General features: G+C 61.7%; 61 protein-coding genes and 2 tRNA genes. 25 read left to right on the top strand and 38 right to left on the bottom strand.

From position 1 onward, the window contains the following. The 3 genes from EAV90_RS32025 to EAV90_RS32010 all read left to right on the top strand — a co-directional run. Window positions 1-1,304: GAF domain-containing protein (locus EAV90_RS32025; protein WP_129145711.1), on the top strand; the 1,304-nt coding region annotated here is incomplete at its 5' end. 230 nt (window positions 1,305-1,534) lie between these two features. Continuing rightward, the gene (locus EAV90_RS32015; RefSeq protein WP_129145710.1) at window positions 1,535-1,819 is read left to right on the top strand and encodes a hypothetical protein; all 285 of its coding nucleotides are present in this window, start codon (window positions 1,535-1,537) and stop codon (window positions 1,817-1,819) included. Between the two features lie 1,242 nt (window positions 1,820-3,061). Then, on the top strand, window positions 3,062-3,478 hold the full coding sequence (locus tag EAV90_RS32010; protein ID WP_347338826.1) for an ATP-dependent DNA ligase: 417 nt from the start codon (window positions 3,062-3,064) through the stop codon (window positions 3,476-3,478). 152 nt (window positions 3,479-3,630) lie between these two features. On the opposite strand, the gene EAV90_RS32005 is transcribed toward EAV90_RS32010, so the two are convergent. Genes EAV90_RS32005 through EAV90_RS31995 form a run of 3 tightly spaced genes read right to left on the bottom strand, consistent with a single transcriptional unit; the run spans window position 3,631 to window position 8,912 of the window. Continuing rightward, on the bottom strand, window positions 3,631-3,900 hold the full coding sequence (locus EAV90_RS32005) for a hypothetical protein (protein WP_129145709.1): 270 nt from the start codon (window positions 3,898-3,900) through the stop codon (window positions 3,631-3,633). Window positions 3,901-3,958: 58 nt separating this feature from the next. Then, window positions 3,959-4,420, bottom strand: coding sequence for a DUF1192 family protein (locus tag EAV90_RS32000; protein WP_129145708.1), 462 nt, complete (start codon window positions 4,418-4,420; stop codon window positions 3,959-3,961). 10 nt (window positions 4,421-4,430) lie between these two features. Further along, entirely contained in the window at window positions 4,431-8,912 is a 4,482-nt protein-coding gene (locus tag EAV90_RS31995) for a tail fiber protein (RefSeq protein ID WP_129145707.1), read from the bottom strand. Between the two features lie 189 nt (window positions 8,913-9,101). Between EAV90_RS31995 and EAV90_RS31990 the strand changes: the two genes are divergently transcribed. Both EAV90_RS31990 and EAV90_RS31985 read left to right on the top strand, forming a co-directional pair. Continuing rightward, on the top strand, window positions 9,102-10,397 hold the full coding sequence (locus EAV90_RS31990; RefSeq protein WP_129145706.1) for an AlbA family DNA-binding domain-containing protein: 1,296 nt from the start codon (window positions 9,102-9,104) through the stop codon (window positions 10,395-10,397). A gap of 845 nt (window positions 10,398-11,242) precedes the next feature. Then, window positions 11,243-11,533 (top strand): hypothetical protein, encoded by a 291-nt coding sequence (locus EAV90_RS31985; protein WP_129145705.1) that lies wholly within the window; start codon window positions 11,243-11,245, stop codon window positions 11,531-11,533. A 143-nt stretch (window positions 11,534-11,676) separates the two neighbouring features. Here the strand turns inward: EAV90_RS31985 and EAV90_RS31980 are convergent. The 4 genes from EAV90_RS31980 to EAV90_RS31965 form a co-directional block, all read right to left on the bottom strand. Continuing rightward, window positions 11,677-11,753, bottom strand: a tRNA-Pro gene (locus tag EAV90_RS31980). Between the two features lie 136 nt (window positions 11,754-11,889). Continuing rightward, complete coding sequence (locus EAV90_RS31975; RefSeq protein WP_129145704.1) at window positions 11,890-12,375, bottom strand: DUF192 domain-containing protein; 486 nt, start codon at window positions 12,373-12,375, stop codon at window positions 11,890-11,892. A 114-nt stretch (window positions 12,376-12,489) separates the two neighbouring features. Further along, on the bottom strand, window positions 12,490-13,083 hold the full coding sequence (locus EAV90_RS31970) for a cold-shock protein (protein WP_376707259.1): 594 nt from the start codon (window positions 13,081-13,083) through the stop codon (window positions 12,490-12,492). 266 nt (window positions 13,084-13,349) lie between these two features. Next, window positions 13,350-14,111, bottom strand: coding sequence for an SIR2 family NAD-dependent protein deacylase (locus tag EAV90_RS31965; RefSeq protein WP_164937197.1), 762 nt, complete (start codon window positions 14,109-14,111; stop codon window positions 13,350-13,352). A 252-nt stretch (window positions 14,112-14,363) separates the two neighbouring features. Here EAV90_RS31965 and EAV90_RS39820 point away from each other — a divergent pair, with 252 nt between their 5' ends. After that, on the top strand, window positions 14,364-14,528 hold the full coding sequence (locus tag EAV90_RS39820) for a hypothetical protein (RefSeq protein ID WP_164937196.1): 165 nt from the start codon (window positions 14,364-14,366) through the stop codon (window positions 14,526-14,528). Between the two features lie 79 nt (window positions 14,529-14,607). Here EAV90_RS39820 and EAV90_RS31960 read toward each other — a convergent pair whose 3' ends face one another. After that, entirely contained in the window at window positions 14,608-14,892 is a 285-nt protein-coding gene (locus tag EAV90_RS31960) for a hypothetical protein (protein ID WP_122406684.1), read from the bottom strand. Window positions 14,893-15,167: 275 nt separating this feature from the next. Here EAV90_RS31960 and EAV90_RS31955 point away from each other — a divergent pair, with 275 nt between their 5' ends. After that, the gene (locus EAV90_RS31955) at window positions 15,168-15,398 is read left to right on the top strand and encodes a hypothetical protein (RefSeq protein WP_122406685.1); all 231 of its coding nucleotides are present in this window, start codon (window positions 15,168-15,170) and stop codon (window positions 15,396-15,398) included. An 85-nt stretch (window positions 15,399-15,483) separates the two neighbouring features. Then, entirely contained in the window at window positions 15,484-15,609 is a 126-nt protein-coding gene (locus EAV90_RS41330; RefSeq protein WP_283809886.1) for a hypothetical protein, read from the top strand. On the opposite strand, the gene EAV90_RS31950 is transcribed toward EAV90_RS41330, so the two are convergent. From EAV90_RS31950 to EAV90_RS31940, 4 genes are all read right to left on the bottom strand, one after another. Next, complete coding sequence (locus tag EAV90_RS31950; protein ID WP_129145712.1) at window positions 15,606-15,803, bottom strand: hypothetical protein; 198 nt, start codon at window positions 15,801-15,803, stop codon at window positions 15,606-15,608. The genes EAV90_RS41330 and EAV90_RS31950 overlap by 4 nt on opposite strands. A 637-nt stretch (window positions 15,804-16,440) precedes the next feature. Then, entirely contained in the window at window positions 16,441-16,575 is a 135-nt protein-coding gene (locus EAV90_RS41325) for a hypothetical protein (RefSeq protein ID WP_283810521.1), read from the bottom strand. Window positions 16,576-16,704: 129 nt separating this feature from the next. Beyond that, complete coding sequence (locus EAV90_RS31945; RefSeq protein ID WP_129145702.1) at window positions 16,705-17,199, bottom strand: hypothetical protein; 495 nt, start codon at window positions 17,197-17,199, stop codon at window positions 16,705-16,707. 65 nt (window positions 17,200-17,264) lie between these two features. Continuing rightward, complete coding sequence (locus EAV90_RS31940; protein ID WP_008558895.1) at window positions 17,265-17,561, bottom strand: HU family DNA-binding protein; 297 nt, start codon at window positions 17,559-17,561, stop codon at window positions 17,265-17,267. Window positions 17,562-17,983: 422 nt separating this feature from the next. Between EAV90_RS31940 and EAV90_RS31935 the strand changes: the two genes are divergently transcribed. Further along, the gene (locus tag EAV90_RS31935) at window positions 17,984-18,286 is read left to right on the top strand and encodes a hypothetical protein (protein WP_122403337.1); all 303 of its coding nucleotides are present in this window, start codon (window positions 17,984-17,986) and stop codon (window positions 18,284-18,286) included. 675 nt (window positions 18,287-18,961) lie between these two features. Here EAV90_RS31935 and EAV90_RS31930 read toward each other — a convergent pair. Next, window positions 18,962-19,189 (bottom strand): hypothetical protein, encoded by a 228-nt coding sequence (locus EAV90_RS31930; RefSeq protein WP_122403338.1) that lies wholly within the window; start codon window positions 19,187-19,189, stop codon window positions 18,962-18,964. Beyond that, a complete protein-coding gene (locus tag EAV90_RS31925; RefSeq protein ID WP_122403339.1) occupies window positions 19,183-19,416 on the bottom strand; it encodes a hypothetical protein in 234 nt (77 codons plus the stop codon). The genes EAV90_RS31930 and EAV90_RS31925 overlap by 7 nt, the downstream gene beginning before the upstream one ends. Before the next feature lie 91 nt (window positions 19,417-19,507). On the opposite strand from EAV90_RS31925, the gene EAV90_RS31920 reads away from it, so the two are divergent. Together EAV90_RS31920 and EAV90_RS39815 are read left to right on the top strand one after the other, a co-directional pair. Next, window positions 19,508-19,699, top strand: a complete 192-nt coding sequence (locus EAV90_RS31920; RefSeq protein ID WP_122403340.1) for a DUF3072 domain-containing protein — start codon at window positions 19,508-19,510, stop codon at window positions 19,697-19,699. 58 nt (window positions 19,700-19,757) lie between these two features. After that, complete coding sequence (locus EAV90_RS39815) at window positions 19,758-19,910, top strand: hypothetical protein (protein WP_160118828.1); 153 nt, start codon at window positions 19,758-19,760, stop codon at window positions 19,908-19,910. Between the two features lie 399 nt (window positions 19,911-20,309). Here the strand turns inward: EAV90_RS39815 and EAV90_RS31910 are convergent, their stop codons facing one another. From EAV90_RS31910 to EAV90_RS31895, 4 genes are all read right to left on the bottom strand, one after another. Continuing rightward, the gene (locus tag EAV90_RS31910; protein ID WP_122403342.1) at window positions 20,310-20,573 is read right to left on the bottom strand and encodes a hypothetical protein; all 264 of its coding nucleotides are present in this window, start codon (window positions 20,571-20,573) and stop codon (window positions 20,310-20,312) included. Next, complete coding sequence (locus EAV90_RS31905; RefSeq protein WP_122403343.1) at window positions 20,573-20,773, bottom strand: hypothetical protein; 201 nt, start codon at window positions 20,771-20,773, stop codon at window positions 20,573-20,575. Before EAV90_RS31905 ends, EAV90_RS31910 begins: the two co-directional genes overlap by 1 nt. A gap of 298 nt (window positions 20,774-21,071) precedes the next feature. Then, window positions 21,072-21,335 carry a hypothetical protein gene (locus EAV90_RS39810; RefSeq protein WP_162500288.1) on the bottom strand — a complete coding sequence of 88 codons (264 nt, stop codon included), beginning with the start codon at window positions 21,333-21,335 and terminating at the stop codon, window positions 21,072-21,074. Window positions 21,336-21,614: 279 nt separating this feature from the next. Beyond that, on the bottom strand, window positions 21,615-21,806 hold the full coding sequence (locus tag EAV90_RS31895; protein WP_122403344.1) for a CsbD family protein: 192 nt from the start codon (window positions 21,804-21,806) through the stop codon (window positions 21,615-21,617). 324 nt (window positions 21,807-22,130) lie between these two features. On the opposite strand from EAV90_RS31895, the gene EAV90_RS40945 reads away from it, so the two are divergent. After that, on the top strand, window positions 22,131-22,331 hold the full coding sequence (locus tag EAV90_RS40945) for a hypothetical protein (protein ID WP_122403345.1): 201 nt from the start codon (window positions 22,131-22,133) through the stop codon (window positions 22,329-22,331). A 222-nt stretch (window positions 22,332-22,553) separates the two neighbouring features. Here the strand turns inward: EAV90_RS40945 and EAV90_RS31885 are convergent, their stop codons facing one another. Continuing rightward, window positions 22,554-22,934 (bottom strand): hypothetical protein, encoded by a 381-nt coding sequence (locus EAV90_RS31885; protein WP_129145701.1) that lies wholly within the window; start codon window positions 22,932-22,934, stop codon window positions 22,554-22,556. A 304-nt stretch (window positions 22,935-23,238) separates the two neighbouring features. Here EAV90_RS31885 and EAV90_RS41320 point away from each other — a divergent pair, with 304 nt between their 5' ends. Further along, window positions 23,239-23,361, top strand: a complete 123-nt coding sequence (locus EAV90_RS41320) for a hypothetical protein (protein ID WP_283809888.1) — start codon at window positions 23,239-23,241, stop codon at window positions 23,359-23,361. Window positions 23,362-23,427: 66 nt separating this feature from the next. On the opposite strand, the gene EAV90_RS31880 is transcribed toward EAV90_RS41320, so the two are convergent. Next, window positions 23,428-23,835, bottom strand: coding sequence for a hypothetical protein (locus EAV90_RS31880; protein WP_122403347.1), 408 nt, complete (start codon window positions 23,833-23,835; stop codon window positions 23,428-23,430). Between the two features lie 470 nt (window positions 23,836-24,305). Here EAV90_RS31880 and EAV90_RS31875 point away from each other — a divergent pair, with 470 nt between their 5' ends. Then, window positions 24,306-24,758 carry a VOC family protein gene (locus tag EAV90_RS31875; RefSeq protein ID WP_129145700.1) on the top strand — a complete coding sequence of 151 codons (453 nt, stop codon included), beginning with the start codon at window positions 24,306-24,308 and terminating at the stop codon, window positions 24,756-24,758. A 305-nt stretch (window positions 24,759-25,063) separates the two neighbouring features. Then, a complete protein-coding gene (locus tag EAV90_RS31870) occupies window positions 25,064-25,702 on the top strand; it encodes a glutathione S-transferase family protein (protein ID WP_129145699.1) in 639 nt (212 codons plus the stop codon). Between the two features lie 220 nt (window positions 25,703-25,922). Here the strand turns inward: EAV90_RS31870 and EAV90_RS31865 are convergent, their stop codons facing one another. The 3 genes from EAV90_RS31865 to EAV90_RS31855 are packed head-to-tail and all read right to left on the bottom strand — an operon-like array spanning window position 25,923 to window position 26,663. Further along, window positions 25,923-26,090 carry a hypothetical protein gene (locus EAV90_RS31865; protein WP_122403350.1) on the bottom strand — a complete coding sequence of 56 codons (168 nt, stop codon included), beginning with the start codon at window positions 26,088-26,090 and terminating at the stop codon, window positions 25,923-25,925. 6 nt (window positions 26,091-26,096) lie between these two features. Further along, window positions 26,097-26,354, bottom strand: a complete 258-nt coding sequence (locus EAV90_RS31860; protein ID WP_122406686.1) for a hypothetical protein — start codon at window positions 26,352-26,354, stop codon at window positions 26,097-26,099. A gap of 54 nt (window positions 26,355-26,408) precedes the next feature. After that, on the bottom strand, window positions 26,409-26,663 hold the full coding sequence (locus EAV90_RS31855) for a PilZ domain-containing protein (RefSeq protein ID WP_122403351.1): 255 nt from the start codon (window positions 26,661-26,663) through the stop codon (window positions 26,409-26,411). A gap of 227 nt (window positions 26,664-26,890) precedes the next feature. On the opposite strand from EAV90_RS31855, the gene EAV90_RS31850 reads away from it, so the two are divergent. Further along, window positions 26,891-26,965, top strand: a tRNA-Glu gene (locus EAV90_RS31850). A gap of 111 nt (window positions 26,966-27,076) precedes the next feature. Here the strand turns inward: EAV90_RS31850 and EAV90_RS31845 are convergent. The 10 genes from EAV90_RS31845 to EAV90_RS31800 all read right to left on the bottom strand — a co-directional run bounded on the left by EAV90_RS31845 (window position 27,077) and on the right by EAV90_RS31800 (window position 38,338). Next, window positions 27,077-28,111 (bottom strand): tyrosine-type recombinase/integrase, encoded by a 1,035-nt coding sequence (locus EAV90_RS31845; RefSeq protein ID WP_129145698.1) that lies wholly within the window; start codon window positions 28,109-28,111, stop codon window positions 27,077-27,079. A 14-nt stretch (window positions 28,112-28,125) separates the two neighbouring features. Further along, entirely contained in the window at window positions 28,126-28,371 is a 246-nt protein-coding gene (locus EAV90_RS31840; protein WP_129145697.1) for a helix-turn-helix transcriptional regulator, read from the bottom strand. 177 nt (window positions 28,372-28,548) lie between these two features. Further along, window positions 28,549-30,519, bottom strand: a complete 1,971-nt coding sequence (locus EAV90_RS31835; RefSeq protein WP_129145696.1) for a prohead protease/major capsid protein fusion protein — start codon at window positions 30,517-30,519, stop codon at window positions 28,549-28,551. Window positions 30,520-30,531: 12 nt separating this feature from the next. Beyond that, window positions 30,532-30,753, bottom strand: a complete 222-nt coding sequence (locus EAV90_RS31830; protein ID WP_129145695.1) for a hypothetical protein — start codon at window positions 30,751-30,753, stop codon at window positions 30,532-30,534. Next, a complete protein-coding gene (locus EAV90_RS31825) occupies window positions 30,750-31,310 on the bottom strand; it encodes a hypothetical protein (RefSeq protein WP_129145694.1) in 561 nt (186 codons plus the stop codon). The genes EAV90_RS31830 and EAV90_RS31825 overlap by 4 nt, the downstream gene beginning before the upstream one ends. Window positions 31,311-31,377: 67 nt before the next feature. After that, on the bottom strand, window positions 31,378-32,022 hold the full coding sequence (locus tag EAV90_RS31820) for a hypothetical protein (RefSeq protein WP_164937195.1): 645 nt from the start codon (window positions 32,020-32,022) through the stop codon (window positions 31,378-31,380). Between the two features lie 821 nt (window positions 32,023-32,843). Then, entirely contained in the window at window positions 32,844-33,944 is a 1,101-nt protein-coding gene (locus EAV90_RS31815) for a hypothetical protein (protein WP_129145692.1), read from the bottom strand. A gap of 80 nt (window positions 33,945-34,024) precedes the next feature. Continuing rightward, window positions 34,025-36,034, bottom strand: a complete 2,010-nt coding sequence (locus tag EAV90_RS31810; protein ID WP_129145691.1) for a hypothetical protein — start codon at window positions 36,032-36,034, stop codon at window positions 34,025-34,027. A 146-nt stretch (window positions 36,035-36,180) separates the two neighbouring features. After that, complete coding sequence (locus EAV90_RS31805) at window positions 36,181-36,441, bottom strand: hypothetical protein (RefSeq protein WP_129145690.1); 261 nt, start codon at window positions 36,439-36,441, stop codon at window positions 36,181-36,183. A gap of 271 nt (window positions 36,442-36,712) precedes the next feature. Beyond that, on the bottom strand, window positions 36,713-38,338 hold the full coding sequence (locus EAV90_RS31800; protein ID WP_129145689.1) for a DUF5906 domain-containing protein: 1,626 nt from the start codon (window positions 38,336-38,338) through the stop codon (window positions 36,713-36,715). A gap of 379 nt (window positions 38,339-38,717) precedes the next feature. Between EAV90_RS31800 and EAV90_RS31795 the strand changes: the two genes are divergently transcribed. From EAV90_RS31795 to EAV90_RS31775, 5 genes are all read left to right on the top strand, one after another. Continuing rightward, complete coding sequence (locus tag EAV90_RS31795; RefSeq protein WP_122403352.1) at window positions 38,718-39,344, top strand: PilZ domain-containing protein; 627 nt, start codon at window positions 38,718-38,720, stop codon at window positions 39,342-39,344. 97 nt (window positions 39,345-39,441) lie between these two features. Next, window positions 39,442-39,711, top strand: a complete 270-nt coding sequence (locus EAV90_RS39805; RefSeq protein ID WP_162500289.1) for a hypothetical protein — start codon at window positions 39,442-39,444, stop codon at window positions 39,709-39,711. 327 nt (window positions 39,712-40,038) lie between these two features. Further along, entirely contained in the window at window positions 40,039-41,079 is a 1,041-nt protein-coding gene (locus EAV90_RS31785) for a PrsW family glutamic-type intramembrane protease (protein ID WP_122403353.1), read from the top strand. 74 nt (window positions 41,080-41,153) lie between these two features. Then, window positions 41,154-41,732, top strand: coding sequence for an HdeD family acid-resistance protein (locus tag EAV90_RS31780; RefSeq protein WP_122403354.1), 579 nt, complete (start codon window positions 41,154-41,156; stop codon window positions 41,730-41,732). 238 nt (window positions 41,733-41,970) lie between these two features. Then, the gene (locus tag EAV90_RS31775) at window positions 41,971-43,056 is read left to right on the top strand and encodes a 3-deoxy-7-phosphoheptulonate synthase (RefSeq protein ID WP_122403355.1); all 1,086 of its coding nucleotides are present in this window, start codon (window positions 41,971-41,973) and stop codon (window positions 43,054-43,056) included. Window positions 43,057-43,126: 70 nt separating this feature from the next. Here EAV90_RS31775 and EAV90_RS31770 read toward each other — a convergent pair whose 3' ends face one another. Genes EAV90_RS31770 through epmA form a run of 3 tightly spaced genes read right to left on the bottom strand, consistent with a single transcriptional unit; the run spans window position 43,127 to window position 45,565 of the window. Next, a complete protein-coding gene (locus tag EAV90_RS31770; RefSeq protein ID WP_122403356.1) occupies window positions 43,127-43,378 on the bottom strand; it encodes a hypothetical protein in 252 nt (83 codons plus the stop codon). Between the two features lie 43 nt (window positions 43,379-43,421). Then, the gene (locus EAV90_RS31765; protein WP_122403357.1) at window positions 43,422-44,516 is read right to left on the bottom strand and encodes a lysine-2,3-aminomutase-like protein; all 1,095 of its coding nucleotides are present in this window, start codon (window positions 44,514-44,516) and stop codon (window positions 43,422-43,424) included. After that, window positions 44,513-45,565 carry an EF-P lysine aminoacylase EpmA gene (gene epmA / locus EAV90_RS31760; RefSeq protein ID WP_122403358.1) on the bottom strand — a complete coding sequence of 351 codons (1,053 nt, stop codon included), beginning with the start codon at window positions 45,563-45,565 and terminating at the stop codon, window positions 44,513-44,515. The genes EAV90_RS31765 and epmA overlap by 4 nt, the downstream gene beginning before the upstream one ends. Window positions 45,566-45,727: 162 nt before the next feature. Here epmA and efp point away from each other — a divergent pair, with 162 nt between their 5' ends. The 3 genes from efp to EAV90_RS31745 all read left to right on the top strand — a co-directional run bounded on the left by efp (window position 45,728) and on the right by EAV90_RS31745 (window position 48,991). Beyond that, entirely contained in the window at window positions 45,728-46,294 is a 567-nt protein-coding gene (gene efp / locus EAV90_RS31755) for an elongation factor P (RefSeq protein WP_024337831.1), read from the top strand. A gap of 45 nt (window positions 46,295-46,339) precedes the next feature. Next, entirely contained in the window at window positions 46,340-47,941 is a 1,602-nt protein-coding gene (locus tag EAV90_RS31750; protein ID WP_129145688.1) for a peptidoglycan DD-metalloendopeptidase family protein, read from the top strand. Window positions 47,942-48,088: 147 nt separating this feature from the next. Continuing rightward, the gene (locus EAV90_RS31745) at window positions 48,089-48,991 is read left to right on the top strand and encodes an amino acid ABC transporter substrate-binding protein (protein WP_129145687.1); all 903 of its coding nucleotides are present in this window, start codon (window positions 48,089-48,091) and stop codon (window positions 48,989-48,991) included. Window positions 48,992-49,088: 97 nt separating this feature from the next. On the opposite strand, the gene EAV90_RS31740 is transcribed toward EAV90_RS31745, so the two are convergent. Next, a complete protein-coding gene (locus tag EAV90_RS31740; protein WP_122406687.1) occupies window positions 49,089-49,592 on the bottom strand; it encodes a cupin domain-containing protein in 504 nt (167 codons plus the stop codon). 20 nt (window positions 49,593-49,612) lie between these two features. Then, window positions 49,613-50,092, bottom strand: a complete 480-nt coding sequence (locus tag EAV90_RS31735) for a carboxymuconolactone decarboxylase family protein (RefSeq protein ID WP_129145686.1) — start codon at window positions 50,090-50,092, stop codon at window positions 49,613-49,615. A 54-nt stretch (window positions 50,093-50,146) separates the two neighbouring features. Here EAV90_RS31735 and EAV90_RS31730 point away from each other — a divergent pair, with 54 nt between their 5' ends. After that, window positions 50,147-50,677 (top strand): MarR family winged helix-turn-helix transcriptional regulator, encoded by a 531-nt coding sequence (locus EAV90_RS31730; protein WP_122403362.1) that lies wholly within the window; start codon window positions 50,147-50,149, stop codon window positions 50,675-50,677. Window positions 50,678-50,956 lie beyond the last annotated feature (279 nt).

Here is a 50,956-nt window from a genome sequence, read left to right as displayed (position 1 = left end):
GGACGATGCTGTGGGGACCCGTTGGGCTATTCCTGGCGACACCTTTGACCGTCTGCCTGGTCGTCATCGGGCGCTACGTCCCGCAGTTGGAATTCTTGGGCGTTCTGCTTGGCAGCGATCCTGTGCTTGCGCCTGAAGAGCAGCTCTACCAGCGTTTATTGGCTGGCAACCTTGAGGAGGCGGTCGAGTTCGCCGAAAACTATGTCGACGAGTGTTCCTCGCGCGAGCTGTACGACAACGTAGGCATTCCGGCTCTGCGCTTGGCGGAAAATGATCGCCAGCGCAGCAGTATCGACACCAACTACCGGCGCCTCGTCGCGGATACGGCTATCTCGATTGTGCGGGAGGTCGACGACCATGTCCGCGAGAAAGCGTCTGTGGAAGAGGGAAATCATCTGACGCAACAATCATGCGTCCTTTGTCTCGCCGGACGTACGGAGCTTGACCATGCAGCGTCGGAGATGCTCGCCCAGGTGCTTCAGGAGCGCAATATCGGCGCCAAAGTCCTGCCGCCGATCGTGGTCAGCCGGGGAGCATTGGAGCAGCTTGATCTCCAGGGGGTGGACGTGGTGTGCCTGTCCTATTTTCACCCGCAGCCCCAGGTTTATGCGCGCTATGTCTTTCGTCGCCTACGTCGCCGGGCTCCCCAAGTGAAGTTTGTCGTCTGCTGCTGGAATTTGATTGCCGGAATGGAACAGGCGGAAGAGCTCAAGAGGCAGATGGCGGCCGACGCAGCATTCGCATCTCTGCAAGCCTGCACCGAGCAGGTGGAGGCATGGATCGGTCGGGCGGCAGCTCGCGGCGATGCGCCCCAGGTTACGGCTGAGGTCGAGCGGGCGCAGCACACCGCGCTACGCAGCCTTGGCTTGGATGCCTCGAAACGTCAGGCCTTGGATGAGGCGTCCAGAAAGGTCGCGCAAGCCTTCAACGTTCCGATCGCGCTGGTGTCCTTGGTCGATGATACTCATCCAACTGCCCCGGACAGGCTCCCCCAGGAAGTTCAAGCAGGTCTGCAGGGCAACCATGAGGGCTCCCTCGACGCGCATGTGATCGCTGCAGACGATATGCTGGTGTCCGAGGATGTCACCGAGGATCCGCGCTTCGCCGATGATCCGCGTGTGCTGGAGAGAGGCATTCGCTTCTACGCAGGAGTGCCGCTGAGAACTTCATCCGGTCATGTCGTGGGCTGCCTTTGTGTAATCGATACTCAACCGCGAGAGTTCGCCAATCGAGATCGTCACCGCTTACAGGAAATGGCGAACCAATTGATGGTAGACATCCAGAGTCACCAAAGCGACGACTGACGTCGGTTCCGGGCGATGGGCCTGAGCGGCATCTTGGTCTATTGCCACTGCGGCAACCATGTCGCCTTGGACGACGGCGCCCCGTGGCCGGACGAGGTGCGGCTGTCGGACATTGAGCCCCAGTTCGTATGTCAGGGCTGTGGCGCCCGCGGCGCCGACGTCCGGCCCGACTTTGAGCGAGGTAATCCGAAGATGGCCATCACGGGCCACCGACCCGAGAGCGATGAAAGATGACGAAGTTCGCTGTCCCACGTGCCTATGCAGATCCTGAAGCCGCGGCGCGCCAGCTGGTCCAGCTCACCGCCAGCATCGAGCCTGTCCAAGACGGCCGCATTCATATCGAGAAGATCAACGCGCCGTTCCTCTACACCCTGCAGGGCAGCGGATCTGAGTTCGGCGCTGGCATGAAGTATGCTGTCCAGCAAGGCTGGCTCGAGCTCCACGAGAGCGGGACATATGTACGGCTGAAGACCGACGGACCAAGCCTCAATGTCCCGAAAGAGGCCGCCAGCTGAGGCGGACTTACTCCTTCCGGCGCTGCTCTATTAATTCAAGGATCTTTCCCGAGCGATCCAGAACGGCAGTGCTCTTAGCGAGAACCGAATAGCTCTTTGCCAAGGCTTCGAGTTGGGACCGGGCGTTTGGGTCCAAAGCCTGTTCCGCAGCTCTGGCGAAGCGTTCGGCCCGTTCTAAGTATTCCGCTGGTGTCATCATGCGCGTCAATCGATCGGGCGGGCATCGCCTGCTAAGGCGTCATTACTCGTCCCAAACCAGTTCCCCGCATTGGCATTCGTAGATGCGCACGTGCCGCCTCCTCTTGGAATCCCACACCTTCTCCACAACTCGGAGGCACGAGCTGCACTTGGGGCAGCGGAGCAAAGCTTTTGATGGCTCGCCTTGCAGCATGGGCGCTTCTCTTTGTTCAGAGACGCACGAACTCCTGCTGCCGTTCCAGAAGAACCGCGAAATACAGGGGCCGCCAGCGTGACCTACACACCTCTAGTGGATCAATTGAGTCCGGACCCTAGTGTTTCACTTATAAATACACGCTCACAGAACAAAGGCGGACTGATTATCACCACAAGCTGTTCTCGCCCGGAGAACTACGGGGCCCGGCGGGTGTGAACCGACAGGCCTCTGCTCGAGCCACTTAATGTACAGTCAGTCCACGTATTCCTTGCGAATCCGGCCACGATCAGAAAGGATATGCAACGCGCGCCTATTTTCAGGGCTGCGCCGAACGGCCTCAGCATCCGAGCCAGCCCCGGAGCTGCTTGAGGCCGTTTGCCGTCATAACTTATGGCATGATCATTGCTAAGGTAAGCTAACTGGGATTTCAGCGCTCAGTTCGAGAATAAAACGCTGCCGGGACACGAATTTCGAGCCCGGCGGCGTTCTACTTCGAGACGGACGGGACACAGTTGCCAGCGTAAACTAAATGAACGGCCTCAGCTGGGCGGCTGAGGCCGTTGGGGGCCGCTCCGGCATCGGGGGGTACGTGGATAGGCCGGAGCAAAGAAGCAATTCGCCACACTGCCGCTTGTTCCTACTCGTAAACGCCGCGGGAAATCTTATCTTCAGCTCATGCGTATGGCGTACGAGCTCTGCCTGGCCACTGCCGCCAAGCAGGTGCCCTCAGGGCCAGACTGGATTCATGAAGTGAAGCATGACGGCTACCGGATGCTAGTCATTCGGGAGAACGAACGCGTGCGCCTCCTCTCGCGCAACGGCACGACTGGACGAAGCGCTACCCCTGGATTGCTGAGGCGGCGCTGAAGAACCGGCAGAAGCGCTTTGTGATCGATGGCGAGGCCGTGATCCTCGGAGTAGATGGCATCTCCGACTTCAACGCGCTGCACTCCCGCAAGCATGATCACGAAGTCCAGCTTTACGCCTTCGACATTCTTGCGATGGGCGAAGACGACTTGCGCGGCCTGCCTCTGCACCTCCGTAAGACAAATCTAGAGAGGCTATTAGCTCGCCGCCCGGACGGGATTACGGTGGCGCCGTTTGAGCGTGGCGAGATCGGGCCTGACCTATTCCGCGCCGCATGCCGCATGGGTCTCGAAGGGCTCGTGTCCAAACATCGCGATCGGCCTTACCGCGGCGGCCGGCAAAAATTCTGGATCAAGGTCAAGAACCGCAGTCATCCAGCGATCGGAAGGGAGTTATGAACTCCGTCTGACTGGCATCAGAGAGAACTCGGGCGCTGCGCGAGTGGTGCGTTGGCGGCCTCTGTGCGTCGGCAAGCCAGCCCTGGGAAGTGCGGTCATGTGGCTTTGAGAACGAGCAATATGAAGAAGCTACGAACTGAGGCGGCTTTAGTTCACTTGGGACGGAGCTTCTTGGCAAGTGCCCGCAGGTCGGCGGCGGCCCCTTTGGCGACCTGCCGAGCTTCCTTGGTACGATCTAGCAAAATGTCTCGAGGCGGCATTTTTGCTATCGCCTCTTCCAGCTCGACCGCGATAGCTCTGTAGCGGGCAAGCAGCCTCGCGAGCGCATTGCGCTTGAGTTCACTCGTTGCGGCCTGCTGCATGCGCTCGCATTCTGCAATTTGCGCGCGAAGTAGCTCTAGGTGCGCTTGCATGTCCTTCATGGTCGTTCCTCTCCGGGAATGTACCACTTTTTACCGAAAGAGAATCATCTCGGAGCGCCTAGCCTAGATACGACACGTCCTTCGCACGCGACGCAAGCTCAGCCTCAATCTTGTCAATCTCGGCTTGGTTACTCGCGATGAAAGCAGCCAGTTCGTCGCGAGACATTTCGGAGAGTGACTTTTGCTGAGAGGCCGTCTCCTTGCGAGTTGGCGCAATGTGCCCTGCCCGATCCAAGACCTTGATAGAAAGGTCCGCTCGGACGCGAGCGCTGACGCTTGCATCTTGGAGCAGCGACTTCGCCACCCGATAAGCCAACGGCGCCCCAACAACTGCCAGGTCCAGCTGGATGGACTCCGAAATCGCAGCAGCGACTGCCGGCAGCCGCATGGTCTTATAGACCGATTTTGGGTGGTAGCCAGCGAGCTCCGCAGCCTCCTCGGGCCGCCTGCCCTCGCTGACAATAAGGCGCACCAATGCTCGCTGTTGTTCAGTGAGATCGTAGGCCGCGATAGAAGGCATTCAGGTCTCCCTAATCTTCGCGCGATGCGTTGGCGGCCGCGATCAGACGACGCAAGTCAATATTGTACTGCGGCACATTCGGGTTCTTTATTGGGCGCTCCAGGAGGTACGCCGCCACGTTCGGATCGAACCATGCCATGTGGATAATCTCGTCCGCATTCTGCTTGTTCGAAGGCAGCATCTCAAGGAGGAGCTTGAATCGCTTGATCAAGCCGCCCCCGGCGAGATCACCCTTGAAGTGTCGAACGGCCAGCTGCGCCCAACCAGGAATGTTGATTTTCTCAGCTGTGTCGCTGCCCACAGTCGCTCGCTTTTCTGCTTCCTTGAAATAGGACAAAATCTTGTGTGCCTGGCGGAGATTGTTCATCTCCTCCGGCGAGAAAGTCTTCGCGAGCAGCGTCTCGTTGTCTCTGAACTCCTTGGCCAGCCGCGCGAACTGGACCTCGAGCGTTTCACCGACCTGCCGCGTTCCCTGCACCTTATCCGCCAGAACTTCCGACATCGCTGCCTTCCAGCCGCGCTGGGCTTGCGCGTCGTTGCGGACCAGTGTGCTGATTTCGTCGAGCTTCTTCGGTCCACCGTACTTGTCGCTAAGGATACTTAGAGCTGCATCCCGCGGATCTTCCCGGATCAAAGTGCCCACGACGGACCGGTCGACTTCGGCCTCGGTGGCTTTCCGTGCCGTCCGAGCTGCCTCCAGATCAGCGCGCGCCTGCATAGACAGCTGCTCGCCGCGGCGCGCCTGAGCGATGATATCATCGAACTCCCGCCGGATGGCCGGGAACTGCGCCAGGATCTCAGCGTGGTTATTTGCCCATGCCGACGCGCGGATCGGATTAATCGTGCCATCCGGGTTTAGCGCGGACATCGCCAAGCTCGATCGGTAATGATCGCGCAGGGCTGTTTCGGCCGCCGTGATCGCGGGCGAGCCCTGCAGTGCGCGCGGCAAAGTCGCAGCACTCTCGGCGCTATTCAGAAAGCGTCCGGCTGTCTCGCTTGGCGGTGTTGCACCGCGATTGAGCTCACCGTGGATATTCTGGCCTCCGCGATCGATCGCACGCGTGAACTTTGCCATTGCGTCATTCGGCTCGGGGCGGAAGCGCTCGGCGAATTGCTGGTAATTGGCGTTCGCTTCGGCGTAGCCCGGAGCCTCCTCGATCGTGCGGTTGATGGCTGCACGAAGTCGACCGAGGTTGTCGGCCAGGTCGAAGTTGCCACGGGCTTGCGCCTGCTGCTGCGCCGGCCCGATGAACTTTCGAAGGTCGGCCAAATCGGCCCCTGATGCCGTCCCGGGGCCGCCCACATTCACCATTTGGCCGCTTTCCGGGGGGTGTTCAATCATCTGCGGCCGCAGAGCGTTCAGCCGGCGCATGAAGTCTTCGGGCAGAGTTCCTGGGGCCAGGTTATTCGCGCCGGCGCGGATACGATCGATCGCTCCGAATACATCGTGTGCTGGGAGCTCCTGATTGCGGCCCGGGGCGGTGTCGAAGAGGCGGTTCTTCTCAGCGCGGGCCGGGAGATAGGTCTCCTCGACCAATGCCCGATCGAGACGGTGGGAGGCATTGGCTTTGGCTTCGCTATTGGCAATAACGCTGAGAGGTTGCCCCTGGTCGCGCCGGATCAGATCGAGCGAGTTGACCGCGTCTTGGCGTTGCAGGACGTCTCCTTCCGCGGCGCTGATGCGCTCGGCGCGCGCTTCGGCCGCGCGGCGCATGACCGCGCCCAGGTCCGCTCCCGGATCGCGCATGGCGTCCACGCGCTCGGCCGTGGCCGCCTTGACGTTCTGGTCTCGCTTGACGAACTCAGGCGATGACTTAAGGCGTGCGGCTTGCTCGGCTGCGATGAGGCCGGGATCTTTTGAAAGCAGCCCCGATGTAGGTATAGCAGAGGCCTGGACCGCCGTGCCGCCCTCTTCCGGCTTCGCCAGCGCGGCCGCGTTTTCTCGAATGTCTTGCGCCAGGGCTCGCGGGGAGCCGGTAGCCGCCGACTGGATCTTTGCCGCGGCACGGTCGACATCGGCAGCACTATACGGGGCCTTTGTATTCGGGTTGAGCGGGATCGGCGCCGGCGCGGACGAGAAGGTCTTCGAAGCCAGATTTCGGATCAAGCCACCAAGACCCTCGGCGCCGGCCTGCAACGTGTTGGCGCCAGAAGCGCCGGCCAGTGGGGCCAATGCATTTGTTACGTCCTTCAACCCATGCCCGACATAGTGGCCAAAGACGCTTGCATCATCGGGAACGTAGTTGTCGGCAGCGTTGACCGCGATGCCAGCGCCCACACCGCCGATTGTATCGCCCACTAACGTCCGCGCCGGCGCTTCCGCATAGGGGCGCGCCATGTGATCCAGCACCCGCTCAGGAACGGTCTCGGATCGCGTAGCTGCGGCCGCCACCTGCGGGGCGCGCTGCGCCAACATGGCGCCGGTGCCGATGGCTTGGGTGCCGAACTGGCTGGCGTCATAGGCGAGCTCCTCGCTCCGCGACATCGTGGCCGGGTCGATGACCGGGATGCCGGTGGCGTCGACGGCCTTCTCGACCAGCTTGGACGCTGGCGTGGCCATCGGGATGTTCGTTCCGGCCAGCTTGTTGATGCCGGACACGAGCGCGTTCTGCGCGCCCGCCACGAGATCGAACGGACCGGTGACGATGTCGGTAAGCCCCTTGCCGACGCCTTGGGCGCCGACCTGGAAGTCGCGCACCGCGCCGCCCACGCTACTTGGCAGGATCGACGCGGGGCGCTCGATGGGCTTGGGCTGTTGCGGCACATCGGCCGGCGTGACGTAGATGCGACCCGACGGCGTCATTGGCACGGCAGGCGCCGAACCCTCGAGCTGCGCCAGCAACGCAGGGTCTGTAACCGGTCGCGGGGTAGGCGTCGGCAGGCCATCGAACCGGTCGAAGGGATTTGGTCGGGCAGCCGGCGGCGCGGGATTTGAAGTGGCTTGGAACGGCTTCGTGGGATCGAAAGGCGGCTTGTCGACGACTTGATAGGGCTTCGAAGGATCAAACGGCGGCTTCGCGTCGGGAAAAGCCGCCCACGGATCATGATCGACAGGCACTAGCGTCGGATGCCGGTTGGGCGGATCGAGTTTGTAGCCAGGCGGAAGCGAAGGCAGTGGCGGCCGTACTGGCGAGCCGTAATGCTTTCGAAAAGCCGTTGTCATCTCCTCGTTTGACGTGCCGGGCGGAAATTCGACCACCGTGCCGTCCGGCCCTTGCACCTGAATTGGTCGGTCCCCGCCTGATACGCCAGGCATTGACCTCAACGCGCGCTGTATGTCCGCTTGCGTGAAGTCGTCAGGAAATTCGTGGCGTTGGCCTTCGAATTCGATCGACTGCGGCATCGTCAGTGAGCCTTGATGATATAGTTGAGCACGATCGTCGGCTGAACGTTGTTGTGCGCGCCGCCGCCTCCGGTCGACTGGATCGAAATGCCCGTGACGTTCGCCACGATGGTCGACGTCTGAGGGCTTCCTGGCACGATGTAGGTATTGCCGCTCGTCGTCTGGATACTGTTTGTACCCGTCACGACCGGGTTGTTGTTGAAGCTGTGCGTGTGGCCCGGATCCGTGACGCTGTGGGTGTGTGACGGCATCTGCGCCGACGTCAGGATCACCGACTGAGCGCCACCGGTCCCCCCTAATGCATCGCCGAAGCCCGAGACAGCAGCGGTGAGCCGTCCCGCAGCAGAACCGTTCATAACGTCCACGCCGGCGGGAACGCGCCCGCATATCGGGCTTCTTCGGGTTGCCGGAGCCGTCTTGACCGAAGGGAAAGCCGTCAGTGACGTATCGGGCACGAAGTGCAGGATACGGCGTATCCGAAAGGAGCACGCCACCGTCGGCCCAATCCCATCCCGCCGGGAGCGTTGCGCCCGACCACGGCAGCGGGCCGAGGCCTGCGGGCATGGCGATGCTCGGCTCCAGCTTCGACAACGTAATCGCGGCGTCAGCCACTTTCGCCGTCGTGACGTTCAGATCGGCCAGTTTAGTCGTCGTGACGGCGCCGGTCGCAAGCTTCGAGTTCGAAACGACGCCGTCGGCCAGCTTGTTCGCGGCGACCGCGCCGTCGGCCAGCTTGGCAGACGTGATCGAGCCGTCGGTGATCGCCACCGCGGCCGTGAAATCGGCGATCTCGTCCCACTTGCTTGCGTCGAAACTGACGCCGGATGTGTGGGTCGTGTTCGCGATGTAGAAGATCGAATTGTGGAATACGGTGTTGACTTCGGCGGTGTAGAGAACACCGGTCGCCCACTGCGACGGAGCTGCAAAACCGAGAGTAACACTGCTGTCGAACTGCGCTCGACCGACGGAGCCTCGCTTCAGGACACCGTCGTCGTCCTGGATCTTGGCCAGGTTCTGCTGGGTGTCGTCCATCGCCAGCTTGACGGCGTTGAACTCCGCGTCGACAAGATCTCCCGGGATTTGAGCTCTTGGATTCTCTGCACTGAACAGCGCAAAGGACGTCTGACGGTCGTAAGGGGTGGATGACATTGTTCGCTGACGGGGCGAGAGGAAATGCGCGGGATTGCGCGGTGGGTGCCGTCGGCGAAGCGGCGTAGACGTCCGTGTATTGAAGTGTAACTCAGACGCGGTTATTGGAAAGTGAATAGTTGGCGTTGCTAAAGCATGCCTGGCGACGCGCGAAGAGATGAAGCGTCCCGGACAACCTTGGAATGAGCCATGTTTCCCACCCGCTTGTCGGAAGTCACTGACTCTGAAGTTCAAGCAGCAATCGACAATGAGGCCGCCGAAACTATAGATTTTGAACTCAAGCGCGCCTTGCCTGCGAAGAAGGGCGGTGACGATCCCTGGATGGTTGGCGGTAAGCTCGGTGACGAGGCAAAGGATGAACTGGCCGCTGAGATCATTGCCTTTGCGAACACTGTAGGCGGCACGCTCGTTGTCGGTATCGATGAAGATACCGCGACCAAGCGCGCGAAGGCCCCGATACTGCCGATACCGCGCTGCAAGGAGGCCGCGGCCCGGCTACATCAAGCGATAAGTGACCGCGTAGAGCCGAAGCTTCCAGTATTTGAGTGCGAAGGCGTCGTGACCGAGGGCGACGGCGCCAGCGGTGTGATCATTTTGCGAACGCTTGAATCCTATCTCGCGCCCCATCGGCACACGCAGAACAACCATTGCTATGTTCGCCGGAACGACCGTGCCGAACCGATGAGCATGCTTGAGATTCAGGAGATGACGCGGCAGAAGGCGCGCTCCGCCGCAGATGCTGGCCAAGCCTTTAAAGACAGCGCTGAGCGCTTCTTCTCGTGGCTACCCCACGAGCATCAACGTATTCATCCCTACAATGGATTGCAGGGAATCTATCAGCCGGACGGGGACGGCCGCGTTTGGGTTAGCATCTGGGCCTTACGTGTCACCGCTCGCCCGCTCGCACCGTTCTTGCTCGCGGACATCATGAAACAACCGTGGTTGAGGCAGATAGCTGCACGTACGTTCGGCGGCGCCGGTCAGATCAGGCACCTCATGTGGCGCGATCTCCGCACAACCCGCGCATGGACGCCTCGGCTTAGGGCTGTTGAACGTGAATTGGAGGGCGCCAGCTGTCTGGGAAGAGACCGCGTGACGAGCGAAGGGCTTATTGAACGCTTTATCTGGCAAAAAAGGGTCGAGAGCCCGAAGCCGCGCGTAGACTTCCTAGACATCACAGAGCTGCTCTGGAACGTCGCGTGTGTTGTCCAAGCCGCTCAGATTATCCGTTCAGCAAATGCTCGCCCAACGCAGCCATTTGCTCTCGAGATTGAGCTGATGAACTCAGACCCCCTTTATGTTCACGGGTATACAAACGCTCCGAGCGCTACAGTCCCTGTGGGTAGCGTGACGTTCCCGAAGTATGAAGTTGGAGAACCGCAGAGCTTTGACGAACTGATGATGACGATCGACAAAGACGTTTGGAATTTGGGCGGATACCATCCGTCATGGGAGTTCAGCGTATCTTGGCCCTCAGTAAGCTAGCCTCTACCGGCACGGATGACCTTCGACTTCCCGAGAATCCGAAAATTAGCCGATCGGCTTTGCGGCCTTTGGACTGCGAGCCGCGCCTCCCCCCTAGGGGTAGGGAGCGGGCCCGTGGTCGGTGCCGGCCGAGGCCGAGGCGTCCTCAAGCCGGCTCGTGTAAGCAGTGCCAGTCCTTCGTCGATTGTGTCGGCCAATCGCCCCATCATGATGCGGCCCTCCGGTGTCAAGCGATCGCCTTGCTCAAGCGCTGCCTGGCGCGACCGCTCCAAATTACGCTTTGCGCGCACGCCTTGGGCTGTGAGCGCCGGGCACGTCTCGAGGTCTGCTATTGCGGCGTCATACTGCGCATCGGTGCGCGAGGTCATAACGCGATGGAGCGCGATCACTGCGGGATCCTTCGACGGCGTAACTCGCTTTTTCCTCATGTGCGCTCCTATTCGGCGCACTGAGTCTAGCTAAGTCGCTGACGCCACTCAAATGTTCGAGTCACAAAAGTATCTGCGGCACAGTCATTTCCTGTATTGTTTTGCGCGGTTTGAAAACCCGACAAAAGCGCGCAAATCGACAAAATGAACAGAACATCAAAGTCCAAGGTGTCGGGCTTTGCGTATTAGACTTTTATCGACAAAATATTCATTGCTGATTTTTCGGCGGGCCTCATCCTGATCCCGGGTCGAAAGCCCGAACGTTAGCCGAATGCCATTTCCGGTTAGTCGGCATCATCAGATTGTCCAGGGGCCGCGCGCGAATGTCCAAGGCGCAAGCCCAAAGACGTGCGGGGCCGCTCTAACGTCGGTCATTTCGCCCCTGGACTCTAACTCTTGCTCGAAAGGCAAAACGTTATGCGCACCCAAGTCGCCCTCCGTACCTCTTCCCATTCGACTGATCTTGGCGCCCTGCTCGCCCGCCGCGGTACCGACCTAATCCTGGCCATTGAAGACAATAACGGCCTTGTCCGGTGTCAGGTCAGCTCGGCAATTGCCGCCGCAATGCTGGCGCCTCTCAAAGGCAAGGCCGCCGGTCAATTCCGTGCCCTGCCGGGCAACCTGGTTGAGATCGATGCCGCGGTAACCTTGCCGATGGCGCTACGAATGATGGAAGCGAAGGCAGCAATGGAGAACACGCTGCATTGAGATCGATGGCGGCGGACTACACAAAACCCGCTCGACTGACCTAAAATCCGCGCTCGTGCTTCCCCGGTGCTTCCCCGTGGTAAGCGCGAGCGCAATCAGCATGGAAAGGAGAACAAATGTCGCCGCAGTTTCAGCGGGTTAGTTGGTCGGGGCAGCTGGATTCGAACCAACGACCTGCAGTACCCAAAACTGCCGCGCTACCAGGCTGCGCTATACCCCGAATGTCCGGCAAGCCCTGTCGATACACGCTTCCCAAGGCGCCAGCAAGCTTCCAAAGGCGCCAGCAAGCTTCCAAAGACGCCAGCAAGCTTCCAAAGCCGCCCGCAAGGCCGGCAAGCGCCCGGGGCCTGCCCGCCTTATTTGCTGCCGAACAGAGGGTGGCCGACGCGATCACCAGGGCGGATGCCGTACTTTTGCGCCGTTCCCGCCACCACCTCCAGCACTGCCCGGGCAGGCCCCCGGGACGAGATGATCTTCGTCGACAACGGCTCGGTGTTCTCGGCGATGCGCAGGATGCGGCCGTCGGCGCGGATGAAGATCATGTCGAGCGAGACGTAGGTGTTCTTCATCCACATCGACACTTCCTGCTCGGGATTGAAGTCGAACAGCATGCCTTTGCCGTCGGCCAATTCCTTGCGATACATCAGGCCGGTCTGCTTCTCCTCCTCGGTCGTTGCCATTTCCACCGAGAACACCTGCACGCCGTTCTTGGTGACGATCTCGAGCGGCTGGAAGCTGGCGGCGCCGACAGGTGCGCTCGCGACGGCCAAGCCGGCGACGACGAGGATGGCGCCAAGCCAGCCCTTCGCAACGGACCAGACGGCCTTTCGATCAAAGTTCATGGGAGCTCTCAAGGCGTGGGACTTGGCCAGTCCTTACGCGGCGACCGCCGGAAAGGAAAGAGGCGCGCCGGCCAGCCGGCACGCCTCTGCTCACGATTGCGGGAACTGGAGCCTTTAGTGCGACTGCAATCCCGGCGATCCGGTTTCCGGATGGATCTCGGCCGCCATCATGCCCTTGGAGCCGGGCCCGAAGCGCACCAGGACATACTGGCCTGGCCTGAGCTCGGTCATGCCGAAGCGGCGCAGCGTCTCCATGTGCACGAAGATGTCGGGCGTGCCCTCGCCGCAGGTCAGGAAGCCGAAGCCGCGCAGCCGGTTGAACCATTTGACCTGGGCCCGTTCCAGCCCGCTGGTCGGGGTCACCGTGACATGGGTGCGCGGCGGCAGCATTTGCGCCGGATGGATCGCGGTCGACTCGTCCATCGAGACGACGCGGAAGGCTTGGTAACCCTTGGCGCGCTGGATGCATTCGACGACGACGCGGGCGCCTTCATAAGCCGTCTGGAAGCCGTCGCGCCTAAGCACGGTGACGTGCAGGAGGACGTCCGGCCAGCCGTTGTCGGGAACGATGAAGCCATAGCCCTTGGAGGCGTCGAACCATTTGATGACGCCACGGACCTCGACGAGGTTGGCGCCGGTCTCACCAAGCCCGCTGAATGGACTGAGCGCGCCCTCGCGGCCGGCACCGCCGTGTTCGCCCGGCGTCATTCGCCCGGGCGAAGTGCCCTGTCCGGGAACTCCAAGCTTCTTGGACTCAAATCCGTCCGACGACCCCATAACCCCGGACCCCACACTGCCATGCTACCCGCCACATTGGCGGCGCTCGAATCACGCGTCTTAAGAGATTGTTCTCGGTTCGACGCGACGCGAATCTTCGACTCAAAAGATAACACTCCCGGTTGCGGCGCATAGACAAAAAAGAGATTCGCCGGAACCTATGAACAGCTTGCACAGCCGCGAATCAAACTGATGCCTCAATTGCCGACAAAGGGCCCGAGAGTCTCGCCGATGTCGTGGTGGATGACGAGATCGGCGATGTCATCCTGATCCGTCGGCTCGCGATTGATGATCACGAGACGTGCACCTGCGCGCCTGGCCATCATCGGAAAGCCCGCGGCCGGCCAGACCACGAGCGAGGAACCGATCGCGATGAAGAGATCGCAGGCTTGCGACAGCGCGGTTGCTCGCTGCATCTCGTCATCCGGCATCATCTGGCCGAAGGAGATCGTGGCGGTCTTCACCGGCTCGTCGCACGTGGTGCAGTTGGGCGCCGCGCCATCGTCGTCGAAACGGCGCTTCACCCAATCGAGCTGATAGGCCTGCCCGCATCCGATGCAGCGCGCATAAGTGGTATTTCCGTGAAGTTCAATCACGTGTTCGGGCGCAAAGCCCGAGGCCTGGTGCAGATTGTCGATGTTCTGGGTGATGACGGCAGGAATCTTGCCGGCGCGGTAGAGCGAGGCCAGCGCGCGATGGCCGCGGCCGGGCTTCGCCGCCGCGAAGACCTCCTCCATCGCGAAGCGCCGGCGCCAGGATTCGTCCCGCGCCTCTTGGCTCGCAACGAACTCGTCGAATGGGATCGGACGGTTACGCGTCCAAATTCCACCCGGCGAACGGAAGTCGGGAATGCCGCACTCGGTCGAGATGCCGGCGCCGGTGAACGGCACGATGGTTCTGGCCTCGGCGATCATGCCACCGAGGCGCTCGATGCCGCTCTGAAGATCCGATGCGATCAATCGCGCCTCCCGACTCGTTTTGCCTGACAGCAACATGCGCAAGCGGCAAGATCGTTGACTCTCTTATCAAGCGCGAACGCAATGCGCTCCGCAATTTTTCCCGGCCTACGCTTATCACAATCCTGCAATGCCTCCTCCCCATTGACGCCCCATTCAGGAGCGCCAATGGATGTGTTGACGCGACTCAACGTGATTGCGGCGGCAGCGCTTGAGTTCGGATGTGCACATACTCGGGTGTAGAGGGGATTTGACATGACCGAAGACGAAGAACGCAAGGTTCGTGAGCGCGACGAGATCGCCGCCCGTGTCGCCGCCTTCCGTGCCACGCAGGAAAAGTTCAAGCGCGAGCGCGAAGAATATTTCGTGTCGACACTGGAGAACGCCCGCAAGGTCGAGCGGCCATCGCTCTGGCCCTAGCATCATCGCGCAAGCAGGCGCGAAGGCGTACGAATGAAAAAAGCCCGGAGCATCGCTCCGGGCTTTTCGCTATTGGGGACTACCAATGCCGCCAGTGGTGGTGGCGGTAGTACGGTCCGCCATAATAGGCGTAGGGGCCAGGTCCGTAGTAATAGCTCGGGCCGTCATAGTAGGCGTAGCCGGGACCGTAATAGCCATAAGGGTGGGAGGCGGCGATCGCGCCCGCGGTGATCGCGCCGGCGGCAAGGCCGAACGCGAGGCCCGGGCCGATGCCGCGGCCACGCGCCTCAGCCGGTGCAGGCGCCGCGACGGCGGTCACGCCGACGGCCGCGATGGTGGCCAGAACTGCCAGTGTTTTCTTCATGATGTCCTCCTTCGCGTCTCGCGGGATAACCCCGGGCACCTGCCATGGTTGCGCGACCGGAGAAACGACACGGTGGAAAAATCTCGATGCACCGGGAACGAAATCGCCGAATGCAGATTGATCCGTCAGGTGTGAGCCTTGGCCATCCGGGTAGAGGCATCAGCACGTAACCCCGTCAGCATCTCCGCGATGCTGGCGGGGTTTTCAGTCTCACGGGAGCAAATGGCAGCAGACCACCATTGCTGCCAGCGGGGTGGACGATCGAGGAGGAAGGTTTGCCCTTATCCGCTTTGCTGGCCCGTATTCGCAAATTGGTTCCCAGATCCGACGATGAGCATTACGACGAGATCGTCCGCAGCTTCGGTGTCGGCACGCTGCGCCCGCCGCCGACGCCGATGAGCGACCGCGAGCTGGCGCAGGCCATCGCCGAGTTCCTGAAGCAGCAGCCCTCGAGCGAATCCGTCGCGACCCTCGGCCGCCGGCTCGATCCCTCCTCTCCCGTCTGAGTTTCTTTGCGAGAGCAAGGAACCAGGATTGCGCGCAGACGTTGAGTTCCCTTACGCTGAGCGGAAAGTGGAAAGAGACCCCGAGATGCCCGCGTGGCTTGAGGTTTTGCTCAATCTGGTCGGCTATGCCGGCTTCGTGGCGCTCGCCTCGCGCGGCGCCGCCAGCCCGCAAGCGCCGGCCGACGATCGCAGCTACGGCGATGATGGCTAATTAGCGCGCGCCGTCTGGCCTGCCGTGCGCACCAGCTGGTCGGCCTTGATCGCAACGCGCGTGTCCTCCGCCTGCGGCCGCAGCGAGAAGCTGATCACCACGAAGGTAAGACAGAACAGCGTGCCGACGACGGCGACGCGCCGGTAGGTGTGCCGGTCGCCTTGAAAAAAGGACGGCTCCGAAAAAGGAATCATGGCAAAATTGCTTCTTGGCAAAGTCGTTTCTTGCTTGTCTTTGCCCGACACCTACCCCAACCCGCGCCAAGCGCAACGCGATTGGGCTTTTAACCTAACCGAATAGGGTTATCGGCATCGGTGCAAGTTATCGTTAGGCAGACCAGAGGCGCACCTCTGCCGCAAGGAGCGGTGAACGACCGGCCAGCTTTGTTCCAGCTTCGACTCCATTTCGTTCCCGAAGAACGAATCGGAATCACAGAAAACGGCGCGGAGCAGTTCTTAACGAATCCTCTTGCGACCTCGATCAGGCCGGCACACTTCCATGCGGCTCCTCCTTCACCACATTGCTTGCGGACAAGACAGCGGCGGGGACTGCGCCAGCATCACGCCATCTCGTTCCAATACGCGCGGTCGCATCGCCGCGGCCTGGCGCGACCTGTTCTGCATCCGACTCCATTTCGTTCTCGAAGAACGAATCGGAGTCGCAAAAATCAGCGTGGAGCAGTTCCTAATGATTGATGAAAGGGATGATTGATGAAAGCGCGCGCTGTCTCGGACGGCAGGACCCGTCGCAGGCAAACGCTGCGGCGACAAGCAAGCGCGCCCCTCAGAACGAGCCCGCGCCTGCGCATTGCCGCGTGTCGTTGCCGATGGATCAAGCCGCCCGCTTCGACTTGTCTTTCGAGAAGCATTCGAGGATCTGGATGCGGAGCTCTTCTGCGGCGGGCCCCTCGAGCTTCCTGAGCTCGTTCCACAGCCTGATCACTTCGCGCTGCTTTTCGACGGTCATGAGCACCCTCCCAATGGTCCACCAAGGCTGCCCACATTAGAACAAATAGAGAACAAAAAGTCCAGCCCTCGGGAGAGTTTTCGTGCTGAACCTTTTCGGCGCGGCAGGGACCTATGGAAGCTGGGGATTTCAGCGCCCAGTCACGCGGCAGCGCCGCCAGACGAACATACTCCGTCGTTGCGGCGCCGTTGCTTTTTGGCATTTCAACTTTAAGTTACGCCCATGTTGACGGCCAGGCTGAAATCCCAACGCCGTCGGTGAGAAGAGCCTCGCGCGAAAGCGCGGGGTTTTTTCTTGCGATGATTTGGTAAGGGCGGATTGCGGCGACCGGAACGAGGTCTCGCCTTCTGCATTGACGGTCCGAAATTCAGCGGGCCGGCAACCGCGCGACGCAGCCGTTCGGCGCGATTGAAGCTCGTTCGGCGCGACTGAAGCTTGCGCCGCGGAATACGCATCGAGCCGCTGATGATCTGCGAGTTCTGCGAGAACGAAATCCCAGTCGGTCTTTCGCTCTGCCCGGCTTGCGGAAAGCCGCAGGGCGCGCCCGGACGGAGCGAGCGGCGCGCGCCGTGACTTGTCCTGATCGTCGTGGCGGTGTTCGGCATCGCCATCGCCGAGCACCACCTCTTCTTCAGCCCTTGATCATTGCGCCGTCGCAAGAAGTCCGGCGCGATGACATCGTCGGCGGCTCAGACCGCGTCCTTCGCCACCTTCAAGGGCGAGGCCTTGACCGATTTGCTCGCGGGCTTCGCCGCAAACTGCATCGGCTCCTTGGTGAAGGGATTGATGCCCATGCGGGCTTCGGTCGCCGGCTTGTTCACCACCGACATCTTCACGAAGCCGGGAATGACGAACTCGCCGGACTCGTTGAGCTCCTTGTAGCCGACGGTCGCCATGTACTCGATCACCGACTTCACGTCGTTCTTCGAAAGCTGCGTGCCCTCGGCAATTGCATCGATCAATTGGGTCTTCGTCATCTTCGCCATGTCTGAATTCCTCTGAATGGGGGCGCGCGCAATTCCTGCTGGGGACGCGGCCGAACCGCGGGGGCACGCTGCTGATTCATGCCAGAAGTCATGAAGTGATCGGGCTTAGAACCCATCGAGGCCGAAAACGCAAGCACGGTTCTCGGGGACGCCCGGCCCTGTGAATGATGCCGCCGGACACGCCCACCTTCTTTTTGAACCATTCAGCGGTTGACGCGTCTTATGTTTGAAGTCGCTGAACTTCACCCCACCAGAGAGCCCCGCTGTCCCCAGGCGGGGCTTTCGCTGTTCGAGAGTCCAGTTGATCCCACCCGCCGTGTCACCTCCGCGTGAAACCTGTGGCTCCGCAGGCATTGTTGACGCTTCAGTAACCTAACGCGGCCAAGCTCCCATCATGTTCGTTGCGTTGGAGTATCCCCACAGTGCTGGATTTTGACGAGCTGCGTGAACTCGCAGCTGATGTTCGTATTTTCGTCGACGTCGCCGAAGACAAGGCCGAAGCGCTCAGAGCCGTCATCGCGGCTTACGATGTCGTGCTGGCGATCTTCCCCACCGAGGAGGGCATGGGCCTCCACGTCATCAAGGGCAGCGAGATCCTGGACAGGATCGCGAAATCGCGGACGCATGCGATGTACAGCCACACGGCGATCGCGGTTCCCGATCTTGCACATGCAAGAGCGCTCAAGTTCCTGACGGCCCCTGTCGATCAGCGGATTGCGGCCTAAAGCATGATCCGGAAAAGTGCGAAGCGGTTTTCCGGAAAGATCATGCGTAAACAACAAGCTATAAAGCGCGATGACGATTCATCCAAATCTCATCGCGCTTTAGTCTTCTGCAGCGCTTGCTTGTCGGCCACGCCGCTCCGCAGCAAAGCGGCGCGTGGTTCATTTCGCCCGAGGGCAGAGGTGAACCGCGCATCTGCCGTCAGCGAAGCAGCGCGGGTAGTTCACCCCGATAGAGAACCCCGCCTCCTCAAGGGCGGGGTTTTCGCTTTTGCGCGCTGCATCAGTTCGCCCGGAATTTCAAGCCTCTCTTTGCCGTTGACCCGGTTCCCCTGCCGACGCACCCTCTCGAGGGGGCGGGGTTTGAGGAGGCATTATGCCGAAAACCCTTGTGGAATTCAGAGCGAAGAACCTTCGTTTACTTGAACAGCTTTGTCCCGACGACCCGCGATACATCCAAGCCTGGTTGAAGCAATTCGATGAGCAGAACGGGATCGCGCCCGAAGCTCGTCCGAAGTCCGGCAAAGCCCGACGGGCAGCTTCGCCGAAGAAGGCCGCTTCGCCCGGTCGGGCGAGGTCGGCGCCCTCCTCCTCGGCCTCGGCCCGCTGATCGGCGCAGCGACGTACGCGCCTCGGGCTTCGATCCGATGCACGAGCAACGATACGAGGGCATGGCCCTCACGGAATGTCCGCGGCCTTCCGCCTGTCGCCGATCGAAACCGGCTTGTTCAGGAAATATTCGCGGTTGCCCGTCGCGGCTTCGGCATACTGGTCGATGGCCACGATGATGGCCTGGACGTGGGCATAGCACCACCCTTCCCGCGTCGCCCGTCGGCGAACGTCTTCGAGCGCGGTCAGGAAGGGCGACAGGTCTCTCTCGTCGTCGAACCATCGCCTGCTCACCATGTCCTCCCGCCGAGCACCCTGCCCTTGTTGTGATGCGGTTCCGCATCCTTCAGCGCGTCCCGCTGGCCGCAGAGACTTTCGACCTTCGCCTCCATCCGCGACAGCAGCGCTTCGGCCGAAGCCGTCCCGATGCCCGCCCGCTGCAGCTGGAGGATCTCCTTCCTCTGCCTGCCGATTTGGATGCGCATCCGTTCGATCTCCCGCCTGACAAAATCCAGGTCCGGCATGTTCAGCCTCACGATTTGAATATGGCCCAATGAGAACAAAAACGGAACGACAAGTCCAGTCCGACGTTCTACGGAAAAGCGGAGATTTGCGATGGCGGACAACACCCGGAAGGAACCGAAGGACTGGGTTTCCGGAGGCGACCCGATGACGGGAGCCCAGGAATCCTATCTCAAGACCCTCGCCGAGCAGGCGCACGTAAAGCCGCCCGAGCGCGAGCTGACCAAGGCCAAGGCCTCGGAGCTGATCGACAAGATGCGGCAAGAGGCCGGGCTGGACGAGTGACCCGCATGATTGCAGGGACCCGAGTCCGTGTGTATGCAAACGAAATTGGGAATCGAAAATGCCTTATTTCGTTTGCGCCCGCGACGGTGCCGGGCAGATTATTTTGAAACGGGATACCAGGGAAGCGGCCGAGAAGAAGGCCGCCGAGCTGCGCGACATGGGCTATTTCGAGGTCGAGATCGTCGCGAAGGGTGGCGAGAAGACGGCGTGAGGGACTGGACACGGTCAACAGGCGCTGACGCCGATCAGTCTCATCCTGACATCCCGATATTCGCGGTCTGGCGTGGTTCGCGCCGGGCTGAATTGCAACAACGAAGCAGCTTAGTCCTCTTCGGCGACACGCCTGCCTAGCTAGCGTCGTCTTGCATGTCCCTGGTCGCGAAGTGGCATCCAAACGCCAGCATGGCCAGGGTGAAGGACGAGCCGAGCAGAATTCGGAGAGTCAATTCCATCCCCTCGCTCACATACCTGACCTCGTGCCGGTGCGCGTAACGCTCGGGATGCGCTGCATCGGGCGCTTGAGGAGAGCTCGTCAAAGGCACAAGCCAGGCGACGGTGCCGCCAATCGCTGCAACCCTCGCAACCTTGCCTAACCTTTGAAGCCACCGCTTCATGCTTCCCTCAGCACCTTAATAACGTTGAGAATGACGAAAGCACCCAGACCGTAGATGAGCGCATTCACGAGCCACGACATGGCAATGCCGAGGAAGGTGGGTCCGCCGATCGCTCCCCAGAAGAAATATGCGGCGGTGATGCCAGGCCACTCCAGCGAAAGATAAGCGAAGTCGGTCAGCGGCTCGATGGCGAGGAGCAGCGCCGAAATGAGCGCCCCGACGGCCAGTGCGATGACGAGGTTCGTCTTCATGGAGGGCATCAGAGACCCAACAGCCCGGCGACAACAGGGATGAAGAAATAGGCGGCGATCCCGAGCAGGACGCCCACGACAAAGCGTGCAGCGCGGCCGTGAATCTTCGTATCGAGCCAGGCGCAAACGGCGACCGCAGCCTGCCTCAGCCAGCTACCGACGAGGCATCTGACGAGATCGAACAGGAGATCTGCGAAGAATGCGGCCATGGCGTTTAGTCGACCCCATCGCTGGCGGGGTTCAACTGCCGGCCGTTTGACCATGTCGGCCGGCAAACTTCGGGATGCGGCGTAAAGCGGGAATTGGGCGAGCCGGCAGTCGGATGGCGTCCGAAGGCGTGGCGACTGTCGGATACGGCGACACAGCCCCGAAATCGATAACCGCGAAGATCACCGCGGTCCTCGAGATCTGGGGTCAGTTGGTGGTCTGGAAAACATAAAAAGTCGCGCCGACAGCAAATGGGCGCGACTTTTTCGACGCCAGACTCGATCGGGAACGAGCTGTCGATTACTTCTCTTTGATGACGGTCGTGCCGCTGCTACTACCGACTGTCCCTTCCTCGCAGACTTTGGTCTGCTTGATGCGATCTTCGGCTTCCACGCGGCTCTTGAAAGCCATCGGACCGATCTGTGTTACGACCTCCTTGTCCGCCGGGCGTGTGGTGGTAACCGTGCATTGGCGGCTCGGACCTTGCACGACATAGTACTCATCGGCCAGTGCTGGGGCGGTGCATCCGATGATTAATGCGCCAGCAAGAAGTGGTGCCTTCATTGTCGCCTCTCTCTGTTCAAATGCTGCCGACCGACGCGATCAAGAGAGCTCCATCCTGTCGGCGGCTCTGTAACTCGTGCGGACTGCAAGAGTTCCGAAAGCCCCCTCCAGAGAACAAAGCCTGGAATGAGGCGAAGGTGCCGCAACGGCCAGTTGGTGGATGATGTGCTCAGGTTCTCATGGCCGCTGCATGGCCCGCGGGCTTTCCTTCCGGAAGCACAAACAAAAACGCCGCCCGGAAGGAGCGGCGAGTGCTAAAACCTAGATAGTGAGCGGAACTCACTTCTTCATGGCGTCCGCTGCGTCTCTCGCCGCATCCTTAACGTCACCTGCGGCCTTGTGCACAGCGCCTTTCGCCTTGTCCGCCTTGCCTTCCGTTTGAAGGTCCTTGTCGCCGCTCAGCTTGCCGGCGCCTTCCTTAATGGTGCCCTTGGCCTTATCGGCGACACCTTTCACATGCTCGCGATCCATAACGCGCTCCTTCGATCTGGATGACGCCTAAACGCAGGAAAAGGATCAGGGTTCCTCGTACCGCCATTGACGAACAACTCGGCTAAGCAGCCAAATAAGACGTGTTTTCGCACTTCGACGCCATTTACCAGGAACCAGCCCGCCCGGCTTGGCGGCAACGAAGTTGAACGCATTACCGTCGCTTCGTTGCGTGCTCGGTGATGCAGAAGTCGCGGAGCGTTGCACATTTACAACCCGCACAGCCATTCGAGGTAGTAAGCTGCGCGATCAGAATGACTGAAACATATTTCGTGTTTACTTCGATCCGATCAGCGGGGGCGAAAAGTGTTTGATGTCTATCGCAATGGCAAGCGGGACTTGCTTGTTCTGAGCAACGGCTCTGCAATACCCGTCGTTTGCTCTCGGAGTAAGTGGCGCAAGAGCAGAATAAGAGTTGTCAAAGTCAGCGATGAAATCAAGTCAGCCGTTCAGCGACAGGGCTATTATGTTCGCAGCTTGCGGGTCACCAAGGAGCGGATGATCTAGCTTCGAGCAGGACGGCGGCTTCTCCAGTGCGCAACTCTACTGTTATTGTCCAGCTATTCCGCGTAACCGCAGGCGAACTGGCTTTGGGAGGTTAGGTCATCGTCGCGCGACCAACTGTGCCAATCCGGCCTCGCTCAGGCGCGTATTCGGCGAAGCTGCTGAAAGGGCACGAGGCAACGGTTTTCGGGCTTCAGCTCCAGCCGCGGCAATTGCGGCATGGTCTTACTTCTTGAGAATGCCGACATCGGTGTTGCCCAAGTTGTCTATGGCGCGATGGGCGGCGGGCGTATCTACCGCGTTATCGTGCGAGGTTGGAGCCTGAGTAACCGAGGAAGCATCCACGTCGCCGCCAGTCGATGCATGGCTGAGCGCATTGCCGACGTTGGGACCGGAGGAGCCAGCAGTGCCGCTTATGGCATGCCCAGTCGATAGGGTGCCGCCCGCATAACCTGTGGAACTGGTGGCCGCAGTTCCGCCACTGCTCGATTCACCCGCACTCTGCGCCAAGGCGAGCGAAGAGCCGCCAACGAGTAAGATCAAGATAATGGCGATGTGGTTCACAGGGCGGTCCTTGACATGAACAACCGGCTCAATGAGTTGCACGTCCGATAGTTCCGTACGAGCTACCGCTCCCCCGGCCACACCGCTCCCCCGGCCACCATGTTGAAGGCGATACACGTTACCTCTCGACCTGACAGTATCCCCATCGATCACCTGGTTTCAGATGAACCTTTGCAGGTCAGACGAGATGTCGCCCAATCAGCCACACCCAAGCCCTCGGCGTCCGGAACGCCCCCAAGATTCCCGACTCACCCAAGCCCGCACCGCAACAATCGTCGCGGTGCCAGCAGGTGACGTATCCTTGTGGGGTAAATAACAGTGAGACATGCACAGGTATGAGGTGCCAGTGAGAGGCCGCCTCGGCGGTCTCCTCATTTCAGCAGGTTTCCGTGGACGCCTGAAAGCGCTCGGCCGCCAGCTCGCGATTGCGCCACTCGGCCCGCGGCTGGCGCTCGGCCGCCAGCTGTAGACCGGCGACTGTCGTTGCGATCACGTCATCGATCTCCGAATTACGGTGACAGTGTTGGAAACTCGCCTAATTGCAGTTTGAGTTGAGTGCACTGTCGGCGTAATTGCCCGCGACGTCATCCAGCCTCTGCTTGCCCGAGAACACCGAGCACATTGCAGCCGGAACTGCGCCGATAAAGCCGAACCGCAAGGCCTCAAACACGCTGACATCGCGCATCAGGAGCCCCGCGCCAGCCGCAAGCGCGTACCCGGACAGCGCTGTCGGAAGAATGCGGGAGAGATGGTGCCGCCTGAGCAACCAGTCCACGAGCGCAGTTACAAGCGCCGGAACGATGCCGATCAGATATCCTCTCCAGATCATGCCCGGCATGACCTGCATGTCGGCAACCGAGGTGTCCTCGTAGAAAGAGAGTGCGCTCAGAATCAGCGTCAGTATCAGCGGGAATATCAGGACGAAAACAAGAAACCGTCTCATACGACCTCGCGGGACTCTCGGGACTCCGCGTCCGAATTGCGCCGCTCTCCGTTCATGGGCGTCAACGATCTCGGCGCCGGAGGCTCATCCCGCCCTGCCCTGCACCGCGATCAGAGCAGCCCACGATGTATCGTTTGAACCAAGTCACGGCGAATGAATCTCGTTTCCGGGCATTCGTCGCGGCGAATGCTGCGCTGGTTCACCGCGCTATCGAGTCGATAGTGTCGTGCTTCCGTTCAAAAACTCCGGCCATGTAGATGCAATAAGTGGAAAGGTATGCGTGCGGGGCGAAACGAAAGAATTCGCCGTTAGTAGTAGCGGCTTTGCCCCTCAGCTTCGAGGTACATTGGCAGACAATCATTTTTGCGAGGCTTTTCTGCCCCTGCCGCTCCCCCTACTTTCCTGCTATCTCTCCTCCCGCCGTCCCGGCCCAAAGCAAAACCCTCCGTCAATCCAAGGGAGCAATAACCATGCGATACCTCCACACCATGCTGCGCGTGCGCAATCTCGATGTCGCGCTGAAGTTCTACCAGGATGCGCTGGGCTTGAAGGAGGTGCGGCGGATCGAGAACGAGAAGGGGCGGTTCACGCTGGTGTTCCTGTGCTCGGCGGACGATCTGGAGGCGCTGAAGCAGCAGCCGCCGACGCGGGGGGCGCCGCTGGTCGAGCTCACCTACAATTGGGACGAGGAGACGTACGGCGAGGATCGCTTCTTTGGCCATCTCGCCTATGAGGTCGACGACATCTACGCCACCTGCGAGAAGCTGATGAAGGCCGGCGTCACCATCAACCGTCCCCCGCGCGACGGCAACATGGCTTTCGTCCGGTCGCCGGACCTGCATTCGATCGAGCTGCTGCAGAAGGGCGAGCCGAAGCCGCCGCTGGAGCCGTGGGCATCGATGCCCAACACCGGCCACTGGTAAGCTTGCGCGCCGGAACAAGCGCTCGCGGCGGGCGTTCACCCTCCAGTGATGCGATTGGAGGAGGATGCGATGGCGAGAGGGCTGTTGCTGTGGCTGCTTGGCGTGCCGATCCCGGTGATCATTCTCTTGTGGCTGTTCTTCGGCCGCTGAGCGTCAGATCGAACTTTGCAATGAAAGCTCCGTCGCGTACGGAGCTTTTTGCATGAGGGACGCGCCGCAATCGCGCATCGCTCCGAGCGCCGAGTTCCGCTATCACCCGTAGCAAGGTGGATTTCGACACCGAACAATGCCGCGGGAGACGCTTCATGCCTGACACCAAGCTGACGATTTGGGGCCGCGCCAATTCGGTCAACGTGCAGAAGGTGCTGTGGTGCCTCACCGAGCTTGGCCTTGCTTACGAGCGGATCGATGCCGGCATGCAATACGGCAAGACCCGCGAGGCCGCGTATCTCGCGATGAACCCCAATGCGCGGATCCCGACGCTGGTCGAGGGCGACTTCATGCTTTGGGAGTCCAATTCGATCATGCGCTATCTCTGCCTCGCGCATGGGCGCGGCACGCCGATCTATCCGGAGGCGCCGAAGCAGCGCGCCTCGGTCGACCGCTGGCTCGACTGGACGCTGTCGACGGTGCAGCCTGTCGACCGCCCGGTGTTCTGGGGCATCGTGCGCACGGCGCCCGCCGAGCGCGACATGATCCAGGTGCAGCGCGATGCCGATGCCGCGGCCGAGGTCTGGGCCATCGCCGACCGCCTGCTCGCCACCCGCCGCTTCGTCGAGGGCGAACAGTTCACCCTGGCGGACATCGCGATCGGGTCCTATGCGCGGCGCTGGCTCGGCGTCGAAGGCATCAGCCGGCCGGCGCAGCCGCACCTCACCCGCTGGTTCGCCGAGCTCGGCAAACGGCCCGGATTTGCGCAATTCGTCGCACCGCCGATGTCGTGAGCGCCGGCGCGGCGCAAGCTGCGACGATCGCGCGAGGAACCGTCGTCGGAGCAAGCCGCGCGACCGATCGGCCGCATCTTTCGACGATGGCATCATACCCCTGTTTTGCCCGACGCCTCAAGCTCGATTTCGCAAAATCATAATTCTGAAAACCATAAGCATTTGCCGTGGCTTGGCTACTGTGCATGGGGTTGTTTTCGCGGTTTTTGTTTTGGGGCCCCTAGCGCCAGCCGCGCTCGACCACAACCACGCAGATGATCAGCAACAGAGTCACCGCGGCGGTGGCGAGGCGCGCGGTCCAGCTGAGGCCGCGGCCGACCCACAGCAAAAGCGCGCAATACATCAGCACGGGGACGATGATGTCGAGCCGTATCAGATCCGCAGGCATGGCACATCAGCGCCGGATGGTGGTGTCGATGCTGATCGCGCCGCCAATCTTGACGCAGGTGCCGGTGCCCTCGACCAGGACGAAGCGCGGGCCGTAGGAGGCGCAGGATCCTGTCCTCGCCGTCCCGGCCGTGCCCGCGAGCGGCAGCGCCTTGCCGGTCTCCTTGCCCGCCTGCGGCCGCTCGGCAGGCGGCAGGCGCAAGCTCTCAGCCGCAGTCGCGGACGTGACCAGCAACGAGATCAGGATGAGGAGCGGCGTGCGCATCACCGCCTTGTAGCCCGGACCGGCGCTGCGCGCCATCGGCGTCCGCGTCCGTGATCAGATGAACTTGACGCCGGCCGACTTGCCGCGGCGCCACACCACCTGGCAGCTCCGCCCGGTGCGCGCGTCGCGTGCGAAGGCCATTCGGATCACGCCCGGAAGCTGGCTCGCGTCCTCGTCCAGTGTGATCTTGGCGCCCGTATCCGAAATGTCCTGGACCAGGCAATGCCGCGCGGCGAAGCCGCCGTCGAGCGTGATCCAGGCGTGCCGCGACAGCAGCTTGCGGGCTGCGCGCTTCTTCGGCGGTGGCATTGGCGAAAAATCTCCCCTGTCCAGCGCTACGCAGGGAACCCTAACAAACCGTTGAAATCGCCTCCGGATGATCCCGGAGCCGGCGCCGTCCACTGGAGCCAAAAGTCCGTTCCCGAATGGCTTGCCCGGGAGCGCAAAGGCCACTATACGTTCGCCCGCTGCAAGCCGCCGGGCACTGCTCGGCCGGCCAGCGGCCGTGCCGCGGAAAGCGGCGGGGCCCTGCGTTTGCTCCCTTCGTCTATCGGTCAGGACGCCACCCTTTCACGGTGGAGAGAGCGGTTCGATTCCGCTAGGGAGCGCCATTAGCGAAAATCGCCGTTGTAATTGCAGCGAAATTTCCTGCTTTTGTCCCACTCCTGTTTCAGGTGGGACAGTCAACGTTCTGGTTTCGGACCGCTTAAGGGTCCGCCCCGTCATGCCTGCAACTTCGCCATAGCGGCGTTGGCCGTTTTCTTTCGGCTCGCCGCCTTGGTGTAGCGCTCAACCTCTTTCAAGCTTTGGTGGCCGGTGATCGCCATGATCTCGTGCGGCGTGGCGCCGGCCTCGGCAAGCTCGGTCGAGGTGGCCTTGCGGATGCCATGCGCCGAGCAATGCGGCAGATCGGCTTGCCGGCACCAATCCTTGAACTTGTTCCCAAATCCATTCGCCGTGAACGGCTTGCCGAATTCAGTGAGCAGGAACGTCATGTTGGTTCCGACCTTCGCCTCCGCGATGCTCTCGGCCAAGGCCGGGTGCAGCGGGATATCGATGTCGATCGGGTTGCGGTGCTCGTTCTTTGCCTGGCGGAAGCGGACTCGGCCGTCGCGCATATGTTGCCGGCCGAGGCGCGGTGCATCCTCGCGCCGGCCCGTCGTATAGCGCAGCAAATCGAGCGCGAGCCGCGCCTTCGTCCCGAGTGGGTGCCGCTCGTAATATTTCTGAATTTCCTCATCGGTCCAAGTGTGGTGTCCATCCGACCGGTATTTCAGCTTTTTGACTCCCATCGTCGGATTGGCCATCGTTTCCTCGGCCTCATTCGCCCAAGAAAACAACGCCCGCAACGCCTTCACCAATTGATTCGCGGCGGCCGGCGTCGCGGCCTTCGCATCACGCATCCGACGGACATGCCGGGACTGCATCATCGCAACAGGCTTCGCCCCATGCTCCAACGCGATCTCGTCGAGCGCCCGACGCTGCCAATTGCGCGTGCTGATGTCCAACGCCTTGTAAGCAGCGCTCGCATAGTAACGGATGCAGAGATAGCGAAACGATCCCTTCTTTGCCTCGTCAGCCTGCCGCAGCGGCGCCTCGGCGGCGGTTGCGATCGCCGCTTGATATTCGTCCATGAATTCGGGAGTGCCCGGCAGAGCGCGAATGCGAACCTTGCGCTTTCCGGGCGCGCGGACGTAGCACCGCACGTTGCCGTGCCGATCGACATCCTCGCAAATGTATTTGAGCGGCACACGCATGTTTGAAGCCGGATTCAATCCCATGGATTTGCCCCACCATCGTCGAATGCGTCGAAAGCGCAGTCAAGCGCCTTGCGATCCCAAATGGTCCGGGCGCCGATCCTCTTAGGGGAAGGCATCTCGCCGGCGGCGACCATTTTATCGAACGTCGAGGGGCTAACTCCGATGTATTCAGCGGCTTGAAGACGCGACAAGCCTCGCGGCGGCAACGACAGCGGCAACGTGCTGCTGCGGCGCGCGGAAGTTTTCTCGTCGAGCATGATCCAACCCGGAAAAATTAATGCGGCCACAACGATCCTTGGCCCCGACGTGCGGAGCCGCGAGTGGGCGGGGAGGATCGCTTTCGGCGAGGACGTGGCCGCTCGCCCTACAAGGAGATGCCCACTCACGGTGTTGCGGGGCCGCCCTAGGGCGGCTCCGCACATGATGCGCTGGCTTTACGCGCCCGGATTCAGGTACGTGCCGCGCCAATCCTGCATTGCGCAACCGAAGTCGAGCACGGCGCGGAATTCGACGCCGAGCACGTCCCAACCCTGTTGCAGGTCGATCTGCGGGCCTTCGCGGCCGGCGAGATACGCAATGACGAGCGTCGCCAACTGGCCCGGATCGGCAAAGAGGCGCCAAGAGTTGCCGGTCAACCGGGGCTCGACGTGCAGGGTGAGCTTGCCCGCAAAGGGGTTCACCTCATCAACCTGCACCGCCGAAAGCTCATGCAGCACCTGCTCGGCCTCAGTTTCCTTTGCGCTGCCGACGACGAGATGGCGAGGCGTCACGTTAAGCGGCGTGATGCCGTCGATGTCCGTGGCGTCACGCAAGACCTTGCGACCGGCGCCGAGCGAAGCGACGGTGATCGCAGCACCGGCCGCCGCCTTGTTGCCGCGCGCGGTGCTGTAGACGGGATTGCCGTCATTCAAATCCGCGCCGTCGCCGCCGTTCGCCAGCAGCAAGCCGGCGATAAGATCAGCCTCCGTCGATGCGGCGGCGCGACCGAAATCGCCCGCCGTTTCGCCGAATGCGCCGAGGTTATCATTGATGATCGCCTGCCGCGTGATCGCGAAGATTTTCGCGTAGGTATCGACCGCAAAGCCTTCCTTGGCCTCAACCCGAGAGCCGTGCTTGACCTCGCCATTCTGGAGAACCTTCTCAAGGCGCGGTGCCTCACTGAGCCGCAGGAGCGAGACGGGTCGGAAGTCAACAGCGGTTCGCCGACGGGCAAGTTGTTTCAACGGAGTCTGCGCGATCTGATATGCGTCGGCCAACACGCGATTGCCGGCGAGCGTGAGCAGGTTTGGGAAATCGGAAGTCGAGTTCATCGACCGGCTCAGAATGCGATCGGCAAGAGTGACGCGATTGGCCCAGGACACGCGCTCGCCGCGCGACTGCAGGATCATGGCGCCCATCTCCAACATCGAGCGCCCAGCCATCTCGACAGCCGCGCCCGTCGGGGCATTGCCAGTCATCTTGGAATAGAGGGCATCGACGATCGACCGGCTCAGAAAGTCCGGATTCTCAAACGTTTCGTCGCCGCGCGCCGAGTTGGTGCGAGTCCGGTTGGCGTTGTCCGCGAGGCGTTCAAATACACGGTTGCGGAAATCAGCCATGGTGGTGCCGGAGTCGACGTGCTGCCGCACGAAATCGAGCGGGATGCCGGCGCGCTCCGCGATGTCGTAAGCCTCGCGAACCTCGCGATCGGACATCGCCTGCCGCGCGCCATCGTTCTGCGGCGAGCGCGCGCTGCGCTCGCGAGTATCTTCGTTGTTCGAATTTTCGATCACTTCATCCTGATCCATCTGATTTCCTTTCAGGTGTGTGTTGAGAGTGGTTTGCGCCGAACGGATCAGCGCATCAGCGTCGGCGGGAACGGACACAAGGGATGCTTCCAGCAATTCCCATTCGTCCGCGCGCCAGATTTCGACATCGTTTTCGATGCCGACCCGCGTCCAAACGTTGACGCGGTAGCCGACCGAAATCGCCGAAACCTCGCCGCGCGCGACCATGCCCTCGGCATTGCGACCGGCGTCGGTTTCAGAAAATTGGATGCGGCCAAGTAGTTTGCCGCCCTCGATCCATGCGTCGGTGACGACGCCCAAAATGGCATCGACCGAGGATCGATCGTGGCTGTCGAGCAAGCGAACCTGCCCGAGCGCCACACGGCGAAGGTCGATCGCATCCGTTGCGATCGATAGTTCCTCAAAGGCCCCAAACCTCGGAACGCGCGCGCCGACGGACAAGACGGCGATAACCGTTCGCGTTTTTGGGTTGTAGGTGCTCGACGCGAATCGGGCGGCAACATCCTCGCTCGCCAATCGCACGGCTGCCGCGCCGGGCTGGAATGGTGCGCCGTGCGTGTTGCGCACGGCGGTGTTCGCGGCCGGCGAGCGCCGGCGCGGTTTGTCAGTTCTGATCATGATGATGATGTCCTAGTGGCGCGACTGGCCCACGGGATCGACCAGTTTCAGCACTTCATCCGTAACCGCATAGTAGATCGCCAGGATGATCGTGATGGTGTCGGCCGGGATTCCGGTGCGCTTAGCGGCGTTCGCGATTGTTATTCGCTCGCCAGAGGCGACCAGCGCGAGAATTGTTGCGATTTGCTGTTCAAGGCCCTCCGGGCAATGCCGGAAGCCTGCCTTCACAGTCACTGCCAATCCGCCGGCACCGGAAACGTGACGTTCAAGCGAGTCGCGCTATTGCGAATATCCCGAAGAACAGCGGAAACATTGACCAGAACGACGCGCGCCGGCTGCGCCTCGGGAGTGTCCGAATTGATCTGCTCGGCAACGATCGTGGCGAGTGAACCGCTGAGGTTGCGGCCACCATGGCTTCCGCCGAGTCGATCGGTGTATCCGAGATAACCGACCCAAAGATCGTGCGGGGAAGGCTCGCCGATCGTTTTCGACGCCAACCAGAAAATGCGGCCGATATCGCCCGCGTTGTTGGTGACGACCTTGGCCGCAGTATCGGCGGCAAAACCCTCGGCATATCCGATCTGCATCATCAAGCGCTCTTGGACGGCAATGAGAAGAACGTCGATGGGTGAGAACCAATTCCAGCCACGTTCTTTCGCGTGATCCTGAATCTCCTCAGACGCGCCCGCTGGCGGCACGTAAGCGGTGGGCAGTTGATCCCGCCGAGCCAAGCTCTTGAAGCGCGCGACGGGAATGCCCGTCAGGGCGCAAACGTCCTGTCGTGAAAACATAGTGATCTCCGGTGAGTGTGAGGTTGATGGAGCTTGGCGCGAGGCCAAGCGATATTCAGCGGCTCGATTAAGCCGCTGTGTTCCAAGGTGCCGCCGGCGCGATGGGCGGCATGACTGCGATGTTTTTGAGTTTTCCGTGAAGTGAGGCCGCGAGCCGCGTCAGCGCCGAGTGCCAAACCGCGTAACGTGCCCTGACCAGTGCGACGCCCTCGATCGTGGGCGCCCATTGCAGTGGGCAGTGTGATCCTGCGGTGTACAGGTCCTTTCCGTACCTATTGCCCGAGACGGCAGGTCTGCCATTCGCAAGTATTTTCGGCCCCGCCTTTGGCGATCCGACCTTCCAAATTGGAGGAATCCCACACTGCGCGTGCTCGACAACCAAATCGATCTCGTTGAACGAGAGAAGTTGCTCGCCCGGTGCGAGGCTGGCGAGATCGCCAAGCAGAGATTCCTTTGAGGCCGACCAATCGACAACAACGTTTGCGCGAAGCCTTTTAACCTCGCCAGCGACAACCAGAGCATCGGCTTCCGGAAACGACAGAACGTCGCCCATGCCTGCTCCGGCTGGACTGCTTTGAACGCGACAGCCCAAACGAAGCTGCCGCTCCACAATGCCCCACGCGCTCGGCATTCCGCCTTGGCGCGCGGCCCGTTTCGACATCTGCTCACAGAACGTCCATTGCAGAAGTCGCTCGATATCGACCTGCCTCATTGAAACTCCAGATTTCGGGATGGCGCTTACTGACACCAATTCGATTGTTGGAGCACCAAACCAAATCCAAACGTAGGTGTACAGAAACCCCCGGACAAACCGGAGCCGGAAATAGGCGTTAAGTGTCTGTTTTTGCAGATAAAAACAATTTATGAAATTGCGCCCAATATCGACACGGGTTTCGAAGCGCACCGGCACTATGGGCGTAAGGCATTGATCACAATACTGAATTGGGCGCGGTTTTGTTATCGCGCCCAATGGTCATACGATCAGCCGATCGACGATCGACTGATGAGAAACGCCGGCGCCGTCTCGCCTGTGTCCTCGTTACGAAATAAACCGGCATGCACCCGTAGCCTCGCGTGATCTGCGCGCGCGCGCCTCTTTGCGAGCGCCCTTACCACGCGAAGGATATCCTCGTGAGGCGGATCGGATGAGCCAGCAGAAACGCTGGACGCGCGGTGCTTAGTCATAGAAAAAACCTTTCGAGTTGGCTTCTACAGCCGGCATCGGGCCGGCAGCCGGGAGGTAGAAACCTGCTCGAAACAGGTGGACGCGCTTTTAAGCTTTCGCTCTGGACATAGCGCGGCCCTCCCGGCCAAAGGCGGCCAAGTTGATCCGCCTACCAAGGGCGGAAAACCGCAGCAAGTTTTGGAAACGGTGCTGTTCGAGTCCGGGCTTCTACACCCGCAGCAACCATTCCTGATTTCTCAGACTCGCGCAAGATAGCGCATAATGCGCTAGTTTTCGGCTCATGCGCGAGCGCTGGAAATTGTTTCGTACGAAATAATCCACGCCCGCCGCAAGAGCGAGGAGACGCATCACCGCATCCGCCGCGCCTGAATGCGCCCGGCCATGGAGCCGCTGCCCGCGTTCCATGTCACGTTGCCGACGAGGTAAAGCGTCGTGTTTGCAGAAACAGAGAAGCGATAAGGCGGGACCGTCAGACCAAGGTTGTAATATTGCTCAAACGGCCCAACAAACGCGTCGAGTAGGCCGATAGCTCCCGGCAGAGTGGCAGACACCGTGTTAACGCCACATTGGCACGTCTGCACCGTCCACGGCGCACCCGTCAGCAACACCTTGGCCGAAACATCCCAATCGCCCGGCGTCAACACGATCGAGCAAAAGTTAAACACCGTGCCGCTCGTCATGGTACTGACCGACGCCGAGTTAGTGATGCACTCGCCGACCTTGCCGGCCAAGGCACTGTCATTCGTCGCCGTCGCCGGCAACTGCCCGTCGGTCATGCCGATGTTTTGCCGGGCTTGGCTCGTCTGCGGCGCCGTGAGCCCCTGCACGATGTCATAGCGCAGCGCGCCGGTGAAATTGATCCCGGTCAACTGCGAACCATCGACGGCCGGCAACTTGCTCGATCCGTCAAGCTGCACAATGTTGTTGGCGCCGGTGCCGACGTTGAGCGTTGCGACCGTGCCGAGGCCGAGGTTTGACCGGCCCTGCGCCTGCTGCCCGGACGTGAGACCTTGCGCCGCGTCGATGCGCAGACGATTGCCGAGTGACGCCGTGATCGTCGCCGAAAAATTCGGATCATCGCCGAGCGCAGTTGCGATCTCGTTCAACGTGTCGAGCGTGCCCGGCGCGCTGGCGACAAGGTTCGCGATCGCGGTTTGCAGCGCCTCCATTGTCGCAATTTGCGTCGTGTTGACGCCGGCCGCCGGCGTCGGCGCCGTCGGCACTCCGGTGAACGCCGGCGAAAAGCTCGGGGCGAACGAGCTATAGGGCAACAGTTGCAGTTGCGCCGAACCATTGAGCGTAAAGACAACGTTCGGCGTCGGCGCCGCCACGTCGAGCAAGGCCAGCATGCCCTCAAGGTTGTGATCGGCATTCCAGTGCGACGGCTGAATGACGCCGGCGTCAGTGCTATCGGCGCTCGCCGACTGGTGAGTGTGTTTGATTGGCATCAGATTTCCTCGAATGAAAAAGCCCGCCGGTTTTCGGCGGGCGTTACGTGTGCCTGTGGTGAAGTTGGTTTGTCGTGAAGCTACATGGGCGCGGTGGCTTCCGGCATTGATCGCCCCGTCGATCCCGTCGAGCCCGTTGCCGCGCCGCCACTCGATCGGAATGCGTTGATGCCGTTTTGCACGGTCTGACGCACCTGTGCGAGGAAGTCCGGCGACGGCGAAACCGTCACCTCGGTTTTAAGCGTTGCCTCGCCGACAACCTCGGCCTTGACCGGCTCGCTGTTGCCGCTGATGCCCGTCGCCTTGCGGATGTCGTCGATCGTCCAGTTTGGCGCGCCCTGCCCGCCGTAGCGGCCTTGCGTCACGGCTGGGTTATAGCCGAACCCCTCAAGCTCGCTTTCAAGCGCGGCGCGCTTGCCGGCCGTTTGCGCCTTGACGTAAGCCTCGAACTCGGGATCGCCGTAGATGCCGGCGGCCTTGTCCTTATCGTCAAGCTCCCTAAGCTGATCGAGCCGATAGCGTGGCCCGGCCTCATATCGCTTGAGCCGGTTAATGTCGTCGTCATCGAGCGCGGCGTCGGCAATTTGCGTGAGCGCGAGCATAGGCGCCATCGCTGCGACAACCTTGCTCAAGCCAAAACTGCCGCCCTTGCCGGTAAAGAACTCTGCCGTTTTGCCGAGGCTATCCACGCCGAGCGCGCCCGCCATCGCCGCAAGCCAGCCGCCGCCCGCAACGATGTCGCCCGGCCGCGTCTTGGCGTGCTCGGCGGTGTAGGCAAGGCCGCTCGCAAGCCAATTCATGCCCTGGTTGACCATCGGCATCATCGGCGCCGTGGTGTTCGAAAGCGTGTTGTCGAGTTGCGCGCCGATCGACTTGGCGATCACCTTGGGATCGTTCTTTTGGAACAACTCGGCCGCCTCGCCGCCCTTCGCACCCTCGACGAGATGCTTATCCTTTTCGATGCGCGATTGCTGAGTCGCAAAGATCGACATCATTTGTGCGGTGGTTTGCTGCGATGCCATCGCCGCAATCACCTCCTGGATTTTCGCCGGATCTGTGACGCCCTTTTTAGCGAGTTGCGGGATCAGAACGTTATTCACCCACGCGTAGGGATCGGTTTTGCCGGGCTGCAAATACTCTTGCCCCATGATCGCGCCGGGCAGCACGCCCTTGACGTTCCCCGTTGATGTCTTGATCACCTTCGACTGATCGGTGATCAGTCCATATTGCGTCAACTGTTCAAGTGCCTTGTTCGACATCTTGCCGCCGACGAATTGGGTGTAGAAGCTCGACAGCGCCTTACCGGCCGACGAGCCGCCCAACTCTTGCGCCAACGTCGGCGCCGTCTTGAGCATGAATTCGTCGCCCAAGGCGTTGGTCGCAGCGCGACCATATTTGAACATCTCGTAATAGTCCGTTGGCCGCAGCGTGTCGCCGAACACGTTCATAGCTTTCGCCATGTTGTCGATGTAGTGCTCGAACTTGGCGCGATCCTGCGTCACGCCCTTGATTTCCATACCCTTCGCGAGCTTGTCGAAATCCTCGTTTAGCTCGGCGAATTTCTCGGGGTGCGCGCCGAGCGCGACGACGCGCAAGCGCGCTAGCGGCTCAATGACGTGACTGGCTTCCTCGAATGAGCCAACCATCGAGCGCACGTTGCGCGCCATGTGCATCATTTCGGTTTGCGAGATCGAGGGGAATTTCTTCGACACCTCGGCGGACAGCTTCTCGGCTTCCTCGATCTCGTGCGCCGTCATGCCCGAGGCCGCCATGCGGGTTTCCTCGTGCTTGCGATCGGCCGACACCTTGACGGCCTCGTGCGCAAGCGCGCTCACGCCGCGCCCGCCGGCATAGGCCGCGCCGGCGGCGGCGGCCATCTTTGAGCCGTGTCCGATCGCGTGCACGCTGCGCTCCAGCCGGCTCACCTGCCGCTCCGCGAGGCTCGCCATGCTGAGTTGCTTTTGCACATCGCGGTTGAGCGCGTTGGCCGCACGCGCGATGCGATTGATTTTCGCAGCGACGGAATCGAACATGCCGCCGGTCGCATCCTTGCCCTTGATCACGGCAAGGGCTTCAAGAATTGTCCCCATTAGTTCTTTCCTTTCAGATGGTTACGTAGTTTGCGGGCTGACAACCGCGTCAACCGTGTCAACCCAAGTTTCAATTTTTGCGGCTGGCGAGTTTTCGGGGCGCGCTTGGGCCGTAGTGGGAGGGGGTCCGGGAAGGACCCGCCGCCCTAGCAGGCGCCATTCGCCTGCCGTTCCGCGATCCGCTTGCCAAACTCAGTGACGCCCCAGGACGGAAGGCCGCCGCTTGGACAGACGTGATGGCACTGCACAAGTCGGTGCTTGAACAGCTCGTACAACTCGGGATCGGCCCGCTCGCTCGCGCTCATGAACCATCCGTTTGGATAGATCGCGAGCGCCCGCAAAACGTGACGCTGCTTGATAGTCATCGATTTGGCGAATTCAATTTGGTCCTTAGTCAACTTGGCCATTGGATACTCTGTAGACATGTCCAAGCAGTCCAAGCACCGGGTGTGGCGCTTGGACTGCGAGAAACGGCTGTAATTTTGCTGGTTGGTCTAGGGTGTCCAAGGAGTCCAAGGACTTTGAGAGGGTTGAGGTAAAAACAAAAGCCGGCCTCAAGATTGAGACCGGCTTGCTTCACCTACGCGCGCGCGACCTAGACTCCCTAGACACCTTGGACGCACGCCTTATTTTCTAGGCTATTTTGAAATTTCCACAGCTTGGACGTCCTTGGACACCCTAGACCGGAGGCACATCATCCGACCCTGAATGCTGCGCTCGCTCGCCCTCTCCCAAGGGAAACGCCGGCCAGGAAACGGGCTGGCCAAGCAATTCGTCGAATGCGGCGCGACACTCCGCAAGCGACGGCATCTCGTAACACCATAAACGTTTCATCACGCCGGGTTCAACTTCCATTGCAGGTCGAATTTTGCGGAAATAGGGCATGAGCTTTGCGAGCCGCTTGCCAAACTCGGCGGGGCCGCGTTTGCGGCCAACACCGATGGCTTTAAGGTATTCGCTATAGAGATCATCGCACACGATCCGATCCGGCCACTCGCTACCCTCGTGAAGCCGATTGAACCACCAGTCATCGATCGTATCGAGTGATCGAATCTTCTGCTCAAGAAGCGCCGGTGTTTGCGGGAGATGCCTAAGGTTCACCTGACTCAGGTCGAACGTCTGCAAGTCGTGAAGCAGCCGCTCGCGCCCGCCATTGTTCAATTCCTCATCCATCTCGGCGAAATATTCGTGATCCTGGGCGCACCGAGGGTTTACGTCGAGGACAACAAATCGGCGCTCGTCCATGCCGGCAGGCACAACCCAACTCTCGTTGGATGTCATGATCACGCGAACGAAGTTGCGCATGCGAATCGCGTTGACACCCTTGGACTCAATCATCTGCATTTCGCTCGTGATCAAGCCCTTGAGCCGTCCCTCGGCCGCCTTGTCGCCCGCCCAAATCGCTTCCTCGGCCTGCAACAGCAAGCAACTCGCCATATGCTCATTGAATTGACCGGTGATGTATCGGGCGTCATCGACCTGGAAGTAATGCGCCGGGAACAACGATCCTAGCACCTCTCCGACCTTGCTCTTGCCCGTTCCGCGCCGGCCGATCAGTACGAGTGCCGTGCCGGGCCGCTCTCGCGGACGCTGGACGATGTGCGCCATCCAACCGAAAACGTATTTGAATAGCTCGGGATCGCCGTTGCACACGTTAGTAAGCAGGTGATCGCGAAACACGTCGTACTTTCCGACCGGTGAGGGCCTCACCTCGAAGCCGCGCCAGAAATTGAGATAGTTCGGCGTGCCTTTTGCGCCGTCCGGATTGGGGAAAAACTCAATGCCCTCATACTGCCGGCGATCGGGATGCCGCTGCCAAGCCTGTGCCCAGGTGACAGCCCGAACCTTGCCATCCGATCCCTTGATTTCGGTGTACCGGTTCGCGAACCAAGAATTCTGAGACTCGAACGACATCACCCGCACCCGGTCATTGACCGGGCCGGCGGTCTGTTCATTCACCACTACGGTTTTGCCGCCCCAAATGGCCACAGCGTAGCCACGGTTGATTTCCTCGACATCGAAGCCCCAGGAACGGGGGGACGCGTCTGGCGCATCCACGGTGTTCCTATCGCCTTGCTCCCCCTCCCGGCCGGCGCCCGGCTCGGAATAGGGGGGCTCGTCAGACTCGATCCATCCGGCAATTTTCTCGTGTGGCGGCGGCTCGTCGCCGTGCTCGATAATGTCAGCGAGGCGCGAGGGATCGACACCACTCATCAGCGCGTCGTTAAAGTCCTGCCCGCTACCCTCGGCGCGAACGGGGTTTGCGGCGGCCTCCGGGAGGCCACCGTTTGCAGTCTCGGTCATGTCGGATTCTACCCTCTCGCGGCTGGCCCTTTTGGGCGCCGCTAGTGAGACAGTCGCGTCAGAAACGATAACGATTCCGTAGAACCGTTTTCTGTCCCACCATCCCCTAAGTGTTTGATCTCACTAGGAACCAAAAGTCCGCTAGGGAGCGCCAAATCTGCCGCCGCTCCTCATCGCCGAAACACCTGAGTTGGAAAGCTGCTTCGAGTAGGCACGGACCTCGCCTGCGACTATTCGACCTCTGCGATCACGCGGTGGCTCAGTGGCGCCTGGGGTTAACCGGAAATTTACCCCTGCTCATGCACGCTGGTATCATTTGCTTAGAGTTTGGCCGCTACCGTGGGAATACGGAAATCCCCCAAAACCCCGGTTTGCGTTCATGTCCGTCGCAGAGTTCCTCAGACAGCGAGCAGTGGACCTTGCGGTGAGCGGCAGCTATTCGCTGCCCCGCTGGTACGATTGCGAAGGCAAGCTCCGCAGCTTCGCCTGCCGCACCAAGCGTGTCTCGCCTTTCCGGATGATCGTGGACGTGCCTGTCGTCGGCAAGGTCGGCGAACGCGTGACCTCCTACTTCCAGGATTTCGGCGAACTCCAGTGCACCATCAGCGCGACGTTGAAGGCGGGCTTCCTGATGGAGCTCGAGATGACGCGGACGCGGCGCGCCTGGATGTCGGAGAAGCTGACCTGGCTCGAGAAGAAGCAAAAGGATGCCAGCGTTCGCGAGCTGCGGCGTGACGCGCGTTTCGTTCCGCAGGTCTCGCACACCGTCCTCACTCTCGCCGACGGCAGCAGTCACCCGTGCTTCATCATCGACGTCTCGACGGCCGGCGTCGCGGTGTCCTCAGAGTACGATCCGCCGCTCGGAACCGCGCTCGCGGTCGGCGCCTGCGTCGGGCGGGTGATCCGCAAGTTCGACCACGGCTTTGCGGTCAAATTCGCCGAAAAGCAGAACCGGGACGACCTCAACCGCCTGATCGTCCGCACGCACTTGCTGAAGTCGGCCTGACCTCGCCGCCCTATAGCGGCCCCAATGCCGGATCAGCCTTTGCGCGTCCGTGCCGCGGGCCGGACGTCATTTTGCAGACTTGCGATCGGGGGACCGAATGGCAGTCGACAAGATCACAGTTGATAAGATCAAAGTTGGTAAGATCACCTGGGACAGGGTCGGCCGGGTGACCGAGCCCGGACGCTACATGTACACGTTCGGCTGGCTCACCATCACGGCCGGCGATCTCGAGATCTGGAAGCGATACCCACAGGCCGCGTTCACGCTGCTGGCGCAGCATTCCGAATCACATGAGTCGGCCGGCGAGGAGTTCCATCTCGGCGCCTTCGACGTCGCCCCCGACGCGCCGACGATCACCACGCACTGAGCCGGAAAAGGGCGGGCCATCACTGGGCCACTACCGCCGGCGCATGCCCCGCGGTGCTGCCGTCAGGACAAGTGCGCCGGGAAGCGAAGAAACCCACGCACGTCCTTGATCTGGCTTGCCGAATCCCGATCCCATGTCGGGCGCATTGTTGTTGCGATGGATGACGAGCATTCTTTGTCATGCAATTGATTGCGCTTCTATTCTTGGTCCGGGCGTCGATGAACGGAAGCTGTCGCGCGCGCTAAGCGCACCGCCAGCAGGCGCATGACACATGGTCGCATCGTTGAACGTAGATAAGCGGAACAAGGGAACCTATCTTCGGCGCCGATGTACCTGATTGAAGCGCTCCCCACTGTCCTTGGAACTGCCGCCGTCGCCCCGGCGCTGCTAATGCTGTGGCTTGTCATTGCCGCCGAAGAGCGCCCCGGACCGCCGACCCAGGTCTGGACCGCGTTCTTGTTAGGTGCGGCCAGCATTTCGCTGCTGGGTCTCGCCCGCGCCCCCTTCGCCAAAATGGTCGCCGCCCCCGACGACCCCTGGGCGGCGCTGGCCATGCATTCGATCTTCGGCGTCGCGCTGCCTGAGGAGGCCGTCAAGGTGATCGCCATCGTGCTGGTCTCCTCGACCAAGCGGCGGACTTTTGCCAATCCGATGGACACCGTGGTCTATGGCGCCGCGGTAGGCCTCGGCTTCGCCGCCTATGAGAACCTCGCTTATCTGGTCCAGCACGCGGAGATGTGGCGCTCGCTGGCCGCTCTGCGCAGCGTGCTGACTGTGCCATTCCACGGCGCGCTCGGCATCATTGCGGGCGCTTACCTGACGATCGCGCGCGCCGGCACGGCACTGGGCGCCAACCGCCACCATCGCGATTGGGCCCGTTTTTCCAGCCGGCTGTTGATCTTCGCCGGCCCGCTCGCGCTGCATTCGGCCTTCGATTTCCCGCTACTGACCCTGCAAAGAATGCCCGACCTGGATCCGACGCTTCGCATGTGGCTGGGCGCGGCGAGCCTCCTGATCGGCTTCAGCTCGATTGCCTTCGCCATCCGCCTGGTCCGGCGCGTCGCGCGCCATCATGCGCCGCGGACTGATGTGGCACGCGAACGGCTCAGCCAGTTGCGGCGGATGTGGGCGCTGCTGCTTGCCGGCGGCGGCATCGGCTTTGTCGGGCTCGCCTTCGTGCTGACCTCGATCCACCACTGGCTGATCAACCCCGAACGCAACCTGACGCTGGCGCTGATCCCGATTGGTTTCGTCTCGATCCTGCTCGGCCTCGCGCTTCTGATTGTCACAACGGCGATCTACATTCTCGGCCGCAACCGCATTCGCACGAGTGGTGAAGGTTTTTCCTCAATGCAGGGCGGTGGCTGAGGCGCGGGATGGCAAGCGCGGTGCACACCTACTAGATTGGACCGCATGGAACGGCTTTCGAGATCGAGGCCATCATGACATCGCCTGAGGAATTTTCACGGCTGCAATCCGCGATGAGCCAGGCGGTCGAGGCGCATTGGAAGGCCTTCCTGTTCGAAGGCATCCTCCTTGTGGTTCTCGGCGTCGCCGCATTGATCCTTCCGCCGCTCGCGAGTCTTGCGACCACGATCTTCCTCGGCTGGATGTTCCTGATCAGCGGTATCGGCGGACTGATCGCGACCTATTGGGCGCGCAGCACGCCAGGCTTCTGGTGGTCGCTGATCTCGGCCGCGTTGGCCGTGCTCACCGGTATGTTGCTGCTGGCCCGGCCGATGCAGGCCGTGCTGACGCTGACCATCGTGCTCGGCGCCTATTTCCTCGCCGAGGGCGTTGCCACTATCATGTACGCACTGGAGCACCGCCGCGAGCTGAGCAGCCGCTGGTCATGGCTCCTGATCTCGGGCCTCATCGACATCGCGATCTCGTTCATGGTGATCACGGGACTGCCGAGCTCGGCAGAATGGGCGATCGGCGTGCTCGTCGGTATCAACCTGCTGTTCGGTGGCGCCACCCTGACCGGCATGGCGCTGGCGGCGCGCAAGAGCAACACCTGAGACGCATCATCGCCTCCCGCGCATTTTTTTGGGGGTGACAATCCGCCAGCGGCACGCTATATGGCCTGCCATGATCACCGTCGCCACCAGCTATTTTTGGTACTTTAGCTACGACAGCTCGCTGGCGGCGGGAGGATCGCGCTCAATCTGACACATTGCAGCAAACGTCCGAACAAGCCGCCAGACCTGGCGGCTTTTTTATTGGCCGGCAGGTTTCCAACACAGACAGGAGCCCGCCGTGCTGAGCACGACCGACGATCTTCGTATCCGTGAACTGAAAGAACTGAGCACGCCGGAAGAGGTGATGCGGGAGGTTCCGCGCACGCTCACCGCAACGCGCGTGGTGATGGCCGCCCGCAACGCCATCCACGCCATCCTGAGCGGCCAGGACGACCGCCTGCTGGTCGTGGTCGGCCCCTGCTCGGTGCACGATCCCAAGGCGGCGCTCGACTACGCCGAGCGCCTTGCACGCCTGCGCGAAGACCTTGCCGACCAGCTCGAGATCGTCATGCGGGTCTATTTCGAGAAGCCGCGGACCACGGTCGGCTGGAAGGGCCTCATCAACGACCCCGATCTCGACGGCAGCTTCGACATCAACAAGGGCCTGAGGCTGGCGCGCAACGTGCTGTCGGCGGTGAACAATCTCGGCCTCCCCGCGGGCACCGAATTCCTTGATATGACGACGCCGCAATACATCGCAGACCTCGTCTCCTGGGCCGCGATCGGTGCGCGGACGACCGAGAGCCAGATCCATCGCGAGCTGGCCTCGGGGCTGTCCTGCCCGGTCGGCTTCAAGAACGGCACCGACGGCAATGTGCGGATCGCAGCGGACGCGGTGAAGTCGGCCTCGCATCCGCATCACTTCATGGCGGTGACGAAGCTCGGCCGTTCGGCGATCGCCTCGACCGCCGGCAACGAGGATTGCCACGTCATCCTGCGCGGCGGCAGCAAGCCGAACTACGATGCGGCAAGCGTTGCGGCCGCCTGCAATGAATTGACCAGATCCGGCGTCGCGCCGCTGGTGATGGTCGATGCGAGCCATGCCAATTCGAGCAAGAAGCCGGAGAACCAGCCGCTGGTGATGGCCGATATCGCTGGTCAGATCTCGGGCGGCGAGAGCCGCATCATGGGTGTGATGATCGAGAGCAACCTCGTCGCCGGCCGTCAGGACGTGGTGCCTGGCAAGCCGCTCACTTACGGGCAGAGCATCACCGACGGCTGCATCGACTGGGCGACCACGGCAACCGCGCTCGAGCAGCTCGCCGACGCGGTCGAGATCCGCCGCAACACCCAGCGCGCAGGGCGCCACGAACGGTCGGCCTGAGAAATGACGCGGCTAAGTTGGCTTGCTTACCTCTCCCCGCCGGGGGCCCCGCCGGGGAGAGGTGAAGCAATCAGCAGCCGCGGCAGATGCTCTTGATCTTGCGATCGAGCTCCGCATCTTCCTTGTTCGCGGGAGTGCTCGGATTGCTCAGATTCTTCTCGCTCGGCACATCGGCCGCGCGCGGCTGGCGGTGGCCGACGGGCGCCGGCAACACCGTTCCCGGGCCGCCGCCGGATGTCGAACCCTTGGAGCCGCCTGTCTGTGCGACCGCAGCGCCGCCGAGCAAGACCACGAGCGATGCTGCCAGCATGATCTTTTTCATGTCCGCTTCTCCATTCTCCAACCGGCTCGCATTTCAGCCCCGCTCATCTTTCGGGCGGATAGAGATGAACATCGCCGCAATAATCCACGATACGATAGCGCGTTTCGGCTCCCGCTTCACGCGCATCGTCCGCGATATTTCGTGCCTCCGACACATAATTTGGTCCGACCGGTGATTTGCCGGCGCCGCCGGGAATATCGATGACGTAGTCAGGCTGACACAACCCCGACACCCGCCCGCGCAACTGCCGCATCAAATCCTGTCCCTCGGCCAGCGTCGTTCGCAAATGCCCGGTGCCGGGCGCGAGATCACCGTGATGCAGGTAGTAGGGCTTGATCCGGCATTCGACGAAAGCTCGCATCAAATTCGACAGAGCGGCGATGTTGTCATTGACGCCGCGCAAAAGTACGGACTGGCTCACCATGGGAATGCCGGCGTCGATGAGACGCGCGCAGGCAGCGCGCGCCGTTCCGGTCAGCTCCCGCGCATGGTTGGCATGTAGCGCGACCCAGGTGATGGCTCCCTCGACCTTCAGCGCCGCAATCATCTCCTCGCTGACGCGCGCGGGATCGGCCACGGGTACGCGGGTGTGAAGACGGATGATCTTGACGTGATCGATTGCCGCGAGGTCGGCCATGATCTCGCTCATCCGCCGCGGCGACAGCATCAGGGGGTCGCCGCCCGTCAGGATCACCTCCCAGATCTCGCCATGCGAGCGGATGTAGTCGATCGCCGCGCGATAGGCGCTGTCCGACAGCGCGTTCTCCTTGCCGGGCCCCACCATCTCGCGGCGGAAGCAGAACCGGCAATAGACCGCGCAGACGTGAACGAGCTTGAACAACACGCGGTCGGGATAGCGGTGCACGATCCCGGGAACCGGCGAATGCGGATGGTCGCCGATCGGGTCAGCGTTCTCGCCCGGCGTCAGGTCCAGCTCGGCTGCGGTCGGAACGAACTGCCGCGCGATGGGGTCATCGAGATCGGTCGTCTCGATCAGCTCGACCAGATCCGGCGTGATCGCCACGGCATAGCGCGCGGCAACGCGTTCGAGCGCCGGCAGCGCCGATGCGGGAGCCAGGCCCTCGGCCACCAGCTCGGCAGGCTCACGCAGAGTGCGTGCAAGATTCGTCTTCGTCATCTCTCATCCGCAGGCGGTGTCCACACCACCTGATCAATTCGTGTTGCGCCGCTCGCCAGCATGACCAGCCGGTCGAAGCCGAGTGCGATGCCACTCGCCTCCGGCATTGCGGCCACCGCAGCCAGAAAGTCCTCGTCGAGCGGATAGGCTTCGCCGTAGCGGCGCTGCTTTTCCGTCATCGATTCCGTGAAGCGTTTTCGCTGCTCCTCGGCATCGGTCAGTTCGCCAAAGCCGTTGGCGAGTTCGACGCCGCAGGCATAGACCTCGAAACGCTCGGCGACCCTCGGATCGCCCGCCTTCACCCGCGCCAGCGCCGCCTCTGGAGATGGGTACTCAAACAGAATGGTCAAACGCCCCTGCCCCAGACGCGGCTCGACATGCTCGACCAGGACCTTGCTGAAGATGTCGGACCAGGTGTCGTCGTCGGCCACACGCACCTTGCCGCGCGCCGCCTCGGCGAGCGCGGCACGGTTACCCTCGCCGCCCGAAATTGTCGACAGCAGGTCGATGCCGGCGAAGCGTTCGAAAGCGCCCGCCACCGTCAGGCGCTCCGGCTCGGCGAAGGGATCGGCAGTCCGGCCGCGGAAGGAGAAGGTCCCGATCCCGGTCGCCTGCGCCGCACGGGCGATCACAACGACGCAATCGGCCATGATGGTGTCGTAGGGAGCGCCTGCCCGGTACCATTCCAGCATGGTGAATTCGGGCAGATGCAGGTCGCCCCGCTCGCGGTCCCGGAACACCCGAGCAAACTCGAAAATCCGCGTCTCGCCTGCCGCCAGCAGCTTCTTACAGGCAAATTCCGGCGAGGTCCGCAGGTATCGGCTGGCCCGGCTGCCGTCGGGCCGCATGATCTCGGTCCGGGGGGCGTGCAGATGGGTCTCATTGCCCGGGGAGACCTGCAGGACCGACGTTTCGACCTCCACGAAGCCCTGTTCGGCAAAAAAGCCCCGCAAAGCTCCGGTCACGGCGCCCCTGGCCTGCAGGAACGGCCGACGGTCGAGGTGCCGCGAGGGCGACCAGAACGGCGAGATCGGCTTGTCCCCAGCCATTAACCGACTGCCCCAACCAGCAGCAAAGTGCTGGCATCCAACGGCAAAATCAGTATGTTGCGGCCCGAAACGGGCGCCGAAGTCCGATTTGAGGCCCCAAGTCCCCCATCAATTTGACCACGTCCTGGCTGGTGCCGGGGCAAGCAAGCAGGAAATACAGCTTTGAGAGTCATCGCCAGTTCTATTCGCAAGGGCAACGTGATCGAGCAAGACGGCAAACTTTATGTCGTCGTGAGTGCCGAGAACATCCATCCCGGCAAGGGCACCCCGGTCAGCCAGATCGAAATGCGCCGAATCTCGGACGGGGTAAAGATCTCCGAACGCTACAAGACCACCGATCAGGTCGAAAAGGCCACGATAGAAGAGCGCAACTACACCTACCTCTATGAGGATGGCGACGGCTACCACTTCATGAACCCTGAGACCTACGACCAGGTCCAGGTCTCCAAGGACGTCGTCGGCGACGCCGCCGCATATCTCCAGGAGAGCATGACGGTCAAGCTGTCCATGCACGACACCAACCCGGTGGCGATCGCCTTGCCGCAGCGCGTGACGCTGGAGGTGGTCGAGACCGAGCCCGTGACCAAGGGCCAGACCGCCTCCTCCTCCTACAAGCCCGCGGTTCTCTCCAACGGCGTGCGCACCACCGTGCCGCCGCACATCACGGTCGGCACCCGCGTGGTGGTGATGACTGAAGACGGCTCCTACGCCGAGCGCGCCAAGGACTGAGCGAGCAATCGAGGATCGGAACGAGTACCGCCGGGGGGCGAGGCAGTGGGCAGGAAGAGTTTCCGCTTCGTCTCGCTTCTTCTTGCGTCGCTGTCGCTCCTCATTGCCGCGCCGCTTGCTGCGGATGAATTCCGCAGCCCCTCGCTCACCGCCTTGCGCGTCGACTGGCGCGCGGCGCTCGACCAACTCCGTGTCGAGATCAACAGCCGCCCCCAGATAGCGGGCGACTTCATCTTCGCACCCCGCCGTTCGGTGCCGCGCTACGATCCGCGCGCGATGCCCGCACTGGTGCAGCTCAACGCGATCTCCTCGCGCTTTTTCACCGGCATTACCCGAAGTCCCGTGCCGGTGCTGCTGCCGTTCGATGCTGCCGCGTACCTCGAGGCGCAACGCAGCGGCGCGCCGGCGACGCTCGCGCTGTCGCGCTACCAGGCTGATTTCAATCCCGTCGACATGTTCGATGCCGGCCCCGCTGGCTACAGCGCGACCTTCTCGCTCGAGCCCGGCGCCGGCGAGGGCATGCCGAGCCGGGTGTTCGCAAGGCCCGTCGAGGTGCAGATCACGGGCTCGGCGCTCGTCTACGACATCGCCGATCCCTCTGGGGGCAAAGGCGAGCCAGTCAAGATGCTCGCAGCAATCTACCCGGATCTGCGCAAGTTCATCCGGGAAGGCTATGTTCGCTACGCCTTCACCCGTTTCGGGGTCGCCTATGTGGTGTCGATTCAGTGCCTCGACAGCGTTGCCAGGCCGCGGCGACTCGCCTGCAAGGAGGCCTATCCGGTTGCCGAGCGTTTCCTGAAGGCGCTGCGCGTCGCAGGCGGCCAGCGCATGCGGCCGCTGACGGACATTACCTCCAATGTCATCGATCGCCCCGCGGCGCGTTCGCCGGATTTCAGCTACAGGCCGAGCGGTGACATCATCCCGAACACCGGCTACCGCAAGCAGGGCGGCCATTCCGACACAATCGCGTATGCCCAGATCCGCTTTCCGCTGGAGAAGGCGCCCGCTTTCGTGCGTTCGCAATCCTATGGCAAGCGCGACAAGAGCGAAGGTCTGACCACCTATCCCTGGCGCGACAATTTCTGCGAGTCACGCAGTTTCGAGGTGTGGCAATGTGGTGGAGGCTACGGCCACCAGGGCGAGGACATCCGCGCCGCCGACTGCCCGCCGCCCGGTGAAGGCCGCGCGCCCTGCGATCCCAAGCAGCGCGGTGTCGTCGCCGTACGCGATGCGATCGTGATCCGCGCAGCCAAGGACCAGGCCGCGACGCTTCAAGTCAACAGCCGCACCGAGCACATCCGCTTCCGCTACATGCACATGAATCCGCAGGCGATGAACGCCGATGGCGTGCTCAATGGCCGTGTCGTCAGCGAAGGCGAGAAGATCGGCGTGATCTCGAATTATCTCGACCATCCTGCCGGCACGTCGATGCACCTGCATTTCGACGTCCAGGTGTTCACCCGCGACGGCTGGATCTGGGTCAGCCCCTACGTCACGCTAGTCTCTGCCTATGAGCGCCTGATCCACGCCCGCGGCCGCGAGGTCGGGCCGGACATTGCGGGAGCCTCGCAGCCTGTGGCGCATGCGCTGCCCGAAGACGTGCTCAAGCCGGACCTGCGCGAGGGATCGAGCGGCGAGGAGAATTGAGGCAATTCGCGCCTCACCGCGCAGCTTCCCGTCTCATGCACGCGCGGAACTGGCCGGATCGGCGTCAGGTCACCTCCAAAACATCGCGCCTTCTCTGGCCCCGGAATTGCTTGGCTCCCGCTGGGCAAACTGGAAGAAGGGAAGCACATGCGTTGTCTCACCACGGCAGTCGTTCTGGCCGTCGCATTGGCCGTGCCGGCTCATGCGGAGGAATTGACCGGTACACTGAAGAAGATCAAGGAGACCGGCGCGATCACGCTCGGGGTGCGCGACAGTGCCGTACCCTTCAGCTATATCGACGAGAAGCAGAAAACCATCGGCTATGCCATCGACATCTGCATGAAGATCGTCGAGGAGATCAAGGTCGAGCTGAAGCTGGACAAGCTCGCGGTCAACGAGAACCTGGTCACCTCGTCCAGCCGCATTCCACTGATGGCCAACGGCACCATCGATCTCGAATGCGGCTCAACGACCAACAAACGCCAGAAGCAGGTCTGGTTCACCAACACCCATTTCCTCACGGCAAGCCGCTTCGTGTCGAAGAAGGCTTCAAAGCTCGACCAGGTCGATGACCTCAAGGGCAAGGCCGTCGTCTCGGTCTCCGGCACCACCAACATCACCCAGCTCAACAAGGCCAATGCGGCCCGGTCGCTCGGGATCACCGTGATGAACGCCAAGTATGTCCCGGAGGCGTTCCTCATGGTCGAGACCGACCGCGCGCAGGCCTTCGTCATGGACGACATCCAGCTTGCGGCCATGATCGCCTCGGCGAAGGATCCGTCGCTCTATGCCATCAGCACCGGCGCTTTTTCCGATCCCGAACCCTACGGCATCATGCTGCGCAAGGATGACGTGCCGTTCAAGGCAGTGGTCGATCGTGCAACCGCAAAACTCTACAAGAGCCCGGAGATCGAGAAGATCTACAACAAATGGTTCATGGAGCCGGTGCCGCCCCGCGGACTGAACTTCCACGTACCGATGCCCGTCTCGATGAAGAAGTCGTTCGAGCACCCGTCGGACAATCCCGACCCCGCATCGTATGGGGGCTGACGAGAGAGCCCGCTCGATGCGTGGCCCGGATGAGAGAGACGTCCGGGACCTTCGCGACGACGGCCCCGGGCGTCGCTGCCTTCACCCGTGGGTAGCGTCAATCCAGATAGGTCGTGAGCTGCGCGCCTTCGTCCGCCACGAACACTGCGATCAATTCCGCAGGCTCCGTTGCGCTCGCGTTCGCCGATACGAGATGCGTCGAGCCCGGCGGCTCGAAGAACGACTGGCCGACGCCGAACGTCTCGACCGGACCGCCACCGAGTTGCGAGCGGATCTCGCCCTTGGTGATGTAGGCCGTAACCGAGCCCGCGTGACGATGCGGCCGCGAAAACCCGCCCGGACCATAGGACACACGCACGATGGTCACGCGCTTGCCCGGGACGTTCGGAAGCGCGTAGGAGCCGATCGGCTCGACCTTGTCGAGAGGCGAGCTCTCCGCTGCCGTTGCGCAAAGCGGGGTCAGCACGCCTGAGACGGTGTCCATCGTCACCGGCAGCGCTCTGCCGATCGCAAGCGCGCAGGCGAGCCCTGCGATGACGGCAAGCGCCGTCGAACGTGACGGCGCCGGACGCCGCGCGGCAGAAACACTCATGACTGTCATCGCGATCTCCCCTGTCTCCATCAGGATGCAGCGGCGGCGGCGGCGGCCGGCCGCATTGCAGGTGTCCAGCGAAACGCCGCGCCAAAGCGGTTCCAGGCGTTGATGGAGACGACCGCCGACGTCAGGTACGCCAGCTCAGTCTCGGAGAATTCGCCAGAGGCTTCGGCGTAGACCTCCTCGCTGACGCCGTCGGGCAGACAGGTCAGCGCCTCGGCCCAGGCCAGCGCGGCACGCTCGCGCGGCGAAAAGATCGGCGCCTCGCGCCAGACCGCGACGAGGTGGAGCTTGTCGACGGGAACGCCGATCCGTTCCGACAGCAGGACATGGTGCTGCACGCAGAAGGCGCAGCCGTTGATCTGCGAGGCACGCAGCTTGACCAGCTCGAGCAGCTGCTTGTCCAGGCCGGCCTTGGCCGCAAGCTGGCCCAGAGCCAGCAGCAGATCATACACATCGGGCGCGATCTTCTTGAAATCCTCGTACTCGCTGCGGGCGTGTGACATTGCGATTCACCTCGTCTTATTATAAGTGTACTTACTTATTATAAGAGCTCTGATATGGCGCGCAAGACCGCTGCGACCGCAAGATCGAAAACCGCCCGCAAGACGCCAGCACGTGCCGACGGCGGCGCCGTGCATATTCCCGCGCCCGGCGAAGGCAAACGCGGCGAGCAAGGTTATCTCGGCTATCTTCTGCGCCAGGCTCACGCCGCGGTCCGGCTGAAGATGGAGCGCATGCTCGCCGATCTCGGCGTGACCTCACCGCAATTCGCGGTGCTGACGATGCTCAATGCCTATCCGGGCCTCTCAGGGGCCGATGTCGCCCGCCTCACCTTCCTGACCCCCCAGACCGTCGGCGTCATCATCCGCAATCTCGAACGCGAGGGCGCGATCGCGATGACGCCCCATCCGGTCCACGGCCGCATCCAGCAGTGGACGCTGACACCGCGCGGCGCCACGCTCCTGAAGGCGTGCCGGGAGCGGGTGATGCTGCTGGAGAAACGCTTGGCAAAAGGCCTCGATGACAAGGCGGAAATCACGATCCGGCGTTGGCTCGCCAACGTGGCAATCGAGTTGCAGAAGGAATAGAAGCGGGCAGCGTCTCAACCTTCATCGCATCCGGGACGAAGCCTGTGCCGCTGTCGAATGCCGCGGAGGCATGGCTCGCGGACGACAAAGCTTGTCGCTCAGTATTGGTTACCGATGCAATCTGAACGATCTCTAGACTGAGTGAGGAGCTCTAGAGCATGATGTTTTTATACGGAAACATAGCCTGAGTTTTTGAAGTAGTTGGTGCACTCCTCCTTGGAGAAGAGATCGAGGAGTTCACCAACCTTTCTCCAGGTTGCCTCCACGTCACGGGGCTCG

This window comes from Bradyrhizobium vignae, from assembly GCF_004114425.1.
Classification (GTDB): domain Bacteria; phylum Pseudomonadota; class Alphaproteobacteria; order Rhizobiales; family Xanthobacteraceae; genus Bradyrhizobium; species Bradyrhizobium vignae.
Note: the sequence above shows the minus strand (reverse complement) of the source record. Positions and strands in the feature narration are given on the sequence as shown.

Bases quoted from the DNA above. Each gene is read 5' to 3' on its own strand.
- EAV90_RS39810 (WP_162500288.1), bottom strand. From the start codon at position 21,335: ATGAAGGCACCACTTCTTGCTGGCGCATTAATCATCGGATGCACCGCC.
- EAV90_RS31810 (WP_129145691.1), bottom strand. From the start codon at position 36,034: ATGGGGACAATTCTTGAAGCCCTTGCCGTGATCAAGGGCAAGGATGCG.
- EAV90_RS31835 (WP_129145696.1), bottom strand. From the start codon at position 30,519: ATGATCAGAACTGACAAACCGCGCCGGCGCTCGCCGGCCGCGAACACC.
- EAV90_RS31895 (WP_122403344.1), bottom strand. From the start codon at position 21,806: ATGGATCGCGAGCATGTGAAAGGTGTCGCCGATAAGGCCAAGGGCACC.
- EAV90_RS31815 (WP_129145692.1), bottom strand. From the start codon at position 33,944: ATGCCAATCAAACACACTCACCAGTCGGCGAGCGCCGATAGCACTGAC.
- EAV90_RS31875 (WP_129145700.1), top strand. From the start codon at position 24,306: ATGCGATACCTCCACACCATGCTGCGCGTGCGCAATCTCGATGTCGCG.
- EAV90_RS31745 (WP_129145687.1), top strand. From the start codon at position 48,089: ATGCGTTGTCTCACCACGGCAGTCGTTCTGGCCGTCGCATTGGCCGTG.
- EAV90_RS31855 (WP_122403351.1), bottom strand. From the start codon at position 26,663: ATGCCACCGCCGAAGAAGCGCGCAGCCCGCAAGCTGCTGTCGCGGCAC.
- EAV90_RS31800 (WP_129145689.1), bottom strand. From the start codon at position 38,338: ATGACCGAGACTGCAAACGGTGGCCTCCCGGAGGCCGCCGCAAACCCC.
- EAV90_RS32000 (WP_129145708.1), bottom strand. From the start codon at position 4,420: ATGCCTTCTATCGCGGCCTACGATCTCACTGAACAACAGCGAGCATTG.
- EAV90_RS31880 (WP_122403347.1), bottom strand. From the start codon at position 23,835: ATGAGACGGTTTCTTGTTTTCGTCCTGATATTCCCGCTGATACTGACG.
- EAV90_RS31990 (WP_129145706.1), top strand. From the start codon at position 9,102: ATGTTTCCCACCCGCTTGTCGGAAGTCACTGACTCTGAAGTTCAAGCA.
- EAV90_RS31905 (WP_122403343.1), bottom strand. From the start codon at position 20,773: ATGGCCGCATTCTTCGCAGATCTCCTGTTCGATCTCGTCAGATGCCTC.
- EAV90_RS31840 (WP_129145697.1), bottom strand. From the start codon at position 28,371: ATGCTCGACGAGAAAACTTCCGCGCGCCGCAGCAGCACGTTGCCGCTG.
- EAV90_RS31960 (WP_122406684.1), bottom strand. From the start codon at position 14,892: ATGAAGAAAACACTGGCAGTTCTGGCCACCATCGCGGCCGTCGGCGTG.
- EAV90_RS31795 (WP_122403352.1), top strand. From the start codon at position 38,718: ATGTCCGTCGCAGAGTTCCTCAGACAGCGAGCAGTGGACCTTGCGGTG.
- EAV90_RS31940 (WP_008558895.1), bottom strand. From the start codon at position 17,561: ATGGCGAAGATGACGAAGACCCAATTGATCGATGCAATTGCCGAGGGC.
- epmA (WP_122403358.1), bottom strand. From the start codon at position 45,565: ATGGCTGGGGACAAGCCGATCTCGCCGTTCTGGTCGCCCTCGCGGCAC.
- EAV90_RS31860 (WP_122406686.1), bottom strand. From the start codon at position 26,354: ATGCGCACGCCGCTCCTCATCCTGATCTCGTTGCTGGTCACGTCCGCG.
- EAV90_RS31845 (WP_129145698.1), bottom strand. From the start codon at position 28,111: ATGCGTGTGCCGCTCAAATACATTTGCGAGGATGTCGATCGGCACGGC.
- EAV90_RS32005 (WP_129145709.1), bottom strand. From the start codon at position 3,900: ATGAAGGACATGCAAGCGCACCTAGAGCTACTTCGCGCGCAAATTGCA.
- EAV90_RS39815 (WP_160118828.1), top strand. From the start codon at position 19,758: ATGCCTTATTTCGTTTGCGCCCGCGACGGTGCCGGGCAGATTATTTTG.
- EAV90_RS31870 (WP_129145699.1), top strand. From the start codon at position 25,064: ATGCCTGACACCAAGCTGACGATTTGGGGCCGCGCCAATTCGGTCAAC.
- EAV90_RS31780 (WP_122403354.1), top strand. From the start codon at position 41,154: ATGACATCGCCTGAGGAATTTTCACGGCTGCAATCCGCGATGAGCCAG.
- EAV90_RS31985 (WP_129145705.1), top strand. From the start codon at position 11,243: ATGCGCACCCAAGTCGCCCTCCGTACCTCTTCCCATTCGACTGATCTT.
- EAV90_RS41330 (WP_283809886.1), top strand. From the start codon at position 15,484: ATGCCCGCGTGGCTTGAGGTTTTGCTCAATCTGGTCGGCTATGCCGGC.
- EAV90_RS31910 (WP_122403342.1), bottom strand. From the start codon at position 20,573: ATGCCCTCCATGAAGACGAACCTCGTCATCGCACTGGCCGTCGGGGCG.
- EAV90_RS31975 (WP_129145704.1), bottom strand. From the start codon at position 12,375: ATGAACTTTGATCGAAAGGCCGTCTGGTCCGTTGCGAAGGGCTGGCTT.
- EAV90_RS31825 (WP_129145694.1), bottom strand. From the start codon at position 31,310: ATGTTTTCACGACAGGACGTTTGCGCCCTGACGGGCATTCCCGTCGCG.
- EAV90_RS31730 (WP_122403362.1), top strand. From the start codon at position 50,147: ATGGCGCGCAAGACCGCTGCGACCGCAAGATCGAAAACCGCCCGCAAG.
- EAV90_RS31920 (WP_122403340.1), top strand. From the start codon at position 19,508: ATGGCGGACAACACCCGGAAGGAACCGAAGGACTGGGTTTCCGGAGGC.
- EAV90_RS31970 (WP_376707259.1), bottom strand. From the start codon at position 13,083: ATGACGCCGGGCGAACACGGCGGTGCCGGCCGCGAGGGCGCGCTCAGT.
- EAV90_RS31865 (WP_122403350.1), bottom strand. From the start codon at position 26,090: ATGCCTGCGGATCTGATACGGCTCGACATCATCGTCCCCGTGCTGATG.
- EAV90_RS31785 (WP_122403353.1), top strand. From the start codon at position 40,039: ATGTACCTGATTGAAGCGCTCCCCACTGTCCTTGGAACTGCCGCCGTC.
- EAV90_RS31950 (WP_129145712.1), bottom strand. From the start codon at position 15,803: ATGATTCCTTTTTCGGAGCCGTCCTTTTTTCAAGGCGACCGGCACACC.
- EAV90_RS31805 (WP_129145690.1), bottom strand. From the start codon at position 36,441: ATGGCCAAGTTGACTAAGGACCAAATTGAATTCGCCAAATCGATGACT.
- EAV90_RS31930 (WP_122403338.1), bottom strand. From the start codon at position 19,189: ATGGTGAGCAGGCGATGGTTCGACGACGAGAGAGACCTGTCGCCCTTC.
- EAV90_RS41325 (WP_283810521.1), bottom strand. From the start codon at position 16,575: ATGACCGTCGAAAAGCAGCGCGAAGTGATCAGGCTGTGGAACGAGCTC.
- EAV90_RS31740 (WP_122406687.1), bottom strand. From the start codon at position 49,592: ATGACAGTCATGAGTGTTTCTGCCGCGCGGCGTCCGGCGCCGTCACGT.
- EAV90_RS31995 (WP_129145707.1), bottom strand. From the start codon at position 8,912: ATGTCATCCACCCCTTACGACCGTCAGACGTCCTTTGCGCTGTTCAGT.
- EAV90_RS31735 (WP_129145686.1), bottom strand. From the start codon at position 50,092: ATGTCACACGCCCGCAGCGAGTACGAGGATTTCAAGAAGATCGCGCCC.
- EAV90_RS39820 (WP_164937196.1), top strand. From the start codon at position 14,364: ATGACCGAAGACGAAGAACGCAAGGTTCGTGAGCGCGACGAGATCGCC.
- EAV90_RS31765 (WP_122403357.1), bottom strand. From the start codon at position 44,516: ATGACGAAGACGAATCTTGCACGCACTCTGCGTGAGCCTGCCGAGCTG.
- EAV90_RS31770 (WP_122403356.1), bottom strand. From the start codon at position 43,378: ATGAAAAAGATCATGCTGGCAGCATCGCTCGTGGTCTTGCTCGGCGGC.
- EAV90_RS31820 (WP_164937195.1), bottom strand. From the start codon at position 32,022: ATGAGGCAGGTCGATATCGAGCGACTTCTGCAATGGACGTTCTGTGAG.
- EAV90_RS31925 (WP_122403339.1), bottom strand. From the start codon at position 19,416: ATGCCGGACCTGGATTTTGTCAGGCGGGAGATCGAACGGATGCGCATC.
- EAV90_RS32015 (WP_129145710.1), top strand. From the start codon at position 1,535: ATGACGAAGTTCGCTGTCCCACGTGCCTATGCAGATCCTGAAGCCGCG.
- EAV90_RS39805 (WP_162500289.1), top strand. From the start codon at position 39,442: ATGGCAGTCGACAAGATCACAGTTGATAAGATCAAAGTTGGTAAGATC.